The following is a 55936-nucleotide window of genomic DNA, read 5'->3' as shown; positions in this document are numbered from 1 at the left end:
CCGGCGATGGGGACGCTGCGCGAGGGCCTGGAGCGGCTGCTGACCGGCTACGAGCCGTACCCGGCGCTGGTGGTGGACGCCACGTACGACGTCGTCGCCGCCAACCGCGGCATCATGATGCTGATGGAGGGGCTGCCGGAGCACCTGCTGGCCCCGCCGCTGAACGCGATGCGGATCACCCTGCACCCGGAGGGCCTTGCGCCGCGGATCCACAACCTCAAGGAGTGGCGCGGCCACCTGCTGGCGCAGATGGAGCGGCAGATCGCGCTCGCCCGCTCCGCGCAGCTGCGCGCGCTGTACGAGGAGGTGGCGGCCTACCCGGTGCCGGACCGCCCGGGCGATGCCGAACCCGCCGAGCCGGTCCCGTACGTCGCGCTGCCGCTCGTCATCGAGCACGACGGGCAGCTGCTGTCCTTCGTGTCGTCCATCGCGACGTTCAACACCCCGATGGACGTGACCGTCGCCGAGCTGGCCATCGAGACGATGCTCCCGGCCGACCCGGCGACGGTGAAGTACCTGCGGTCACTCGGACTCTGAGACGGCGCGCAGCGCCAGCTGCTGGAGCGCGGCGAAGGCGGCCACGACGGCGGCCTGCACCGGGATCCACGCCAGGCCCGCGGCGGTGGGGGCGTCCCAGAGCAGCAGCGAGAGCAGGCTGGCCGCCACCCAGGCGTAGTTGACCTCGATGACGAGCTTGACCGGGAGGACCGGCGGGCGGCGGCGCGCGGCCAGCCAGCCGACGCCCGCTCCGTAGAGGGCGAGGAAGATCCCGAGCTCGAGCAGGGTGCCCTCGCCGATGCCGAGCAGGCGGCCGAGGGGGCCGCTGAAGGCCGCGTAGGCCAGGCCGTTGCCGCCGGTGACGACGGCGTCGAGGGCGAGGAAGCGGCGCAGGGCGCTGTGCGGGGCGGTGGTGCGGGCGACGCTGCCGATCAGGGTTGCGGACATGACGGATCAGCCTCCATCGAGGGGTGGGATTCGTGCGGGCGAGGGCCGGGTCGGGGAGGGGGGACCCCTCGGGGAGTCTCCGGGGGTCTTCCCCGACCCGGTGCCTCCACTGTGCCGCCGGGGGGCGGCAGGGGTCGATTACCTCCGACGTCATGCCGGTCGGCGGCCGCTCCCGGCGCGACTGCCCGGCTCCCCCGCTGCGGGCTTCCCGGCTCCCCCGCCGCGGGGGGTGGTCCGCTCCCCCGCCGCCTCCCGTTTCCCCGACCGGCACCGCGAGAAAGCTCGGGGTTCTCCTGCCCCGGCGGCCGGCGGCGGGCTAGGCTGCACACAGCCGAACACCTCGAACGTCCTGTCGACATACGGAGAGCCACACGGTGTCAGCCCCCGCCCGACCCGACCTCGCGACGGCGTGGGACCGCGTCGGGGCGCCGGCGGAGGGGGGAGCGCCATGAGGACCACACGGAGCATGCGGAAGCTGGGCGGGGAGCTGCTGGCAGAGGTGCGCCAGGCGGCGCCGGGCGACGCCCCGGGGATCGTGGGGAGCCTGTGCGCCGCGTACGGGCGCCGCCGCGGCGGCCGGCCGGTGGACTTCCGCTTCGCCGGCTTCCCGCCGGACACCGCGAGCGGGCTGTGGCTGGAGCTGGCGGACCGGGACCTGCTCGTCATCGAGGAGCGCACCCGGCCCGAGCACCAACTCGTCATCGCCTGCCACGAGCTGTGGCACCTGGAAGAGGGCACCTGCGACAGCCACGGGCCGGGCATGGCGGTGGCCGCCCGGCTGGCGGGACCGGGCGGCGACCTGGCGGAGCTGCTGCACTCGGACAGCGGGCTGGGCAGCGTGGTGCGGCAGGCCGCGGCGCGCGCCGACCGGGAGGACCCGGCGGAGATCCGGGCAGAGACCTTCGGCCTGCACCTGGGCAAGATCCTGAAGACCTTCCTGCAGCCGCCGCGCGAGGAGCAGTTCCCCGAGCCGATCGAGCGCATCAAGTCCTCGCTCGGATGGGGCCGTTGAGCGCGGAACCGAACCTGCGGCGCCGCCCTTCCGCTGCCGCGGGCTCTTTTCCCCTGCCCGCGCGCACCCCAGCGCCACGGCCTGACGCGCCGCTGCTGTTGCGCGGCCCCGACAGAGAGCACCGCACACGATGAACCGGTCCACCCCGACCCGCCACGCCGTCGTCATCGGCGGCAGCATGGCCGGCCTGTTGGCGGCGGCCGTGCTCGCCGAGCACGCCACGGTCACGATCATCGACGCCGACACGCTGCCCGTCGGCCCGGCGCCGCGCCGCGGGCTCCCGCAGGCCCGGCACGTCCACGTCATGTGGTCGGGCGGGACCCGCGCCATCGAGCGGATCCTGCCGGGCATCACCGCGCAGTGGACGGCGGCGGGCGCGCTCCGCCGCAGCCTGCCCGACGATCTGGTCACCAAGACGGCGCAGGGCTGGATCCCGCGCTGCGGGGAGAAGCAGTTCAACATCTCCTGCAGCCGCGACCTCCTCGACTCCGTGGTGCGGGCCCGCGTGACGGGCCTGAGCGGCGTCTCCACGCTCCAGCAGAGCCGGGTCAGGGCCCTGGAGGGCTCGGCGGCCCGTGTCACCGGCGTCCGCGTCGACACCCCGGGCGAGCAGGGGCGGCTGATCACCGCGGACCTCGTGGTGGACGCGAGCGGGCGCGGCTCGCGGGCCCGGACCTGGTTGCAGCAGCTCGGCGTGGGCGGGATCCGGCAGGCCGAGGTCGACTCCGGGCTGGTGTACGCGACCCGGATCTTCCGAGCACCGCCCGGGGCGCACGAGATGGGCTTCCCCATCGTCAACGTGCAGTCCGACCCGCGGGTTGCCGTGCCCGGCCGGACCGCGACGATCGTGCCCATCGAGAACGGGCAGTGGCAGGCCACGTTATCGGGGACCCGCGGCGGCCAGCCCACCGGCGACCCCGACCGGTTCATCCCGTTCGCCAAGTCGGTGCGGGACCCGATCGTCGGCGAGCTCCTGGAGGGGCGTACGCCGCTCACGGAGGTCGCCGTCACCCAGGGCACCGCCAACCGCAGGGTCTACTTCGAGAAGGCGGACCTGCCCGACGGGTTCTTCGCCGTCGGGGACTCCGTGGCCACCTTCAACCCGCTGTACGGGCAGGGCATGAGCGTCGCCGCCCGCGGGCTGCTGGCCGTGCGGGACCTGCTGCGGGCCAAGGGCCCCGGCCACCCGTCCATCGGCCGCGAGGCGCAGCGCGCGCTCGCCCCGCAGGTGGCCACGGCCTGGGAGCTGGCCACCTCGCAGGACATCCTCTACCCGGGGGCTACGGGGATGCGGCCTCGGGCCGGTGCCGGGCTGCTCAACGCGTACGTCAACCGGCTGATGACCGGGGCGACGACGCGGGAGGCGCTGACTGCGGCCTTCCTCCAGGTGATCACGATGAGCAGTCCGCCCACGTACTGGCTGCGGCCCGCGGTGGTGTGGCACGTGCTGCGCGCCTCGGACCGGGGCGCGCTGAAGGCGCCGCCGCTGACCGCGGCCGAGCGGGCCGTCGCCGGGCTGGACCGGCCGACGGGGCTCCTCGGCCCCGGCGGTCCCGGCGATCCCATCGATCCGGTCGATCCCGTCGATCCCGTCGGCCGGGCGCGATGACGGACGGGCTCATCCTGTACGTCCCGGGGGCCGTGCTGATCCTGGTGCTGCTGATCAAGGCGCCGACCCTGCGCCGCGGCTGGGACCAGCCGCTGATGCGGGCGGTGTGCACGCTGCTGTGCGTCGGCTGCCTGGTGATGTTCCTGGCGGCGCCGCCGACGATCGCCGCGGTGAACCGGCTCACCGGCATCACCAACTTCTCGGCGCCGCTGGTGTACGGGGTGCTGACCGCGTTCTCCGGTTCGTGCATCGTGCTGGTCCTGCACTGGAGCGGCGGCCCGCCCGCGGTCGTCCGGCGGGCCACCCGGCTGACCGCGGCCGTGTTCGGCGCCGTCACCCTGCTCATCGTCGCCCTCTTCGTGATCGGCGACGCGCCCGTCGAGCGGCTGCGGGACCTCGACACGTACTACGCGAACACGCCGTGGATCCGCGAGATGATCGTCTGCTACCTGCTGGCGCACACCGCGGGCAGTTCGGCGCTGACCGTACTGTGCTGGAAGTGGCTGCTGCGGGTCGCGCCCTCGCTGCGTCCGCTGCGCACCGGGCTGGCGCTGATCGTGCTGGGCGGGGTGCTGGACCTCGGCTACCTCGTCGCCAAATGGGCCGCCGTCGGCGCCCGCTGGGCCGGGCGGGACTGGGACGCCCTGTCGACGTACGCGGCCCCGCCGCTCGCCTCGGCCTCCGCCCTGATGGTGGGCTCGGGGTTCATCGTGCCGCTGGTCGGCGGGTCGGCGGCCTGGCGGGACTTCCGCCGCTACCGCCGGCTGCACCCGCTGTGGAAGGTGCTGCGCGGGTTCGCCTCGCCGAGCGTGATGACCGTACCGCTGACCTGGTGGTCGCCGATCGGGATCCGGCTGATCCACCGGGAGTCGGTGATCGACGACGGGATCCTGGCGCTCGGCTGCTGGTTCGACCCCGGGGTGCGGTGCGCCGCGTACGAGGCCGCGCGCGCCGAGGGGCTGCGCGATCCGCAGGCCTCGCTGGTGGCGGACGCGGCCATGCTGGCGGTGGCGGTGCGGCGGCGCAGGACCGCCGAGCTGGCGGGGCTCGTCGGGGAGCACGAGGAACGCCGCGACCAGGGCCCGCCCGACCCCTGGCGGCTGGACTCGCGGCCCCTGGCGGAGCTGGCGCACGCCTTCCGCTCCTCGCCCATCGTGGCCGCCGTACGCCGCGGACCGGCCGACGGGTAGCCGGGCCGCCGGGGCCGCGGGCGGGGCGCGGGCGGGGGCACGGCAGAACGCCCCGGGCCTGGACGGGCCCGGGGCGTTCCGGCGGTGTGCGGTGGAGGCGGCGGGTCAGAGCTCCGCGAGGGACAGCCCGACCTGCGCGGCGGCGGCCTGGACGGTCTGCTCCAGCAGCACGGCGATGGTCATCGGGCCGACGCCGCCGGGGACCGGCGTGATCAGCGAGGCGCGGGCGGCGGCGGACTCGAAGTGGACGTCGCCGACGTTGCCCTCGTTGTAGCCGGCGTCCAGGACGACGGCGCCGGGCTTGATGTCCTCGCCGCGGATGAACTCGGCCTTGCCGACCGCGGCGACCAGGACGTCGGCCTGGCGGACGATCGAGGACAGGTCCCGGGTGCGGGAGTGGCAGTAGGTGACGGTGGCGTTCTGCTCCAGCAGCAGCATGCCGGCGGGCTTGCCCAGGATGGCGCTGCGGCCGACGACCACGGCGTGCTTGCCGGTGAGGTCCACGTCGTACTCGGCGAGCAGGCGCATGATGCCGCCGGGGGTGCAGGAGACGAAGCCGGGCAGGCCGAAGCCCATGGCGGCGAAGGAGTGCATGGTGACGCCGTCGACGTCCTTGCCCGGGGCGATGGCCTCGAAGGCGGCGCGCTCGTCGATGTGGTGCGGGACCGGGTGCTGGAGCAGGATGCCGCTGATCTCCGGGTCCTCGGAGAGGGCCGTGATGGTGGCGACGAGCTCCTCGGTGGTGGTCTCGGCGGGCAGGGCCACGTGGCGGGAGGTGATCCCGGCCTTGGCGCAGCGGTTCTGCTTCATCCGGACGTAGGTGACGGACGCGGGGTCCTCGCCGACGAGGACGGTGGCCAGGCAGGGCGCGGTGCCGGTGCGCTCGGTGATCTTCGCCGCGTGGGCGGCGGTCTGCTCCGAGATGCGGCGGGCGAGGGCGGTGCCGTCCATGAGCTGGGCGGTGGCGGTGGGGGCAGTCGTCACGGGGTCTCCTGAACGTCGCTGCGGATCGCGGTTCGCCCAGGCGCGCGGCAGTCGGCGTACGGGAAGGTGCGTACGCCGGGCCGCTCCCCGGTGGTGATCCACCCGAACGCCAGTCACGGCCCGCACCCACTGTAGTCGACGCGCACAGGCGTACGAGGGGCCGCGCGGGGCGCCGCGGAGGGCCGCATCGGCCGGGATCGGGGCAATTCAGTGGATCACCGGCGTTCCGCCTGGGACGATATGGGACATGACACGCACCTTCCAGCATCTCGTCGCCGAGGCCGAGTCCGTCTCGGTGGACGGCTGGGACTTCTCCTGGCTCGACGGCCGCGCCACCGAGCAGCGGCCGTCCTGGGGCTACCAGAAGCTGCTGGGCGAGCGCCTGGCCCGGGTGGGCTCGGCCCTGGACATCCAGACGGGCGGCGGGGAGGTGCTCGCCGGGGTGGGGAGGCTGCCGCCGCTGATGGCGGCGACGGAGTCGTGGCCGCCGAACGTGGACCGGGCGACGAAGCTGCTGCACCCGCTGGGCGCGGTCGTGGTCGCGGACTCCGACGAGCCGCCGCTGCCGTTCGGCGACGAGGCCTTCGAGCTGGTCTGCAGCCGGCATCCGGTGACGATCCGGTGGCAGGAGATCGCGCGGGTGCTGCGGCCGGGCGGTACGTACTTCTCGCAGGCGGTCGGGCCGGCGAGCGTCTTCGAGCTCGTCGAGTACTTCCTGGGCCCGCAGCCGGAGGAGGTCCGGCGCAGCCGGCACCCCGACGACGCGGCGGCCGAGGCCGCGGCGGCGGGCCTGGAGGTGGTGGACCTGCGCTCCAAGCGGCTGCGCACGGAGTTCCACGACATCGGGGCCGTGATCTACTTCCTGCGGAAGGTGATCTGGATGGTGCCCGGCTTCACGGTCAAGCAGTACCGGGACCGGCTGGCCGAGCTCCACGAACGGATCGAGCGGGACGGCCCGTTCGTGGCGCACACCGCCCGTTTCCTGATCGAGGCCCGCAAGCCGGCCTGAGGCCGCGGAGCGGGCCGGCACGGCGCCGGGGACGAGCCGGGGACGGGCGGGGGGACGGGCCGCGAGCGCGGACGGATCTGGGGCCGATCGGTTGCGCGGCCACAGCGTGGCGCAGGTCACTCAATTCAGCGCGTAACGAATCGACTCGGGCATGCGATGAACCGACAGGTGTCCTCGCGCGGCCCGGAATACAGACCCCCCTCGGGTCTGTTTCCCGAGTCCGCGCGATGATGTCCCGCCCACTCCCTATCTGTTCGCAACGAGAGGCTCCTTGTGTCGCTCAGCCCGTCCCGTACGTTCCCTCCGGAGATCGCCGAATCGGAGGCCCTCGTCGCGCTCGTCGAGCGCGGCCGCGAGCAGGGTCACATCAACGGTGATGACGTGCGTCAGGCCTTCGAGGCCGGCCGCATCCCGGTGGACCAGTGGAAGCGGGTCCTGCGCAGTCTGAACCAGGTCCTGGACGAGGAGGGTGTCGCCCTCCACGTCAGCGCGGCCCCCGCCACGAAGGCTGCCGCCAAGAAGCCGCGCAAGGCTGCCGCCGCCCCGGCCCGCACCGTGACGAAGAAGGCCGCCGCCGCGCCGCGCCCGATCGGCGCGCGCAGCCGGGCGGCGACCGCTGCCGCGGCTGCCGCCGCGGCCACCACGACGACCACCGCTGCCGCGGCCTCCGCTGCGGCGATATCCGCACCGTCGGCCGCCGCGCCCGAGGCCCCCGCGGCCGAGGCCGCCGAGCCGAAGAAGCGGACGGTCAAGAAGGCCGCCGCGAAGAAGACGGCCGTCAAGAAGACCGCCGCGGCGAAGAAGACCACCGCGAAGGACGCCGACGACGCCGAGAACCCGTCCCTCGAGGGCGAGGACTGGCAGACCGAGGAGCTCGTCGACGAGGTCGAGGAAGAGGCGCCCGCGAGCGGCCAGGGCTTCGTGCTGTCCGACGAGGACGAGGACGACGCCCCGGCGCAGACGGTCATGGTGGCCGGTGCCACCGCCGACCCGGTCAAGGACTACCTGAAGCTGATCGGAAAGGTGCCGCTGCTCAACGCCGAGCAGGAGGTCGAGCTCGCCAAGCGGATCGAGGCCGGCCTGTTCTCCGAGTACAAGCTCGAGGAGGAGGACGACCACAAGCCCTCCTACAAGCGCGAGCTGGAGATCCTGGTCGAGGACGGCCGCCGGGCCAAGAACCACCTGCTGGAGGCCAACCTCCGCCTCGTGGTCTCCCTGGCCAAGCGCTACACGGGCCGCGGCATGCTCTTCCTGGACCTGATCCAGGAGGGCAACGTCGGCCTGATCCGCGCCGTGGAGAAGTTCGACTACACCAAGGGCTTCAAGTTCTCCACGTACGCGACCTGGTGGATCCGGCAGGCGATCACGCGTGCCATGGCCGACCAGTCGCGCACCATCCGCATCCCCGTCCACATGGTCGAGATCATCAACAAGCTCGCCCGTGTGCAGCGCCAGATGCTGCAGGACCTCGGCCGCGAGCCCACGCCGGAGGAGCTGGGCAAGGAGCTCGACATGACCCCCGAGAAGGTCATCGAGGTCCAGAAGTACGGCCGCGAGCCGATCTCCCTGCACACCCCGCTGGGTGAGGAGGGCGACAGCGAGTTCGGTGACCTCATCGAGGACTCCGAGGCGGTCGTCCCGGCCGACGCGGTCTCCTTCACCTTCCTCCAGGAGCAGCTGCAGTCGATCCTGGGCACGCTCTCCGAGCGTGAGGCGGGTGTGGTGTCCATGCGCTACGGCCTGAACGACGGCCAGCCGAAGACCCTCGACGAGATCGGCCGCGTGTACGGGGTCACCCGTGAGCGCATCCGCCAGATCGAGTCGAAGACCATGTCGAAGCTGCGCCACCCGTCGCGTTCCCAGGTGCTGCGCGACTACCTGGACTGATCGGCGGTCCGGCCCCCGTCAGGCCAGTCGGAAGACCGGCCCCTTGGGGGTGAACGGCAGGGAGGCACCCTGCGGAACCAGGAAGGCGTGTTCGCGCCGGATCCGCAGGGTGTCGCACCACCCGTCCGTGATCACCAGGACCGGGGCCCCGGGCGGGAAGTCCTCCGCCCGCTGGAGCAGGTCGACGCCGGGCTGGAGCTCGGTACCGCCCCGTCCCCGGACCCGGACCCGGCCCGCGATCTCGGCCGGGGGCAGATAGCCCGCGTCGTACGGCGCCGCGTCGCAGAAGACGACGCGGGCGGCCGGTACGTCGCGGGCTTCGGCGTACGAGGCGATGGCGCCCAGCGCCTTGCCGAGCAGGGCGGCGTCCATCGAACCCGAGGTGTCGAGGACCACTCCGAAGGTGCAGCGGGCGACCTCCTCGGGCGGGTGGTACCGGCCCGCGCGGGGGATGTCCGGGGTGGAGGCCTGGCGGCGTGCCGGGCGGGCGTAGGACCGCAACGCGACGGGCCGGGGCACGTGCTCGTCGAACCAGCGGGCGAGGCGGGCGTCCCACGGCAGCGGCGGATGGGCCAGCGCCCGGATCTCCTGGACCAGCCCGGCGGGCAGCAGCCCGCGGCCGCCGCTCTCGTGCAGGTCGAAGCCCTGGACCAGGGCGCGGCGGTAGAAGTCGTCCAGGTCCGTGTACGGGCGGACGCCGGCGTGGGGCAGCGGCTCCCCCAGGATGTCCGGGCGGCCCTTGCCGCACAGGGTGGCGAGCCTGCGCATGCGGCGCATGTCGGCGGTGATGCGGTCGTAGACCTCCTCGACGGACAGCCCGGCGAGCGCGGGGTCGTGCAGCAGCCCGTCGGGCATCTCGCCGACGCCCATCTCCACGAGCCAGCCGTTGACCACGTAGTCGGCGGCCACGTTGTGCAGGTACGGGTCGCGGGCGCCGCGGCGCTCGCCGTGGCGCAGGGCGGCGTGGAGCATCTCGTGGGCGAGGACGAAGCGCCACTCGCCGTCGGTGAAGGTGCGCAGCGGGTTGATGTAGACCTCCCCGGCGCGGGCGCTGACGGCGGCGACGGAGATGCCCCGGTCCCGGGCGAGCTCGGCGTCGGCGACGATCTGCAGGCCGGAGGCGAGGCCGCCGAGCAGCGGGTAGGCCGATATGAACCAGTTCAGGGCGCGGTCCCAGGGCCTGAGCGGGGCGTCGCCCCGGCCGCCGGCCCTGTCCATGGCGGCGGAGACGGCCCCGGTCAGGGCGTGGGCGAAGGAGGTCTCCCAGTCGGGTGCGGCGGCTCGGTTCCAGGACCGCCAGGGGACCAGGAGCTGGTCGGGGTCCTCGCCGGCGGTGCCGCAGCGCTCGTAGTCGGGCGGGATGCCGTCGCGGCGCCAGCGGGCGGCCAGGAGTTCCTCGTCGCCGCCCGGATAGTGGTCGGGGAGCCCGTCGGGGGCCCGGCCGACGGGGAAGGTCAGCAGGAAGCGGTTGACGACGGCGCAGCGGGCGGCGAGGTCGAAGCGGTCGGGCTGGGGGCGGTCGTCGTCCGCTGCGGCGGGGACGTGCCCGAAGCCGAGGTGGAGCAGGCAGTGGGCGAGGGACCAGGCCCATTCGGCGGGTTCGGCCTGCCGGGTGGGGTGGGCGTGGACGGTGCCGTTGGAGGTGACCCTGGCCAGGCCCCGGGCGGGGGCGGCGGTGCACTTGGGCTCGCGGCAGACGTCCGCGTCGAGCGCGGCGAGGGCGGGGTTGCGCCGGACCAGGGCGAGGCCCTCGGCGAAGGCCTGGGCGGCCGGGTCGGGGCGGTCGGCCGTACGGGAGCGGGCGCGGGAGCGCGTGCGGGAGCGGGCGCCGCTCACCGGCGGGCCTCGACCAGGCGGGGCATGTCGCGGGCGGCCTCGACGAGGAACCAGGCGGGCAGGACGGGCAGTCCGTCGGCGTCGTCGGCGATGACGGTCTGGGCGACCTCGACGGAGATCTCGGCGAGCTGGACGAGCAGGGCCTTGGCGCGGTAGGCGGTCTCCCGGACGGAGGGCGAGACGTGCTCCTTGCGGGCGGGCAGCTCCTTGACCAGGCGGCCGCGGAAGGCGTCGGCGAGGTAGTAGAGCAGGTCGCGGTCGGCGGGGCGGGTGGGCCAGGACGCGTCGCCCTTCATGATCGCCTCGATGCCGAAGCTGTGCCGGACGATCTTGGCGTAGCCGCAGAAGGCGACGGCGTGGGCGGGCGTGAGGGTCCCGTGGGCGAGCACCTTGAGCGTCTCCTCGTCCAGGGCGGGGCCGAAGGAGTGCAGCGCGTCCGAGAGCATGTGCCAGGAGCGCGGGGTGGAGAACGGCTCCTCGGTCTTGGGCGGCTGGGACCACAGGTGGTCGGGCCGGTCGGTGAGGTGGTCGGTGATCCAGGGGTGGATGCCGTTCTGCGCGGCCCAGGCCAGCCAGTCCTGCGCGGAGGCCCGCAGGTGGACGTGGGTGAGGCGGTTGACCAGCGCGGAGGCGACGGGCCGGGCGAGGGCGTTGTCGGTGGCCCGGTTGCCCGCGCCGATCACGATGGAGCCGGCGGGCAGCTCGTAACTGCCGATGCGGCGGTCGAGGATGAGCGAGTAGAACGCCTTCTGGACGTCCGGGGTCGCGGCGTTGAGCTCGTCGAGGAAGAGGCAGTACGGCTCGTCGCGGGCGATGGCCTCGGGCGGGCAGAACACCGACCGGCCGTCGCGGATCTGCGGCACGCCGATGAGGTCCTCGGGGGCGAGCTGGGTGCCGAGGAGGCTGACGCATTCCAGGCCGAGGGATTCGGCGAAGCTGCGCACCAGCGAGGATTTGCCGATGCCCGGAGCCCCCCACAGGAAGACCGGCCGCACGGTGGCGAGGCCGAGCAGCAGTTCGGGGACCTGGGCGGGGGTGACGGTGACGGCGGGCTGCACGAAGGGGTTCCTCGGTGGGTCGGGTGCGTGGAGCGCCCAGTCTGGGCGGTCCACGCATCCCAGGGCACCTGGATTTCGTGCGGTGCCGGCAGGTCGGTGCTCCGGCTCAGTGCTCCGGCTCAGTGCTCCAGCAGGTTCTTCAGCTTCTCCTCGTTGCGGGGCATCTGCTTGCGGGCGTACGGCTTGACGACGAGGGGGGCGATGACCTTGCCGATGCCGTGGCCCTCGAAGTCGAGGTCGAGGGTCAGGCGCGAGCGGGTGCCGCCCGCGAGCGGTTCGATCGTGCCGTGGACGTCGCCGCGGACCGGGCCGTCGACGCCCTTCAGGTGCCAACTGCGCGGGGGGTCGAGCTCCTTGACCTCCATGGTCATGGGGAAGGAGCGCTTGCCCATCGTGCGGGTGACCTCGACCCGCTGGCCCACGTGCGGCGGTGCGCCGTCCAGCGCGTGGGCGGAGAGGGCGCTGTCCTGCCACTCGGGCAGGTGCCCGGGGTCCGTCACGTAGGCGTAGACGTCCTCGGGAGGGCGGGAGATCTCGATGCTTTCTCTGATCGCGGACATGGCGACCCCTTACTGGCCCCCTGTGGACCCCCCTGGTGGACCGCCCTGGCGGATCCCTGGTGGATCCCCTGATGGCGCCCCTGGTGGTCCTCGCCCCCTCCCTCCACGCTACTCCGCAGGTCAGGCGGTGGTGCGGGCCTTGCGGGCGGCCATCACGGCGTACACGGGGACGCCCGCGAAGAGGAACAGGACGCCCTGGTAGACGGCCGCGTAGCCGGAGCCGGCGACCAGCCACATCGAAAAGCCGAAGGCCAGGACGGCGAGGACGGCGTCGCGGACGAGCCGGCCGCGGTGGACCTGCTCGGAGGGGCCCGAGAGCAGCAGGTAGATCTGGGCGGCGGTGGACAGCAGGTAGGGGACGGTCGCCGTGAAGGTGGTGATCAGGACGAGGCTCTCGAAGACGCCCTGGGAGCCGGCGGTGTAGTTGTAGACGGTCAGGGCGGAGGCCAGCAGGACCGTGACGACGACACCGGTGACGGGGACGCCGCGCCGCTTTGTCTCGAAGGGCCGCGGGAAGAGCCCGTCCTTGGCGGCGGCGTACGGGGTCTGCGCGCTGAGCAGGGTCCAGCCGTTGAGGGCACCGAGCATCGAGACGACGGCCGCGCAGGCGACCACGGTGCCGCCCCAGGTGCCGCCGAACATGGCGTTGACGGCGTCGGTGAAGGGGGCCTGGGAGGCGACCAGCTTGTCGTGGGCGACGAGGCCGAAGACGGAGAGGGTTCCCAGCAGGTAGACGGCGGCGGCGCCGAGGGTGCCGAGGACGGTGGCCCGGCCGACGTTGCGGGCGGGATCGCGGACCTCGCCGGCGCTGACCGCGGCCGACTCCACGCCGAGGTAGCTGAACAGCAGCATCGCGGCGGAGGCGGACAGGGCGCCGGCGGGACTCTGGCCGGTGGCCTGGAACGGGCCGAGGTTGGCCGGGTCGAAGAAGAACAGGCCGCCGACGGCGACGAGCGCCAGCGGGGCGAACTTCAGGACGGTGGCGACCAGTTGGACGGCGCCCACCCAGCGGGTGCCGGCCAGGTTGGCGAGCGCCGGGAGCCACTGCACGGTGAGGGCGGCCAGGCACATGGACCACCGGTGGTCGCCGACGGCCGGGAAGAGGACCGTGAGGTAGCCGACGGCCGCGACGGCGAGGGCGGCGTTCGACACCCAGGAGGTGATCCAGTAGGTCCAGGCGGCGAGGAAGCCGGCGAAGTCGCCGAAGGCTGCCCGGGCGTAGACGTAGGGGCCGCCGGTCTGCGGGAGGCGCTCGGCGAGCCGGCCGAAGACCAGGGCGAGGGCTATCGCGCCGAGGGTGAGCACGCCGAAGGCGACCAGGCTGATCGTGCCGAACGGTGCGACGGAGGCGGGCAGCAGGAAGATCCCGCCACCGATGATGTTGCCCATGACCAGGCAGGTCGCGATGGGCAGGCCGAAGCGGCGGGCGTGCGGGCCGGAGCCTTCGGGGGCGGCGCCCTCGGGCGTGGAGGTGCCTTCGGGGGTGGAGGTGCCTTCGCAGGCGGCGGGGCCTTCGGGGGCGGCGGGGGCCTGGTGGGCCGGGGCCAGGGCAGGGGTGGTGCTCAAGGGGGTCGCGCCTCGGGTGTTTCACATGCCGGACAGGTCGACACATGCTCCGGTACGGTGCGGGCGCCGCCAAATCAGCGGGTTTCATCCTGCACGGGGACCCCTGCGGAAGGAAAGGTTCCGCCTGGCGGGGGCTGTGACCGTTGATCCTTCACCAGTGTCCCGGATGTCCCCTCCGACACGCTCGGCACCGTCTGCCCCCTTCGTCCCCCGCGCGCCCGCCGTCCCCAGCGGCACCTGCGGCCCGTCCGCCTCGCGCAGCCAGCGCCGCAGTACGTGGTGCACCGCCTCCGCGCCCACCAGGTGCGGGTCGGGCTCCGACAAGGCCGTGGGCCACATCAGGAACGGGTGCCCCTGCTCCCCGCCCAGGCCGCCGTGCGAGCCGATCTGCTCCTCGAAGGCGTGCACCTCGCCGGTCCGCGGGTCGTACGCCGAGTTCACCATGACGTCGGGAACGTGTGGGAAGGAGTCGGTGCGCCGGACCGCCTCGGCCGCGCCCGGCCCGAAGGGGGCCAGCAGCGCCTCGGCCGCCCCGGGTTCGGACAGCCGGGCCGTCGCCCCGCCCGGGCCCAGCACCTCCCCGTCCACCAGCAGGAAGCCGACGCCCGGATGGTCGGCCAGCGTCGGCAGCAGCGCCGGGTGCGCACGCTCGATGCGCGCCCGGGTGGCCCGGCCGGGCAGGTCCGGGAAGGAGATCACCGCGAGGTTGCCCGACGCGAGCACCACCGGGTCCGGGCCGGGCCGCGGGTGCGCCTCCTCGCCCGCCTCCACCGGCCGGTGCAGCGCCGCGAGCACCGCCGCGCGCGCCTCGGCCCCGCTGCGGGTGCGGCCGGCCCGGCGGGAGACCGGCAGCCCGCAGCCCGCACGGACCAGGTCCTTCAGCGTCAGCCCGTACCGGCCGAGGAAGGTCTCCCCCGGGCTCTGCCCGTGGTCCGACAGCAGCACGATGCGGTAGGCGCGCGGCGCGTGTTCGGCGACGCGGGAGATCAGCGCGAGGCTCCGGTCGAGCCGGGCCAGCACCTGGTCGGTGTCCCGGCCGCGCGGGCCGGAGTGGTGGGCGACCTCGTCGTACGCGACCAAGTCGGCGTAGATCGCGGCGCGTCCCGCGAGCAGGTCGCCGATCACCGCCGCGACGACGACGTCCCGCTCGACGACCGTGGCGAAGGCCCGGATCAGCGGGTACAGGCCGCCGCGGGAGACGCGCGGCCCCGCACCGCGCAGCCGGGCCCGTACCGCCTGGCCGATCTCGCGGCCCACCTCGGCGGTGAACGAGAGCGCGGTACGGACGGCGTTCGCAGGGTCGGAGAAGTACGCGAAGTAGCCGGCCCGGGAGCGGTTCGCCCGGCCGCGCCGGGCCGAGACCGAGAGCACCAGGGCCAGTTGGTCGGCGCCGCCGCTGAACAGGTTGCCGCGGCTGGCCCCGTCTAGGGTGAGCAGCCCGCCGTCGCCGGTCCGCGCGACGGCGCGCCGCTGGAGTTCGGCGGCGCTGGTGGGCCGGTTGCAGACCACCACCTCGCCGGTGTCCTTCTCGTACCAGCGGAAGGCGGGCACGTCGAAGGTGGAGCCGTGCAGGATGCCGAGCTGGCTGGCGCCGGTCTGGCTGGACCAGTCGGTGCGCCAGGGCGCGATGCGGTGGCTGTGCTCCAGCCAGCCGGCCACCGTGGGCATCAGACCGCGGCCGGCGGCGTCGCGCAGCACCTCGTGGCCGACGCCGTCGAGCTGGAGGAAGAGCAGCCCGGGCGGGGGCTCGGCGGAGCCGGGGGCGCCGGGGCCGCGCCGGCGGCGGCGCCGGTCGGCGAGCCGGTAGAGGCGGCGGCGGTACGCCCCGTCGTCGCGGACGGCGAGCGCGGTGGAGGTGGCGGAGGCGACGGCGGACATCGCCGCGGCCACCACCACCGCGGTCTCGGGGGCCGCTTCGGCGCGGTCGGCGGGGATCAGGCTGAGCGCCATCAGCAGCAGGGAGCCGTTGAGGAAGAAGACGAGCAGGCCCAGCACCAGGGCGGGCACGAGGAGCAGGGCCCGGACGAGCAGCGGCCACACCAGCGCGCTCAGCAGGCCGAACGCGCCGGCGCCCCAGGCCGCCGTCAGGCCGACCTGGGTGACGCTGTCGCCGTCCTCGGACTGGAGCCGGAAGTCGGGCAGGACGCCGGCCAGCGCCAGCATCGTCAGGGTGGACACCGCCCAGACGACGCCGACCCGCATCAGGGCACCGCCCGCGCTCCGCCACCGTCCTCGCCGCACGCCGCACCCGCCTCGCGTCTCCCCCGGCCCGGACCCGAAGTCTCCAGCGTCGCACAGCAGACCCGAAGACGGCGCCTCACGCCAACGGCGCACGGACGCACGCACCCCGGCCAACCCAGCCCGCGTGGCGCTTGAACGCAACCCCGGCCAACCCAGCCCGCGCGGCGCTTGAGCGCACCGGGCGCGAAGCGCACGGAACACGTGCCGCACGCGGCAGGCGCAACCCCCCGGGCAGGACCCCACCGAATCCAACCCCCGCCCGGCGCTTGAACGCAAACCGGGCCAATCCAGCCCGCGCGGCGTTTGAGCGCACCGGGCGCGAAGCGCACGGAACATGTGCCGCGCACCGCAGGCGCAACCCCGGGCGGGACACCGCCGAATCCAGCCCGCGCGGCGTTTGAGCGCACGGGCGCGAAGCGCACGGAACACGTGCCGGGCAGAGGCATGCCCGCCCCGGCGGGGACCCGGCCGATGCAGTCGGCGCGGCGCGCTAGGTGCCGTCGTACCCCGCGGTCGGCATGGACAGCCGGCGGTGGACCTCGGCCTTCATCGCGGAGGTGTACAGCGGCTCGTCGAGCCCGGCGGTCTCCAGTCGCACCCCGCGCCGCCGGCACTCGGCGGTGAACTCCTCGACGGAGCGCAGGGCGCGGGCCAGTACGCGGTGGTTGGGGGCGACGAACAGGTCGACCTGCCCGGCGTCCACGTCGCACCACAGCCCGCAGTGGTCGGCGCGCAGCCCGTAGACGAGCAGTTCCTTGGTGACGACGTAGCCCTGGTCGGCGGCCCAGCGGGCGCACATGGCGTGCTGGCTCCGGGTGTCCACGGCGAACGGGTCGGTGTCGAGATCCTCGAGCGGGGCCAGGCTGGCGATCGCGGCCACGCGCAGCTCATCCATGCCGCCCGACCCTACTCCGATCCGCCGCCCGCGAGGAGGGGGCGGCCGGTTTCGGTTGCGGGGGCGCAGGGGCGGGGCAGCCTCTAGGCTCGGACGGTGCGGGGGCGCGCGAGGACGGGGAGGCCGGGCCGGTGGAGATCACCTGGTGGGGGCATGCCACGTGCACGGTCGTGGACTCCGGGGTGCGGGTGCTGACGGATCCGCTGTTCGCCGCGCGGCTGGCGCATCTGCGGCGCAGGCGCGGGGCGCTGCCGCCGGCCGAGGCGGCCGTGGCCGACGTGGTGTTGGTGTCGCACCTGCACGCCGACCACCTGCACCTGCCGTCGCTGGCCCGGCTCGCGCCGGGGACTCGGCTGGTCGTGCCGCGCGGGGCGCGCCGGGCGGTGCCGGGACTGGCGCGTCTGGCCCGGCTGCGGTCGCTGGCGGTGACGGAGGTGGTCCCGGGTGAGGAGGTCGCCGTACGGGACGGGGTGGGCGTACGGGCGGTCAGCGCGCGGCACGACGGGCGGCGGCTGCCGTTCGGGCCGCATCTGGCGCCGGCGCTGGGGTACGTGGTGCAGGGCGCGGGGCGGACGTACTTCGCCGGGGACACCGGGCTGTTCGCTGCGATGGCCGAGGAGGTGGGGCCGGTGGACGTGGCGCTGCTGCCGGTGGGCGGCTGGGGGCCGTACCTGGGGCCGGGTCACCTGGACGCGGGCCGGGCGGCGCAGGCCCTGGCGGCGCTGGCGCCCGCCGCGGCGGTGCCGGTGCACTACGGGACGTACTGGCCCGTCGGGCTGGATGCGGTGCGGCCGCACGAATTCCATGCGCCGGGCGGGGAGTTCGCCCGGCTGGCGGGGCGGCTGGCACCGAAGGTGGCGGTGCGGGTGCCGGGGCACGGGGAGCGGGTGAGGCTGCCGTGATGCGGTGGCCGGGGCCGGGCGTGGGCGTGGGCGTGGCGGTGGGGCAGGTGCCGCCGGAGACGACGCAGCAGGCGGTCGGGTACCCGGCGCTGTTCGTGCTGGTGGCGCTGGGGGCGCTGGTGCCGGTGATTCCGACGGGGGCGCTGGTGAGCTCGGCGGCGGTGGTGGCGTTCCACCAGCGGTCGCTGCCCCTGCCGTTGGGGGTGGTGCTGGTGTGCGCGGTGGCTGCGCTGGCGGCGTTCGCCGGGGATCTCGCGCTGTACTGGCTGGGGCAGCGGGGGGTGCGCTCGCCCGGCGGGTCGCGGCGCCTTGAGCGGCTGCGGGCGCGGGCCGCGCCGGAGCGGCTGGCGCAGGCCCGGGCGCGGCTGGACGAGCACGGGGTGCTGGTGCTGGTGCTGTCGCGGCTGGTTCCGGCGGGCCGGGTCCCGGTGATGCTGGCCTGCCTGCTGGCGCAGATGCCGCTGCGGCGCTTCGCGCGGGGCGATGCCCCGGCGTGTCTGGCCTGGGCGGCGACGTACGGGCTGATCGGGATCCTGGGCGGGTCGCTGTTCTCGGAAGCCTGGCAGGGCGTGGCGGCGGCGGTCGCCGTCGCGCTGCTGATCAGCGGCGGGCCGGCGGCGTGGCGGCGGCTGCGGCCGGGACTGCGGCGGAACGGGCGGCGGAATCGGCGGCGCACGGCGGGCTGAGGGTGCGGGCCGCTGCGCCCGGGGTCACCAGGAGCGGGAGGCGCCGATGGGCAGGTCCCACAGGTCCTCGCGGGCGAGGCCGGCGCGGGCCCAGGCGGCGCGGACCCGGTGGAGCGGCTCGGTCACGGGCTCGGCGGACAGCACGAAGGTGGCCCAGTGCATGGGTGCCATGCGGCGGGCCCCGACGTCGAGGCAGGCCTGCACCGCCTCCTCGGGGTCGGTGTGGACGTCGCCGAGCCACCAGCGGGGCTCGTACGCGCCGATCGGCAGCAGGGCGAGGTCGATCCCGGGATGGCGGCGGCCGATCTCGGCGAACCAGTGGCCGTAGCCGGTGTCCCCGGCGAAGTAGGTCTTCCGGGGCTCGGCGGACTGCGTGTCGGTGAGGATCCAGCCGCCCCACAGGCTGCGGCAGGTGTCGATCAGCGTCCGTTTGGACCAGTGGTGTGCCGGGACGAAGTCGAAGCGTACGCCGCCCAGTTCGGCTGACTCCCACCAGTCGAGCTCGGTCACGCGGGTGAAGCCGCGGCGCCGGCACCAGCGGGCGAGGCCGGCCGGCACGAACAGCGGGGTGTGGCGGGGCAGCCGGCGCAGGGTCGGGGCGTCGAGGTGGTCGTAGTGGTTGTGGCTGATCACCACCGCGTCCACGGGCGGGAGTTCCTCCCAGCGGACCCCGACGGGGGTCATGCGGGCGGGGGTGGCGATGATCCGGCGCGACCAGACGGGGTCGGTCAGCACGGTCAGCCCGCCGGTGCGCACGACCCAGCTGGCGTGGCCGGCCCAGGTGACGCAGGCCGTGCCGGGGGCCACGTCCGGCAGCGGGGCGGGCTCGTACGGCAGGTCGGGGATCCCGCGCAGCCCGTCGGGCCCGGGCCGGAAGGCCCCTCCGCGGGCCAGCTTGGCGTAGGCCCGCAGCCCGGGCAGCGGCGTGGTCAGCCGGTCGGCGAACGACCGCGGCCAACTCCGGTGCTCCCCGAGCCGCCGCGGCCCCCCGACCTCCACGGGGGCGGCGCCCGCAGCCCGCGCCCCGGCCGACGGGGGTGCCACCGCCGCGGAGCCCGCGTGCCGCGCCGGGCCCGCGGCCGCCGCAGCCTGCACCGCAGCCCGCGCCCTGCCCGGCCCGACGGCCCGGGCCGCCGCAGCAGCAACCCCCGGACCCGCAGCCCGCGCCGCCGCGGCCGCCCCCGGCCCGTCCCCGGCCGGTTCGCCCGCTGCCGCCCCGGCCGCCCCGGCCGCCCCGAACCCGGGCGCCCCGTCGGCGGCGGAACGCCGGGCTGTGCCGGGCGCGGGCCGCACCGCGCCTGCCCGGGCCTCCGGGTCGGGCTCCCCGTACGCGCTCGCGCCGCCGGGCCCGGAGCGCGGCCGGCCGGGTGTCGCCCCCCGGCCCGGCGCCTCCGCGGGCGCCGGCTCGGCCGGCCCGCCGCCCCCGCTGCCTGGCGCACCCCGGCCCGCCGGGGCCGGGGCTCCGGGCCCCCCGGCCGGGGTGTCGGACGGCGGCAGGGGATCGGGGGTGGCGTTGTCGCAGGGCGGGTGGGGGTCCCTCATCGGGGTCTCCGTTCACCGGGTGGTGCCGGTCGGCGCGTGGTGCCGGGCGGCGCGTGGTGCGGTCAGGGGGTCAGCCCGGCGAGGACCGAGCCGAGCAGGTCCAGGGAGTCCCGCAGGTGGGGGAGTTCGAGGGGGTCGCGGGCGGTGAGCGCGGCGAGCCGCTCCTCCGCGGTGGCGCCGAGCAGCGGGCCGGTGGACAGCCGGACCCGCAGCGCGCCCAGTTCGTCGGCGAACCGCTGCCCGCCGGGGGCGGGGGTGCCGAGCCGGGTGCCGAGCCAGTCCTCCAGCTCCATCGCGTCGCGGACGCCTTCGCGGGCCAGCCCCGGCCGCAGCGGGGTGAGGTCCGCGTACACGTGGCGCCCGGCCTGCGGGGGCCGGGCGAGCGCGCCGGCGGCCAGCAGCCGGGTGTGCACGGCGGAGGCGACCGCGCCGTGCAGGGCGGCGGCCGCCCGGACCCGTTCGGCGACGGTGCCGGGCTCGTCGAGGACGTGCACGGCGGCTCCCGCCACCGGCCCGGCGACGAGGGAGCCGGTGGCGGCGAGGATGTCGAGCGTGCCGGCCCGCAGCCACGCGCCGTGCGGGGTGTCGGGGAAGCGGACCACGGCCGCGGGCCATCCGGCGGGCAGCAGTGCCCCGGACAGGTCGAGGAGTACGGCGGCCCGGTCGGGGATCATTTCGGCGGGACTCAGGACGAGCGTGTCGTGCGGCCGGTGCACGGTGTCGCGCCAGCTCTCGTCGCTGACGACGAACAGGTCGGCGGTGGCGGCGGCCTCGCAGGCCTCCAGCAGCAGTTCGGGCGGCGGCACGGTCGCGGTGGGGTCGTCGGCGACCGACAGCAGCAGCACCCGCGGGTCGCCGCCCTCGGCCCGTACCCGCCGTACGGTCTCCAGCAGGGCGTACGGGTCCGGCACGCCGCCGCACTCGGCCGGGGTCGGCACGTGGTAGGCCCGCCGTCCCAGCAGCCGGATCCCGGGGGTCCACCAGGCGGGGCACGGCCGGGGCAGCAGCACGTCGCCCCCGTACGCGCCGAGCAGCGCGAGCAGCAGTGCGGGCGCCCCGGGCCCGGCGGCGACGTCCTCGGGTCCGGTGGCCAGTCCGCGCCGCTCCCAGTGCCGGCAGGCGGCCTCGCGTACGGGTGCGGAGCCGCCCGGCGGCTCGGGGGCGGACCGCTCGGCCGCCGCGGCGATCACGGCGGTGAGCTCGGGCAGCACGGGCAGGCCGGGCGGCGGCGCGGGCGGCCCGTACCGGACCGGGCCGCGGCCCTGCGCCGTGCGCTGCATCCCCTCCACCTCGTTCCGCCTTCCCCGTCGCGTCCGCCCCGTCCCGTTGCGTCGCTCCGTCTCCGCCAGGGGGCGGTGTCCTGATGACGATGCCCTTTATACGATTGTTCGCCGGAATGCGCCTGTTGTATGCGGCTCGGGGCGACCCGCCGGACAGCCGACACGGCCCGGGGCCGGCCGGCCGCGCGGCCCGGTTCAGCCCTTCCGCCCCAACAGGGCCAGCAGCCTGGTCTGGGCGTCCGCGCCGGGCGGGACCTCCAGCGGCTCGGCGTACATCCCACTGGCCGCGAGCCCGTCGGCGTACGGCATGACCTCCTTGATGGAGAACTCGACGAGCCCGTCCGGCAGCCGGTCGTCGGCGCCGATGCCGCGGGACAGGTCCCAGGCGTGCACGACGCAGTCGGCGGTCAGCTCCGAGCAGTACGCCGCCCCCTTGGTGGGCCCGTACGACAGCTGCACGGTGCGCTCCAGCGCCCCGGGCGCGGCGAAGGCGGCGTGCGCGGCCTGCGCGGCCTGCTCCCAGGCGGCGACGGGGTCCTCGCCGAGCAGGTCCCCGGCGAACCGGTCGCCGACCTCCGCGACGGTGCTGCCGTCGGTGACCAGCGGCGGGACCCACAGCTGCTCGCCGGTGACGTGGTTGACCAGGTCGCGCACGGTCCACTCGGTGCACGGGGTCGGGGCGCCCCACTGGTCGGCCGCGACGGTGCGCACGCGCTCACCGAAGAGCCTCAGCGCCGCGGCGTGCTGTTCGAGCAGCGTCTCCGGCATGGGTCTCACCGCCTCCTGCGCTCGGCGCTTCCCCTGCAGCCCACTGTCCTCGCCCCGGCAGCGGCCTGCCACCCACCTGCCCAACACCCTTGCGCCACAGGCATCGTGTCCACATGTCAAAACGCGTATCTCGGATCGCGGGCGAATCCCTTACGGTGATCACATCGCTTCGGCGACGCCGCCGCGAGGCGGCGGAGCAACGAGGCCGCGACGAGAGGGAGTCGGGACATGGGCAGCAAGGAGACGGCCGTCTACACGCACGGCCACCACGAGTCCGTACTGCGCTCGCACCGCTGGCGGACCGCCGCGAACTCGGCGGCGTACCTGGTCGGCGAACTGCGCCCGGGCATGTCGGTCCTGGACGTGGGCTGCGGCCCGGGCACCATCACGGCGGACCTGGCGCAACTCGTCGCGCCCGGCGGCCGGGTCACGGCCGTGGACGCGGCGCAGGACGTGCTGGAGCAGGCGGCGGCGTACGTGGAGGAGCGCGGCCTGGAGCGGGCCGTCACCTTCGCGGCGGCGGACGTCCACGCACTGGACTTCCCGGACGACTCCTTCGACGTGGTCCACGCCCACCAGGTCCTGCAGCACGTCGGCGACCCGGTGCAGGCGCTGCGCGAGATGCGCCGGGTGTGCCGGCCGGGCGGGATCGTCGCCGTCCGGGACGCGGACTACGCGGCGATGACCTGGTACCCGGCCGAGCCCGGCCTGGAGGAGTGGCTGAGCCTGTACCGGCGGGTGGCCCGCGCGAACGGCGGCGAACCGGACGCCGGACGCCGGCTGCTGTCCTGGGCGAGGGCCGCGGGCTTCACGGACGTCCGCTCCTCCGCGACGGCCTGGTGCTACGCCGAGCCCGAGGAGACCGCCTGGTGGTCGGCCCTGTGGGCGGACCGTACGACCGCCTCGGCCTACGCGGCCCGCGCCACCGCCGGCGGGCACGCCACCGAGCAGGACCTGTCGGCGATCGCCGAGGCCTGGCGGCGGTGGGGCGCGGCCCCGGACGCCTGGTTCTCGGTCCTGAACGGCGAGGTCCTCTGCCGGGCCTGAGGCGCCGCCGGCCACGGACGTGCGCGGGACTGACGCCCTCCCAGTTGCCCCTGTACAACAGGCAGGAGGTCGCGCCGAACCGGAACTGCCCGTACTGCGGTGAATCCTTCTGTGTCCGGCGTGCCTCTCATAGGGGTGCGGACGACCGTGTCCGCCCCGCATCCCACCGGGAGGACCCCTTGACCACCACCGTCGTCATCGCCGCCGCGGCCGCCGCGGTGCTGCTGTGCGCGTGCACCGTCACGCTGCTGCGCCGCCGCAGGGGCCGGCGTGGCTGACCGTACCTGGCCCGGTGCCACCCTGGTCGCCGCGGCGCAGCGCGGCGAGGTCGAGGCGCTCACCGCGCTGGTGTACGGCTCCTCCCCGCACGTGCACCGGTTCGCACAGACGCTGTGCGCCTCACCCCAGGACGCCGAGGACGCCGCCCAGGAGGCGCTGATCATCCTCTACCGCAAGATCGGCATGCTGCGCGCCTCCGGGGCGCTGGCCTCGTGGATGTTCCGGATCGTCCGCAACGAATGCCTGCGCCGCACCCGCGCCCTGCTCCCCCGCGGTCCCGCCCACGGGCCGGGCGGGACCGACGCCGCGGCCGACCGGTTCGACGGGTCCGCCGGCACCGCCCGGTCCGCCGAGGAGGACGTCCTGGTGCGCCTGGAAGCCGAACGGGTCGCGGCCGCGGTCGCCGCCCTGCCCGAGGACCAGCGGCGGGTGCTGGTCATGCGGGACATCCAGGGCCTGCCCGGCCGGACCGTCGCCGACCGGCTCGGACTGAGCACCGCCGCGATGAAGTCGCGTCTGCACCGCGCCCGTACGGCGGTACGGGAAGCGCTGCGCGAGGAACCGGCCGCACCGGGGGGAGCCGGCCATGACGGCTGACCCGACCACGCGGGCGCGCGGCGGCTTCGCCAGTGCCTCCGTCCCCCGCCACCTGGCCCGCGGGGCCCTGGGGTTCGGCGCGCTCGCCGGATCCCTGGCCCTGCTGCCCTTCGTCGGCCCGGCGAGCCTGCTGCTCGCCCCGGTGGGCCTCGTCGCACTGCGCGGCTGCCCGATGTGCTGGGCGATCGGCCTCGCGGAGACGGTCTCGGCCGGGCGGCTGCGCCGGTCCTGCACGGACGGGAGGTGCGAACTCACCCGCGCCGAGACCTGACCCTAAGGTCGCATGCGGAAGTCGTACGCCGGCGGGAGCGGGCGGTCCGTGATGCGGGACCAGACCTGCGACAGGATGTCGTCGCCCTCGCGGAGGTCGGGGAGTTCGAAGCCGTCCTCGAAGACGCGGCGGGCGGCGGCCGCGTGGCCCTCCGCCGCCAGCAGCATCGCCGCCAGCAGGCGGAAGCGGGGCTGCTCGCGCAGGGTCGGGCGCAGGCGGTCCCACACGGCCCGGGCCTCGGCGGGGCGGCCGGCCTCCAGCAGGGCGGTCATCGCCTCGCGGCCGAGCGCGGACTCGGCGGCCGTCCAGGCCTCGCCGCCGCGGCTCTCGTCGGCCAGGTCCTCGAAGGCCTCGGCGTAGCGCCGGGCCGCCCGGGCCGGGTCGCCGATCAGGGCGTCGGCCGCCGCCAGGCAGCGCAGCAGCGGCCAGCGCGAGGGGGCCAGCGCCAGGCCGCGCTCCCAGCTGCGCACCGCCTGGGCCACATCGCCCGCATGCCACTGGGCCACGCCCAGGTGGTATTCGGTCAGGGGTTCGGCGGGGGCCGTCTCCAGCATGTCCCGCCAGTGCGGGGCGACCAGGCTGGGGCCGGGAGGCGCCACCCGGCGCGGGGCGGGGAAGACGCCGGTGCGCCACAGCTCCAGCCAGGGCTGCTGGGGCTCGCCCAGGTCGGATTCGGCGAACGGGGTCCCGGGGAGCTTGTGGCCGCCGCACAGGACTTCGAGGGCGCCCCAGCCGGAGCCGAGGGCCAGCCGCTCCCCCGGTTCGGTGTCGGCCGCCCCGCTCCGCCACACCGCGTACGCCTCGTCGACGCGGGCCGGGGGCAGGGCGGTGTCAAGGGCCTGCCCGGCCGCCGTGCGGGCCGCCGCCCAGTCGGGGCCGTGCACCGACGCCGGGTCCGCGGCCAGCGGCCCGTACGCCTCCAGCCAACTCACCTCGGCCCCGCCCTCGAGACGTACGTGCTCCAGCTGGGTGCGGGCCAGCCCGGCCTGGATCTCGGCGTAGCCGCCGGTGCCGGGCTCGGTCAGCCAGTCCTGCCAGCGCCGGCCGCCCTCGCCCGCGCCCCAGACGAAGAGCTTGCGCCCGCGCAGCCGGGCCGTGGAGGTCTGCACCAGGCCCCGGCCCTGTGCGTCCAGGGCGGCGATCCACGGCCGCGGACCGGCCTCGGGGGCGACCTCGTAGAAGTAGTCCGCCGGGTACTCGTGGTGCAGCGGGTACGTGCGGTCCGCGCCCTGCCAGTGCGGGACGGGGACGCGGCGCAGCGTGCGCTCGTAGCCGAAGTGCCAGGCCTCGTCGGCGGGGGCGAGGATCCGGGTGCCGCGGTCCTCGGGGACCGCGGTGTTGGACCACCAGTACAGCGGGGCGGGCCGCTCGTGGGGGTTGCGGACGCGGACGCCGACGTACAGGAACTCCCCGTCGTGCGGCAGCCACAGGTCGACCTGGAAGGGCAGGTCGCGCAGCCGCTCCCACTCCCACAGCCGCAGCATCTCCCCGCCGTCCGGGGCCGGTACGAGCGCGGCGTGCAGCGGGGCGCAGGCGAGGGTGGTGTGGCCGGTGGCGCCGATGTTCCATTCGATGCCGCCGGAGAACCAGGCGCCGTTCAGGGCGAAGTTGGCGGGCTGGAACACCGGGTTGCGGTAGAGGAGTTCACGGCCGGTGGGCACGTGGACGAGGGAGTGGACGCGGCCGCCGAGGCCGGGCAGGACGGTGGCCCGCAGGTGCTCGTTCTCCAGTACGACCGCGTCGAAGTGCCGCTCCTGCCGCTGCCGTTCGTAGCCGTCGAGGATCCGGACGGGCAGCAGGGAGCGCAGCGGCCCGTAGCCGATCTGCCGGGCCATGTCGCGGGGCAGGCCGTCACGCGCCCGCTCGTCCAGTACGTGTACGTCGCCGGGCGGGCGCAGCGCGGGCAGCGGGTTCTCGGGCCCCAACGGGGCTGCGGGCAGGGTCAGTACGGCGCGGCGGACGGTGGTGGCCATGCAGGAAATGGAACACGCCACGGCGGCCGGTGCACAGGGGTTCCGCGGATCACCACCGGTCAGGATTACGCAAAGCCGTGGCCTTGGCCGTGACGCGAGCCGTCACGCGGGCCGTCACGCGGGCCGTCACGCGAAGGCGTCCGCCACGAGGTCGGCGAGGAGGGCGCCGGCCTTGGCATCGGGGTCGAGGTCCGGGTCGTAGATCGTGACGTTGAGGCCCACGCACCGCGGGGAGCCCACCAGCACCTTGAGCAGGCCGGCCAGCTCGGCGGGGAAGAGGCCGCCGGGGTCGGGGCTGTCCACGGCCGGCATCACTGCCGGGTCGAGCACGTCGGCGTCCAGGTGCACCCAGAACCCGGCGGTGACCGGCGGGTGCAGCCCGTCCAGGGACGCCCGCGCCACCGCCTCGGCGCCGCGTTCGCGGATGGCGCCGACGGTGGCGACCGCGATCCCCGCGGCGCGGAGTTCGGCCAGGTCGGCGTCGCCGTCGCGCAGGCCGAAGAGGCGTACGTCCTCGTCGCGCAGGTACGGGCCGAGCCCCTCCAGGTCGGCGAGGTCGGCCTGGCCGCGCCCGGTGGCGAGGGCGAGCTCCTCGCCGCCGGCGGCCCCGACGGGCCCGTTGACGGCCTCGTTGCCGGGGTGGCGGAAGTCGGCGGAGCCGTCGATCGCGGCGAGCCCGTAGCGGCCGAGGCGGCGCAGGGCCAGGGAGGCGCCCAGCTGGATCGAGCAGTCCCCGCCGAGCACGACGGGGAACTCCCCGGCCCGCAGGTGGTTCTCGATCCGGTCGGCGAGGGCCACGGTGTACGCGGCCAGCGGGCCGGCGTGGAAGACGCCGTCGCCCTCCTTCCAGTCCCCGCGGTCGTAGCGCGGCGGTACGACCACCCCGCCCTCGCGGGCGCCGAGCCGGCTCAGCAGGCCCTGTTCGCGCAGGGCGCCGGCCAGCTTGTACACGCCGGGCACGGTGCCGGGAGCGGGCGGGCGCAGGCCCAGGTTGGACGGGGCGTCGAGGAGCACCAGGTTTCGCATGGCCCCCATCCTGTGCCACCGCGGCCGCCGGGACCAAGAGCCCGGCGGGCTTGCGGCTGCGGGGGCTTGCGGCTGCGGGGCGTCCGGCCGGCGGGGGGGCTCGGCGGGGGCTCGCCGCCCCCAGGCCGGCCGGTCAGGCTGGGTCGCGGCCGGCCGGTGGGGCCATCTCGGCGGTGATCGCCCAGCGCTCGTGGTCGCGCCACGCCCCGTCGACGTGGAGGAAGTCCGGGGAGAAGCCCTCCAGGCGGAAGCCGCGGCCGCGGACCAGCGCGATGGAGGCGGCGTTGCCGGGCTGGACGTTGGCCTCCAGCCGGTGCAGGCCCATCCCGCCGCGCTCCTGCGGGGCGAAGGCGTGGCCGAGCAGCAGTTCGAGCCCCTCGCCGAGCAGGCCGCGGCCCGCGGCGTGCGCGAAGGCCCCGTACCCGAGGGCTCCGCACTGGAACGCCCCGCGCACGATGTTGTTGACGTTGACGAAACCGGCGATTGCTCCGGTCGCGCGCTCGCAGACGAGGAACCCGGCGCGGCTGCCGCCGTCGATGAGCGGGGCCGCGTACGCCTCGTACTCCTCCTCGGTGAGGGGCGGGAACAGCCAGGGGCGGTGCAGCTCCCGGCTCTCGCGCGCGCGGGCGGTGAACTCGGGGCCGTCGGCGAGCCGGAAGGGGCGCAGGCCGACCCGGGCCCCCTCCGCGGTGTACGGGAAAAAGGACATCGCCCCAGGCTAGGCGCTGTGCCAGGATCCCGGTGTGATCATCACCCCGAACACCGAAGACGCCCTCCGTGCGGCCGTGCACAACAACGCCGCCTGGTGCGCGGCCGTCTGCCCCGGCGGCGTGTTCACCGCCGGCTCCTGGACGAGCCCGCGGCGCACCCCGCCGTACTACCCCGACGCGGTGACCCTGACCCGGGAGGTGTCGGCGGCGGCCCTCACGGCCGGCATCGACACGCAGTCCCCGGGCTGCTCGGTCAAGGACAGCTTCGCCGTGCTCGACCTCGCCCCGGCCGGCTTCGAGCTCCTCTTCGAGGCGCAGTGGATCCACCGTCCGGCGGATGCCGCCGCGCCGGCCCCCGCATCCGCCTTGTCCTGGTCGCGGATCGAATCGGCGCGGGACCTCGACCGTTGGGAGGCCGCCTGGGACGGCGAGGAGTCCACGGGCCTGTTCCACCCCGGCCTGCTGACCCCGGAGATCGCGTTCCTGGCGGGGCGGTCGGCGGAGGGCCGGATCGTGGCCGGGGCGGTCGCGAACGAGGCCGCGGGCGTGGTCGGCGTCTCGAACGTGTTCACGCAGGACGGCGTGGCCGACGAGGAGGCCTGGTCGGGCGCCCTCGCCGAGATCGCGTCCCTGTGGCCCGGCCGCGCGGTGGTCGGCTACGAGGCCGGCGAGGACCTCGCCACGGCCCTCCGCCACGGCTTCACCCCCCTGGGCCCCCTCCGCGTCTGGCTCCACACGGCCTGACCGGCCCTGCCGTCCACGAAGGAGGCCATTCCCCACCACGGGGGGGCGGACTCGCCGCCTTCAATGGCCCGGGCGCGGCAACCGGAGGCACGGGCGAGGTGGGGCGGGACATGGGCGCGAGGCAACCCGGCCAGGGCCGACCGGACTGGGGATGATGCTCGGGGGCACGGGGGGGCATACCCGGACACCGGAGCCGACAGGAGCCGGCCGGTGCTCCCCACGGGGGAGGTACGCCCGGGCCGGTGCGCGCGCACGGCACCGAGACGCGCCCGAACAGGCGGGCTCCCCTGACCGCCCGGGTACGCCGAAGCGACCGGGTGGAGCGAGAGCGGCCGCGCAGCCAACAGGAGCCGCCGGCCCGGCCGAAGGCACGGCGACGGAGCCGTACGGCCCACACGGGCAGCCCACCGGAGGCGCCGAGCGGACCGGGGGCAGGCCCGCACCGCCGCAGGGCCCGGAAAGGCAACCCACCCACGGCACCGAGGAGCGGGCCGCGCCGCCGCATCGAGCTGTTCGTCGCGGGCGACGCCGGCCAGGCCTACCCGCTGTTCGTCGACAGCGACGCGGGCTCCGGCAGGCCCGCCGACCAGGTCGGGCTGTTCGACACCGCACGCGCGCAGCTGCGTACGGACGTCCGCTGACGCCACTGACGTCGGCCGGCGCCGCTGACGGCCTCTGACGCCACTGACGGCCGCTGACCCGCGTGGCAGGGGGGCCGATTTTGGGCGGCCGCCCCGGAAGTGGTTGGCTTGCCGCCGACGAGGCAACACAACTGCTGGAGGAACAGGTATGGCGCAGGTCGAGGCCACCACGGAGCGGATCATCGCGGCCGACGCGGAGACCGTGTTCGACGCGCTGGCGGACTACACCGGCACCCGGGGCAAGCTGCTGCCCGAGCACTTCAGCGAGTACGAGGTGCGCGAGGGCGGCGACGGCGAGGGCACCCTCGTCCACTGGAAGCTCCAGGCCACGAGCAAGCGCGTGCGCGACTGCCTGCTGGAGGTCACCGAGCCCACCGACGGCCAGCTGGTGGAGAAGGACCGCAACTCCTCCATGGTCACCACCTGGCTCGTCACCCCGGCCGGCGAGGGCCGGTCCAAGGCCGTGGTCACCACCGTCTGGAACGGCGCCGGCGGCATCGGCGGCTTCTTCGAGCGCACCTTCGCGCCCAAGGGGCTCGGCCGGATCTACGACACGGTGCTGGAGAACCTGGCCCGCGAGGTCGAGAGCTGACCGGCGCCGCTCACGCCGGTCGGTGCGGTGTCCGGGGGTGAGGCCGTGCACACGGCCTCACCACATCGGGTGAACTGCCCCGCCGCGCCGGCGCCCCCGGACGAACTGCGGTCCCGGCACGGCGACTTCGACCGCCGCGCCGGGCGTGGCCAGCGGGCCCCTGGGGGCCCGGAGGGCTAGGCTGGAGGCCTGTGCGGAAGGCGGTCGTCCGGATCGGGCGGCGCGCCCGGCCGCGCGTCGCAGCCGACCCGCCCAGGGGGCCCGATGAAGATCCTCGTCTCCGCCGACATGGAGGGCGCCACCGGCGTCACATGGCCCGCGGACGTCCTGCCCGGCACCCCCCAGTGGGAACGCTGCCGGTCCCTGTTCACCTCCGACGTGAACGCGGCCGTACTCGGCTTCCTCGACGGCGGCGCCGACCGGGTCCTGATCAACGAGGCCCATTCCACCATGCGCAACCTGCTGCTGGAGCGGCTCGACGAGCGCGCCGAGATGATCACCGGCCGCCACAAGTCGCTGAGCATGGTCGAGGGCGTCCAGCACGGCGACGTCGACGGCGTCGCCTTCGTCGGCTACCACACCGGCGCCGGATCGCAGGGCGTGCTCGCGCACACGTACCTGGAGAACTCCATCACCGGCGTCTGGCTGGACGGGGTCCGCGCGAGCGAGGGGCTGCTCAACGCCCGCGTCGTCGCCGAGTTCGGGTCCCCCGTCGTGCTGGTCACCGGCGACGACCTGACCTGTGCCGATGCCGCGGGGTACGCCCCGGACGCGGTGACCGTCGCGGTCAAGGACCACGTGTCCCGCTACGCCGCCGTCTGCCGCACCCCCGCCCGCACGGCCGCCGACATCCGGGCGGCCGCCAAGGAGGCCGCCGGCCTCGCGGTGCGCCGGGACCCGGTGCAGCGGGGCCCGCACACCGTGGAGGTCGAGTTCGACGCCGAGCACCTGGCGATGGGCGCCACCGTCGTCCCCGGCGTGGAGCGCTGCGGCGAGCGCCGGGTCGCGTACACCAGCGCGACGATGTACGAGGGGATCCGCACGTTCAAGGCGGTCACGACGGTCGTCCGGGCAGCAGTGGAGGAGCAGTATGGCTGAGTCCCCGGTCGACCCGGTGGCGCTCGACGAGGCCGTCGAGTTCACCTCCGACCTCATCCGCATCGACACCACCAACCGGGGCGGCGGCGACTGCCGCGAGCGGCCCGCCGCCGAGTACGTCGCCGAGCGCCTGGCCGCGGCCGGCCTGGAGCCCGTCCTGCTGGAGCGCACGCCCGGCCGTACCAACGTGGTGGCCCGGATCGCGGGCAGCGACCGCTGCGCGCCGGCCCTGCTGGTCCACGGCCACCTCGACGTGGTCCCCGCCGAGGCCGCCGACTGGAGCACACACCCCTTCTCCGGCGAGGTCCGCGACGGGGTGGTGTGGGGCCGCGGCGCCGTCGACATGAAGAACATGGACGCGATGGTCCTGGCGGTCGTACGGGCCTGGGCGCGGGCCGGCGTCAGACCCCGACGGGACATCGTCATCGCGTACACCGCCGACGAGGAGGACAGCGCCGTCGACGGGTCCGGCTTCCTCGCCGACCACCACCGCCACCTCTTCGAGGGCTGCACGGAGGGCCTGAGCGAGTCCGGTGCCTTCACCGTCCACAACGGCCCCGGCCAGCTGCTGTACCCCATCGCGGCCGGTGAACGGGGCACCGCCTGGATGAAGTTGACCGCCCACGGCACGACGGGGCACGGTTCCAAGCCCAACGCGGCCAATGCCGTCAGCCGGCTCGCCGCCGCCGTCGCGCGGATCGGGGAGTACCGCTGGCCGGTCCGCCTCACCGACACCGTCGCCGCCTGCATCACCGAACTCGCCGCCCTCCAGGGCCTGTCCGTCGATCCGCGCGCCCGCAGCACCGACCTCGACGAGCTCCTGCCCAAGCTCGGCCCGGCCGGGGCCCTCGTCGAGGCGACCATGCACAACAGCGCCAACCCGACGATGCTCACCGCCGGTTACAAGGTGAACGTCGTTCCCGGCCACGCCACGGCCTACGTCGACGGGCGGACCCTGCCCGGCGGCGAGGAGGAGTTCCTCGCCACCCTCGACGAGCTGACCGGTCCCGACGTCACCTGGGAGTTCCACCATCGCGAGGTGGCCCTCGAAGCCCCCGTCGACGGGCGGACGTTCGCCGTCCTGCGCGAGTCCGTCGAGCGCTTCGACCCCGAGGGCCGCGTCGTGCCCTTCTGCATGGCGGGCGGCACCGACGCCAAGCAGTTCTCCCGGCTCGGGATCACCGGCTACGGCTTCTCGCCGCTCAAGCTGCCGCCGGGCTTCGAGTACTGGTCCCTCTTCCACGGCGTGGACGAGCGGGTCCCCGTCGAGGCCCTCCACTTCGGCGTGCACGTCCTCGACCACGCGCTGCGGACGCTGTGATGGGCGAACTGCCCTACGGCACCTGGCCCTCGCCCGTCGACGCCGCGCTCGCCGCCTCCCTCGACGGGCGGCCCGAGTACCTCGGGACCGTCGGCCCCGAGGTGTGGTGGACCGAACCCCGCCCGGCCGAGGGCGGCCGCCGCACCCTCGTGCGCCGTCCCGCGGACGGCGGCACCCCGGTCTCGGTGCTGCCCGCGCCGTGGAACGTCCGCAGTGCCTTCACCGAGTACGGCGGCATGCCCTGGGCGGGGGCCGAGCGGCCCGGGCGCGGCCCCCTGGTGGTGTTCGTCCACCACGCCGACCAGCGGCTGTACGCGTACGAACCCGACGCGGGCGAGCCCGACGAGGACGAGCCCGACGCGCACGAGCCCGCCCCGCGCCCGCTCACCCCGCTGTCCTCCGTCGGCGGCGGCCTGCGCTGGGTCGATCCGGTGCTGCGCGGGGACGAGGTCTGGTGCGTGCTGGAGGAGTTCACCGGGCCGGCCTCCACCGACGTGCGCCGCGTCCTGGCCGCCGTACCGCTGGACGGGACGGCCGCCGGGGACCGCTCGCGCGTACGGGAGCTGACCGACGACCGGCACCGCTTCGCCACCGGCCCGCGGCTGTCCCCCGACGGGCGGTACGCGGCCTGGCTGGTGTGGGACCACCCGCGGATGCCGTGGGACGGCACCGAGGTCCGGCTCGCCGAGGTCCGCGGGGACGGCACCCTGGCCGGGGCCCGCACCCTCCTCGGCGGCCCCGAGGAGGCGGTCGCCCAGGTGGACTGGATGCCCGACGGCACCCTCCTCGCGGTCAGCGACCGCAGCGGCTGGTGGAACCCGTACCGGGTGGACCCGGACACCGGCGAGGCGGTCAACCTGTGCCCCCGCGAGGAGGAGTTCGGCGGCCCGCTGTGGAAGCCCGGCCTGCGCTGGCTCGCCCCGCTGCCGGACGGGCTCGTCGCCGTGCTGCACGGCCGGGGCTCCCCGGTCCTCGGCGTGCTCGACCCCGAGACCGGCGACCTCGTCGACGCCGCCGGCCCGTGGACCGCCTGGCAGCCCGCGCTGGCCGTCCACGGCAGCAGCGTCTACGGGGTCGCGGCCAGCCCGCGCAGCGCCTACGAGGTCGTCGAGCTCGACACGGAGAGCGGACACGCCCGGGTGGTGGGCGCGGCCGCAGCCGGCCCCGTCGACCCGGCGTACTACCCCGAACCGCAGACCCGGACCTTCCTCGGCCCCGACGACCGGGAGATCCACGCCCACGTCTACCCGCCGCACCACCCGGCCCGCCGGGCCCCCGCCGACGAGCTGCCCCCGTACGCGGTGTGGGCGCACGGCGGCCCCACCGAGCACGTGTCGCCCGTACTGGACCTGCACATCGCGTACTTCACCTCCCGCGGCATCGGGGTCGTCGAGGTGAACTACGGCGGTTCCACCGGCTACGGGCGCGCCTACCGGGAGCGGCTGCGCGAGCAGTGGGGCGTGGTCGACGTCGAGGACTGCGCGGCCGTGGCCCGGGCCCTGGCCGCGGAGGGCACCGCCGACCCGGACCGGCTCGCCATCCGGGGCGGCAGCGCGGGCGGCTGGACGGCCGCCGCCTCGCTGGCCTCGACCTCCCTGTACGCGTGCGCGGCGATCCGCTATCCCGTCCTGGACCTGCGGGGCTTCGCCGAGGAGACCCACGACCTGGAATCCCGGTACGTCGAGGGCCTGGCCGGGCCGCCGCAGACCCTCGCCGTACGCTGCCGGGAGCGCTCGCCCGTGGCCCGCGCCGACCGGATCACCGCGCCGTTCCTGCTGCTCCAGGGCCTGGACGACGCGGTGTGCCCGCCCGCCCAGGCGGAGCGGCTGCTGTCCGCCCTGCGCGGCCGAGGCGTGGCGCACGCGTACGTGGTGTTCGAGGGCGAGGGGCACGGCTTCCGCCGGGCAGACACCATGGTCCGCGCCTTGGAGGCCGAACTCTCCCTGTACGCACAGGTCTTCGGCTTCGACCGGCCGGACGTGCCGCGGCTGCACCTGGAGGCGAGCTGAGGAAGCCGGGGCGTGGGGTTGCCGCTCGCCGGGGTCTGTTACCGTCGCGGGTGAGCGCGTGGTGCGCGAACACGGTGACGGATGCGGGAGGTTGATGAATATGGCCGTCGACGGCCTTCGTCCGCATGCCCTTTTCCGGTCCGCGCGCTGACACGACGCGACGCCACGCGACGCCACGCGAGTCACGCGGCGCGGTCCGGGTCCTTCCCATGACCAGGAGACACCCGTGCATTCCGCACCTTCGAAGACTTCGAATCCTTCGCACGAGCGCGCCGAGCTGACCACCGAGCGGCTCGTGCTCCGTACCTGGACCGCGGCCGAGGCCGGCGCCGTCCTCGCCGGTGACGGCCGCCGGCCGGGCGGCTGGGCCGAGGACTTCCCGGCCGAGGGCGACCGCGTCATCGCGGGCCTCTTCGACGGCCACCCCGCCTGGCTCGGCCCGTACGGGCACCGGCTGCTCGTCGAGCGGTCCACCGGCCTCGTGGTGGGCTCGATCGGCCTGTTCTGGCCGCCCGCCGAGGGAGTGCTCGAACTGGGCTACGGCGTCGTCGCCTCCCGGCGCGGCCGGGGCTACGCCACCGAGGCCACCCGGGCGCTCGCCGCGTACGGCCTCGCCGCGCCCGGCGTCCACACGGTGACCGCCGGCGTGGAGCTGTCGAACCCGGCCTCCGTCCGCGTCCTGGAGAAGGCCGGCTTCGAGCGGTACGGCGCCGCTCCGGCCGAGGAGGCCGAAGGCGTGCTCCGCTTCCGCCTGACGCGCCCGGCCCCCCGCGAGTAGGCAGGACGGCGACGGGGGTGGGGCGGCGCCGACCGCCGCCCCACCCCCTTGCGGGCCGTCGCAGCGCCCCGCGTCCCGCCGGTGAACCTTTCCGGCTCGCGGGCCGACTGTCCGGGTGAAGGCTGCGCGAGGCGGGGAGGTGCGGTGGGCGGCGACGAAAGACGCGACGGGCTGCTGGTGGTGCGCTGCCAGCTCGGGGAGCGCGAGGCGTTCCGCGAGCTGGTGCGCGTCTGGCACGGCCCGGTGTGGCGGTACGTGCGGGGCATGGCCGGTTCGGCGCACCTCGCGGACGACCTGGCCCAGGAGGTGTGGCTCGGCGTGGTCCGCGGGCTGCCGCGGCTTCGGCAGCCGGAGCGGTTCGCCCCCTGGCTGTTCACCATCGCCCGGCGCGCGGTCGCCGAGCACCTGCGCCACGCGTACCGGGCTGCGGAGGCGGCCGCGGAGGACGCGGGCGCGGAAGACGCGGAGGCGGCCGCGGGGGACGACCCCGCGGACGGCGTGCTGACCACGATGCAGGTGGAGGCCGGCCTGAGCGGGCTGCCGCCCCTGGAGCGGGAGGTGCTGATCCTGTTCCACCTCCAGGACCTGCCCCTGGCTGCCTGCGCGGAGGCGCTCGGCGTGCCGCCGGGCACAGTGAAGAGCAGGCTGCACCGGGCGCGTCGCATGCTGCGGAGCGTCCTGGCCGAGAGGGGATACGAGAGGGGATACGGGTCATGAGCGACCACCAGTCGTCCGCGGACCGGCGGGACGTGCCGGAGGAACTCGAGCGTGCGCTGGCCGCGGAGGTCTCGCTGGGTGCCCGGATGCGCCACACGGCGGTGGGACTGGCCGGCGGGTGCGGGGCGGCGCTGGTCGGGCTGCTGTGGGCCACCGAGCCCGGCCCGCTCCCGGTGCGCACGCAGGCCGCGTTCGCCGGGCTGATCGCGATCGGGCTGGCGTGGGCCGTCTTCGCCGGGTGGGTGCTGACCCGGCGCCGGCCGCTGTACGCGCGGGACCGGGTGCTGGGGGCCCGGCTGGCGCTGGCGGCCACCGCGGCGACCGGGGCGGCCGGGACGGTCCTGGCCGCGCTGCGCGCCTCCGCGGCCGCGGCCCTGACCACCGCCTTCGTCGGCGCGGCCTTCGCCGCCGCGGCCGGGTACGCCCTGGCTCGGGCGCACTCCCGCCGCCGCGCTCTGCTCAGGTTGCACGACGCCTTCCGGCACGAGGATCCCTGAGCCCGCCCGTGGTCCGCCCTGGCTCGCCCCGCACGATCATGGGAACGTTTGTTCTATTCTCTGGTCGAGCGAGCTACCGAGGGAGGCGTGCCATGCGCTGGGACAACCTGACCGGGGACGAAGGCGGCGGCCGGGACGGCGCGGCCGCCGGGCCCCTCGCCCTCTTCGCCGCCGACTCCGTCGTCACCCGCACCTTCGACACCCCCGAGTTCCGCGGGATCACCTTCCACGAGGTCCGCGCCCGGTCGATCCTCAACCGGGTCCCGGGCGCCTCGCGGATGCCGTTCGAGTGGACCGTGAACCCGTACAGGGGCTGCAGCCACGCCTGCGTGTACTGCTTCGCGCGCAAGACGCACAGCTACCTCGACCTCGACACCGGGCTCGGCTTCGACTCGCAGATCGTCGTCAAGACCAACGCCCCGGAGCTGCTGCGCCGCGAGCTCGGCTCGCGCCGCTGGAGCGGGGCGCACATCGCCATGGGCACCAACGTGGACTGCTACCAGCGCGCCGAGGGCCGCTACCGGCTGATGCCCGGGATCATCGAGGCCCTGCACGAGCGCGCCAACCCGTTCTCCATCCTCACCAAGGGCACGCTGATCCTGCGCGACCTGCCCCTGCTGCGCGCGGCCGCCGAGGTCACGGAGGTCGGGATCTCCGTCTCCGTCGGCTTCACCGACACCGCGCTGTGGCGGACCGTCGAGCCGGGTACGCCGTCCCCCGCCGCGCGGCTCGCCGCCGTACGGGCCCTGACCGACGCCGGCATCGAGTGCGGGGTGCTGATGGCCCCGGTGATCCCCTTCCTCGGGGACTCCCCCGAGCAGCTGCGGGCCACGGTCGCGGCCGTCGCCGCCTCCGGCGCAACCTCCGTGACACCCCTGGTACTCCATCTGCGGCCCGGGGCGCGCGAGTGGTTCACCGCCTGGCTGGGCCGCCACCACCCGCACCTGGTCGGGCGGTACGCGCGGATGTACGCGGACGGGGCGTACGCGCCGACCTGGTACCAGCGCCGGATCACGCGCCAAGTCCACGAACTCGCGGCGGAATTCGGCATCGGCCCGGCCCGGCGGGGCGCGTCCCGCCGGATCGCCGTCCCGGAGCCGCCGACCGGCCCGGCGCCCGGGGGGCCGGCGCAGCTCACGCTGCTGTGAGGGCGGGCCGCGTCGCCGCGGCCCCTGAAATCTCATCACATCGGGCCAATCCGCCGCCCAATGCCGTCTTCCGGGCAGGGTTTCCGGGACGATTCCGCCCAGAACCCTCGGCTGGGAGGCCCCATGCTGCACCCGATGAAGAAGCGCGGTCCCCTGAAGAAGCGCGCCGCCGTCCTGCTGTCCGTCGCCACCGCCACCGCCGCCGCGGTGACCGGCCCGGCCGGGGCCACGGCGGCCGCCGCGCACCCGTCCGCCGGCGCTCCCGCCGCGGCGGCCGCCGCGCTGCGCTGGACCGGCTGCGCCACGAGCCGCTACCCAACGCTGCAGTGCGCCTCCCTCAAGGTCCCCCTCGACCACGCCCGGCCCACCGGGCGGCAGATCACGCTGGCCCTGACCCGGGTCCCGCACACCGCCGCCAAGAGCCAGGGCCCGCTGCTGGTCAACCCGGGCGGCCCGGGCGGCAGCGGGCGCGGCCTGGCCCCGTACGTCGCCACCGCGCTGCCGAAGGACGTCGCCGCCCAGTTCGACGTGATCGGCTTCGACCCGCGCGGGGTCGGCAAGAGCGAGCCGGCCCTCGACTGCACGGCCGGCCACTTCAACCCGGTCCGCCCCGACTCCGTGCCGTACGGGGCGCAGACCGAGGAGGCGAACCTGAAGCGGGTGCAGGCCTTCGCCGAGGCCTGCCAGACCCGGCACGCGGACGTGCTCCCGTACATCGACACCGTCTCCACCGCCCGCGACATCGAGCTGATCCGCGCCGCGCTGGGCGCGCAGAAGATCAGCTACTTCGGCTACTCGTACGGGACGTACCTGGGCGCCGTGTACGGGCGGCTGCACCCGGACCGGATCCACCGCCTGGTCCTGGACTCCGTCGTCGACCCGGGCGGCGTCTGGTACGAGGACAACCTCGCGCAGGACCGGGCCTTCGACGCCCGCCACAAGGCCTTCCTGGCCTGGGTCGCCGAGCACGACGCCGCCTACCGGCTGGGCACCGACGCCGCCGAGGTGGAGCGGCGCTGGTACGCGGTGCGCGACGCCCTGCGCACGGAGCCGGCGGGCGGCAAGGTGGGCCCGTCCGAGCTGGAGGACACCTACATGCCGGGCGGCTACTACAACGGCTACTGGCCGAACCTGGCCGAGGCGTTCTCGAAGTACGCGGTGGACGGGGACCCGGCGCCGCTGGTGGCGGCGTACGAGAGGTTCGGGGCGGTGGAGCCCTCGGCGGGCAACGGCTACAGCGTGTACACGGCGGTGCAGTGCCGGGACTCGGCCTGGCCGAAGGACTGGAACCGGTGGCGGGCCGACATGTGGCGCACGCACGTCGAGGCGCCGTTCATGACCTGGAACAACGCCTGGTACAACGCCCCGTGCGCGTTCTGGAAGACGGAGCCGCTGCAGGCGCCGGACGTGGCCAACGCCGACCTCCCGCCGGCGCTGCTGCTCCAGGCCACCGACGACGCGGCGACGCCGTTCGGGGGCGCGCTGGCGATGAAGGAGAAGCTGAAGGGTTCGGCCCTGGTGGTGGAGGAGCGCGGCGGGAACCACGGGATCTCGCTGAGCGGCAACACGTGCCTGGACGAGAAGGTGGCGGCGTACCTGAGGACGGGGCAGGCGGCGGACGCGACGTGTGCGGCGCAGCCCGACCCGAAGCCGGCCGCGGCCACGCGGGCGGCGGTCCACTCGGCGGGCGGCGCGGCCCTCCACGGGCTGCTGGGCTTCCGCGGCTGATCATGACCGGGCAGGATCTGCCCATGACCACCAACGCCGTCATCCGCGTCCCCGCCCCCGAGGGCCTCAGCCCGAGCCCCCAGTACAGCCACGTCGTCTGGGGCACGGGCAGGTTCGTCGCGGTCTCCGGGCAGTGCTCCTTCGACGAGGGCGGCGAGGTGGTGGGCGCGGGCGACGCCGCCGCCCAGGCCCGGCAGGTGTTCGAGAACCTGCGCCGGTGCCTGGCGGCGGCCGGGGCGGGCTTCGACGACGTCGTGAAGCTGACGTACTTCGTGACGGACATGGCCCACATGCCGGCGGTACGGGCGGCCCGCGACGAGGTGATCGCCCCGGACCGGCTCCCGGCCTCCACGGCCGTCCAGGTCTCGGCCCTGGTCCGCCCCGAACTCCTGGTGGAGATCGAGGCCTACGCCGTCCTCCCCGCGGAGGCCTGAGACCGGGCGGCCCGGCCGGGTGTCCGCCCGGTCGGACACCGGCGGTCAGGCGGTCCGCGGCAGGGCGCGCAGGGCCGCGGTCGCCGCGACGGCCAGCCGCGGGTGGGCCTGGGCCCGGGCGAGGACCTCGCGGGAGGCGGGGTCGGCCAGGGCGCCCAGCCCCTCCACGCAGGCCAGCGCCACCCGCCAGTACGGGTCGTTCGGGGCGAGCAGCCGGGACAGGGTGCGGATCAGCGCCGGGGCGGACTCGGGCGCCCGCAGTGCGGCCAGCAGGCGGACCGGCTGCAGGGCGTAGGCCGTGCGGAGCTCGTTGGTGGCCAGGGCGGCCGCCGCGCGGGCGGTGCGCGGGTCGCCCAGGACGGCCAGGGCCTCGGCGGCGGCGGCGCAGCGCGGCGGGTCGCGGTGGTTGAGCAGCAGGACCAGCGTCTCGAAGGCGCGGCGGTCGCCGGCCAGGCCCAGCCGGTACGCGGCCAGCTCCCGGGCCCACAGGGGCAGCCCGGCCGACGTCAGGGAGGCCGCCAGCGCGTCCGGGTCCGCTGCGAGCAGCTCCGCGTACCGGCGTGATCCGCCGGATCCGTCCGCTTCGGCGCGCAGGCGCTCGAGTACGTCGCTCACGGCGCCCACCCTAGGGGGTGGCGGGGCCCGCGCGTGGGGCGTTGGCCCGGGTCGGTCCCCCTCCCACGGCCGGGCGGCACACCGGACCTGACGGCCCGTCCGGGGTGAGGGGCCCGCCCCTTGCCCCGCCGGCCGGCCCGGCCCTCGCCCCGCCGGCCGCCCCGCGCGTCGTGTCCCGCCGGCGGCTGCCGTCGCGGCGTACGTCACACCGACTGGTGTACCCGGTGCTATGGCCAAGCAGTTACCGACGAGTTACTCTCGCTTCAACACGTACGAGGCCGGCCTGGTGACGCAGCCGCCTCGTGCAGTCGGTCCGGTACGCCACGCACCGCCACGTACCGCCATGCACCACCCCGCACGCCTTGCACCGCAGCAGCACGTCTGCTCCGCGTACGGCGCTCTCCACGGCGCGGCCCCGGGACAGGGTCCGCCGCTCTCCGCCCCGCCCTCACGGCGCTCTGCGCGGAACCTCCCGTTGTTTCACCGTCTTTCATGCCGGACTTCTTCCGGTCTTCGGCCGCGCGTCGTGCGCCGCGCGCCGCCCCCAGTCGTCACCCTCATCCACTGGAGTCCCGCGATGGACCTTCCGTCCACGTCCAGTCAGTCCACCCTGCAGACCATCGCCGTCGTCGGCCTCGGCACGATGGGCACCGGCATCGCCGAGGTCCTCGCCCGCGCCGGCCGCGAGGTCATCGGCATCGACATCAGCGAGGCCGCCACCCGCCGGGCCACCGCGGCCCTCGCGGCGGCCACGGCCCGCTCCGTGGCCCGCGAGCGGATCAGCGAGCAGGAGCGCGAGGCCGTCCTCGCCCGGCTGCGCACCTACACCGAGCTGAGCGCCGCCGCCGACGCCGACCTCGTCATCGAGGTCGTCCCGGAGGACTACGAGCTCAAGCACCGGATCTTCACCGAGCTGGACGCCGTCGTGCGGCCGGACACGATCCTGGCCACCGGCACCAACGCCCTGTCGGTGACCCGGCTGGCCGCCGAGTCGCAGCGCCCCGAGCGCGTCCTCGGCCTGCACTTCTTCAACCCGGCGCCCGCGATGAAGCTGGTCGAGGTCGTCTCCAGCGTGCTGACCGCCCCGCCGGCCGTGGAGGCGGTCACCGCCCTGGCCCGCGAGTTGGGCAAGGAGCCCGTCTCGGTGGGTGACCGGCCCGGTTTCGTCGCCGACGGGCTGCTGTTCGGCTACCTCAACCAGGCCGCCGCGATGTACGAGTCGAAGTACGCCTCCCGCGAGGACATCGACGCGGCGATGCGGCTCGGCTGCGGCCTGCCGATGGGCCCGCTGGCCCTGCTCGACCTGATCGGCGTGGACACCGCCCGCACCGTCCTGGAGGCCATGTACGCCGCCTCCGGAGACCGCCTGCACGCCCCCGCCCCGATCCTCGGCCACCTCGCCGAGGCCGGCCTGACCGGGCAGAAGTCCGGGCGCGGCTTCTACACGTACGAGGAGCCGGGCAGCGCGGCGGTGGTCCGTGACGCCCAGACCCCGCTGGACGGGGCCCGGCTCGGCGAGGGCCGCCCGGTCTCCTCGGTCGGCGTGGCCGGCTCGGGCACCATGGCGAGCGGTATCGCGCAGGTCTTCGCGCAGGCCGGCTACGAGGTGGTGCTCGCCGCCCGCAGCCAGGAGAAGGCCGAGGCCGCCAAGGCCGCGATCGGCAAGTCGCTGGGCCGCGCGGTCGCCAAGGGGCGGCTGACGCAGGAGGCCGCCGACCAGACGCTGGCGCGCATCTCCCCGGCCGGCTCGCTGGACGCCTTCGCGCACGTGGACCTGGCCGTCGAGGCGGTGGCCGAGGACCTGGCGGTCAAGCAGGAGCTGTTCGCCACCCTCGACAAGGTCTGCAAGCCGGGCGCGGTCCTGGCCACGACCACGTCCTCGCTGCCGGTGATCGCCTGTGCCCGCGCGACCTCGCGCCCGCAGGACGTGATCGGCATGCACTTCTTCAACCCGGCGCCGGCGATGAAGCTGGTCGAGGTGGTCCGCACCGTCCTGACCTCGGACGACGTGCACGCCACGGTCCGCGAGGTCTGCACGAAGGTGCGCAAGCACCCGGTGGACTGCGGGGACCGGGCCGGGTTCATCGTGAACGCGCTGCTGTTCCCGTACCTGAACAACGCGATCAAGATGGTCGAGGAGCACTACGCGAGCCTGGACGACATCGACGCGGCCATGAGGCTCGGCGGCGGCTACCCGATGGGGCCCTTCGAGCTCCTGGACGTCGTCGGCCTGGACGTCTCACTCGCGATCGAGAAGGTCCTCCACAAGGAGTTCCGCGACCCGGGCCTGGCCCCGTCCCCGCTGCTGGAGCACCTGGTGGCGGCGGGCTGCCTGGGCCGGAAGACCGGCCGCGGATTCCGTGAGTACGCCCGCCGGTAACAGGAGGGCATCCGAGCCGGATGCGTGGGGAGGGCTGCTCGGGTCCGCCGGACCCTCACGGCGGGCCGCACCCTCCGAGCCCAGTGCGGGCCCTCCCCCGCATCCATCACTGCCGTCCCACCCCCCTCAGGCGCGCGCCCCCGCGCGAATGAAGTACTTTCGCTCTATGTCCCAGTCCGCCAAGACCTCGCCCCGCGCCGCCACTGCCTCCGACAGCCCGGAGAGCGCGGCCGGCACCAAGGCGGCCGCGCAGCGGCTCAAGATGCGGCGCGAGCTCGCCGCCGCCGCGATGGAGCTGTTCGCGACCAAGGGGTACGAGGCCACGACGGTCGACGAGATCGCCGCGGCCGCCGGGGTGGCGCGCCGGACGTTCTTCCGGCACTTCCGGTCCAAGGAAGAGGCGATCTTCCCGGATCACGACGACACGCTGACCCGGGCCGAGGCCGTGCTGGACGTGGCCCCGGCGCACGAGCACCCGCTCGACACGGTGTGCCGCGGGATCAAGGAAGTCATGAAGATGTACGCCGCCTCCCCGGCGGTGTCGGTCGAGCGCTACCGGCTGACGCGGGAGGTGCCGGCCCTGCGGGAGCGGGAGATCGCCTCGGTGGCCCGCTACGAGCGGCTGTTCACGCGCTATCTGCTGGCCCATTTCGACGAGACCGAGCCCCACGACGGCAACGACGACCCGCTGCTGGCCGAGGTGGCCGCCTCGGCGGTGGTCACGGCCCACAACCACGTGCTGCGGCGCTGGCTGCGGGCCGGGGGCCAGGGGGACGTGGAGGCGCAGCTCGACCACGCCTTCGCCATCGTGCGCAAGACCTTCGGCACGGGCATCGGCGCGGGCCGGAGCATGGCCTCGATGCCCGCCTCCGCCCCGGCGGCGGCGCCGGCGGCCGCGGTGCGGGCGCACGACGAGGTGCTGGTGGCGGTGGCCCGTACGGACGCCCCGCTGGACGAGGTCATGCGGACCATCGAAGAGGCCCTGCGCAAGAACACCTAGCCATACCGCCACTCCTTTCCGGGGCCTGCGGGGCTCCTGAAACCACCTGAAGCGATACGCGTCACAGCGGCCGCTCCCCTCCCGGGAGCGGCCGCTTCCGTTTGTCCGAGTTGCCCCTACTCACCGGTAACTCTGATCGATCATCGCTCATCTGCGCAGGTCAATAGGCAAATGAGAGAAAGTTTTGGCACGCGGTGCCTTGTCGAGTGACACGGGGTGCCATACGTTGAAGTCATCCGGATGTCCCCGCGGTCCACGCCCACTCGGCACGGACCGCGCCCCGGACGCCTGCGTCACCAGGCACCCGCACGCCGCACCACTGGCGTCGCCCCAGCACCACCGCTCAGCCGGACCGACGGCAAACGCAGCACCCCACCACCCGTACCCGCGCACCCTGCGCATCCCTCAGCGCACCCCCATTCAGCGCCGCCGGAGGCAACACCGTGAAGGACATCCTCGACGCGATCCAGTCGCAGGCCGCTACGGCCGCCGACTTCGCGGCCCTGCCGCTCCCCGAGTCCTACCGCGCGATCACCGTGCACAAGGACGAGACGGAGATGTTCGCCGGGCTCCCGACCCGCGAGAAGGACCCGCGCGAGTCCCTGCACCTCGACCAGGTCCCGGTGCCGGAACTCGGCCCGGGCGAGGCCCTGGTGGCCGTCATGGCCTCCTCGGTCAACTACAACTCCGTGTGGACCTCGATCTTCGAGCCGCTGTCCACCTTCGGCTTCCTCGAGCGCTACGGCCGCGTGTCGGAGCTCACCAAGCGCCACGACCTGCCGTACCACATCATCGGCTCGGACCTCGCGGGCGTCGTCCTGCGCACCGGCCCCGGCGTCAACGCCTGGAACCCCGGCGACGAGGTCGTCGCCCACTGCCTCTCCGTCGAGCTGGAGTCCTCCGACGGCCACAACGACACGATGCTCGACCCCGAGCAGCGCATCTGGGGCTTCGAGACCAACTTCGGCGGCCTGGCAGAGATCGCCCTCGTCAAGTCCAACCAGCTGATGCCCAAGCCCGCCCACCTCAGCTGGGAGGAGGCCGCCTCCCCCGGCCTGGTCAACTCCACCGCCTACCGCCAGCTCGTCTCCCGCAACGGCGCCGGCATGAAGCAGGGCGACAACGTCCTGATCTGGGGCGCCAGCGGCGGCCTCGGCTCCTACGCCACCCAGTTCGCCCTCGCCGGCGGCGCCAACCCCATCTGCGTCGTCTCCTCCCCCGAAAAGGCCGAGATCTGCCGCAAGATGGGCGCCGAGGCGGTCATCGACCGCAACGCCGAGGGCTACAAGTTCTGGAAGGACGAGCGCACCCAGGACCCCCGCGAATGGAAGCGCTTCGGCTCCAAGATCCGCGAGCTCACCGGCGGCGAGGACATCGACATCGTCTTCGAACACCCCGGCCGCGAGACCTTCGGCGCGAGCGTCTACGTCACCCGCAAGGGCGGCACCATCACCACCTGCGCCTCCACCTCCGGCTACATGCACGAGTACGACAACCGCTACCTGTGGATGTCCCTCAAGCGGATCATCGGCTCGCACTTCGCCAACTACCGCGAGGCCTGGGAAGCCAACCGCCTCATCGCCAAGGGCAAGATCCACCCCACCCTGTCGAAGGTCTACTCCCTCGAGGAGACCGGCCAGGCCGCCTACGACGTCCACCGCAACCTCCACCAGGGCAAGGTCGGCGTCCTCGCCCTCGCCCCCGAGGAAGGCCTGGGCGTGCGCGACCACGAGATGCGTGCCAAGCACCTCGACGCGATCAACCGCTTCCGCAACGTCTGAGTCCGCTCAAAGGCCATAAGGATCGCCTGAGATGACAGAGCGCCAGAAAGACCGTCCGTGGCTCATGCGGACGTACGCCGGCCACTCCACGGCCGAGGCGTCCAACGAGCTGTACCGCCGCAACCTCGCCAAGGGCCAGACCGGCCTGTCGGTCGCGTTCGACCTGCCGACGCAGACCGGCTACGACCCCGACCACATCCTCGCCCGCGGCGAGGTGGGCCGGGTCGGGGTCCCGGTCTCCCATCTGGGCGACATGCGGCGGCTGTTCCAGGACATCCCCCTGGAGCAGATGAACACCTCGATGACGATCAACGCCACCGCCATGTGGCTGCTGGCGCTCTACCAGGTGGCCGCCGAGGAGCAGGGCGCGGACATCTCCAAGCTCCAGGGCACCACGCAGAACGACATCGTCAAGGAGTACCTCTCGCGCGGGACGCACGTCTTCCCGCCCGGGCCCTCGCTCCGCCTGACGACCGACATGATCGCGTACACGGTCAACCACATCCCGAAGTGGAACCCGATCAACATCTGCAGCTACCACCTGCAGGAGGCCGGGGCCACCCCGGTCCAGGAGATCTCGTACGCGATGTCCACCGCGATCGCCGTACTGGACTCGGTGCGCGACTCGGGCCAGGTCCCGCAGGAACGGTTCGGCGAGGTGGTCGCCCGTATCTCCTTCTTCGTGAACGCGGGCGTCCGCTTCATCGAGGAGATGTGCAAGATGCGCGCTTTCGGCCGCATCTGGGACCAGGTCACCCGTGAGCGCTACGGCATCGAGGACGCCAAGCAGCGCCGCTTCCGCTACGGCGTCCAGGTCAACTCCCTGGGCCTGACCGAGGCGCAGCCGGAGAACAACGTCCAGCGCATCGTGCTGGAGATGCTCGCGGTCACCCTCTCCAAGGACGCCCGGGCCCGCGCCGTGCAGCTGCCCGCCTGGAACGAGGCGCTGGGCCTGCCCCGGCCCTGGGACCAGCAGTGGTCGCTGCGCATCCAGCAGGTCCTCGCCCACGAGAGCGACCTGCTGGAGTACGACGACATCTTCGCGGGGTCCCACGTCATCGAGGCCAAAGTCGACTCCCTGGTCGCCGACTGCCTGGCCGAGATCGACCGGATCCAGGAGATGGGCGGCGCGATGGCCGCCGTCGAGTCCGGCTACCTGAAGTCCCAGCTGGTCGCCTCGCACGCCGAGCGCCGCGCCCGGATCGAAGCGGGCGAGGACAAGATCGTCGGCGTGAACTGCTTCCAGCAGACCGAGCCGAACCCGCTCACCGCCGACCTGGACGGCGCCATCATGACGGTGGACGGGGCGGTGGAGGCGCTCACCGTCGAGCGCATCGGCCGCTGGCGGGCCGAGCGCCAGGAGTCCTCCGAGCGGCAGGGCGGCGGCGACCCGTTCGTCTTCCCGACGGTCGGCCAGGCCCTGGACCGGCTGAAGGAGGCCGCCGCCGGGACCGAGAACCTGATGGAGGCCACCCTCGAATGCGCCCGGGCCGGTGTCACCACCGGCGAGTGGGCGAACGCCCTGCGCGAGGTGTTCGGCGAGTTCCGCGCCCCCACCGGGGTCTCCTCGGCCCCGGTGGCCGTCGCCGCCGAGGAGGGCACGCCGCTGGCCCTGGTCCGCGAGAAGGTCGCCCGGACCGCCGAGGACCTGGGCTCCGGACGGCTGCGCCTGCTGGTCGGCAAGCCCGGCCTGGACGGGCACTCCAACGGCGCCGAGCAGATCGCCGTCCGCGCCCGCGACGCCGGCTTCGAGGTGGTCTACCAGGGCATCCGGCTGACGCCCGAGGAGATCTCCACGGCGGCGCTGGCCGAGGACGTGCACTGCGTGGGACTGTCCATCCTGTCCGGCTCGCACAGCGCTCTCGTGCCGGACGTGCTGGAACGCCTCCGCGCGGCGGGGGCGGGTGACATCCCGGTCGTCCTCGGCGGCATCATTCCGAACGCCGACGCCGTCGCGCTCAAGGCGGCCGGAGTCGCCGCCGTCTTCACACCCAAGGACTTCGGTATCACGGAGATCATCGGCCGTATCGTCGACGAGATCCGGAAAGCGAACAAGCTCGACCCTCTGGAGGTCCCCGCATGACCACGCCCACCTCTCCCGTGAACCGGCTGCGGCCGCGCCGCTCCTGCCTCGCGGTGCCGGGCTCGAACCCCCGCTTCCTGGAGAAGGCCCAGGGCCTGCCGGCCGACCAGGTCTTCCTCGACCTGGAGGACGCCTGCGCCCCGCTCGCCAAGGAGGGCGCCCGCCACACGATCGTGGACGCGCTGAACAACGGCGACTGGACCGGCAAGACCCGGGTCGTGCGCGTCAACGACTGGACCACCCACTGGACGTACCGCGACGTCATCACCGTCGTCGAGGGCGCGGGCCAGAACCTGGACTGCATCATGCTGCCGAAGGTCCAGGACGCCCAGCAGGTCGTCGCCCTCGACCTCCTCCTGACCCAGATCGAGAAGACCATGGGCTTCGAGGTCGGCAAGATCGGCATCGAGGCGCAGATCGAGAACGCCAAGGGCCTGGTCAACGTCGACGAGATCGCCGCCGCCTCGCCGCGCCTGGAGACGATCATCTTCGGCCCGGCCGACTTCATGGCCTCCATCAACATGAAGTCGCTGGTCGTGGGCATGCAGCCGCCCGGCTACCCGGCGGACGCCTACCACTACATCCTCATGCGGATCCTGATGGCGGCCCGCATGCACAACCTCCAGGCGATCGACGGCCCCTTCCTCCAGATCCGCGACGTGGACGCCTACCGCGAGGTCGCCGGCCGCGCCGCCGCCCTCGGCTTCGACGGCAAGTGGGTGCTGCACCCCGGCCAGGTCGAGGCGGCCAACGAGGTCTTCTCCCCCTCCCAGGAGGACTACGATCACGCCGAGCTCATCCTCGACGCGTACGACTGGTGCACCTCCGAGGCCGGCGGCAAGAAGGGCTCGGCCATGCTCGGCGACGAGATGATCGACGAGGCCAGCCGCAAGATGGCCCTGGTCATCGCGGGCAAGGGCCGCGCGGCGGGCATGCAGCGCACCACCAAGTTCGAGATCCCGGAGGCCTGATCCCGATGCAGTTCGGACGCACGTACGAAGAGTTCGAGGTCGGTGCCGTCTACAAGCACTGGCCCGGGAAGACGGTCACCGAGTACGACGACCACCTCTTCTGTCTGCTCACCATGAACCACCACCCGCTCCACATGGACGTGAATTACGCCGAGAACACCACGGACTTCGGCAAGAACGTGGTGGTGGGCAACTACATCTACTCGCTGCTGCTGGGGATGTCCGTCCCGGACGTCTCGGGCAAGGCGATCGCCAACCTGGAGATCGAGTCGCTGCGGCACGTGGCGCCGACCTTCCACGGCGACACGATCTACGGCGAGACCACGGTCCTCGACAAGACCCCGTCGAAGTCGAAGAACGACCGCGGGATCGTCTACGTGGAGACCAAGGGCTACAAGCAGGACGGCACCCTCGTCTGCGTCTTCCGGCGCAAGGTGATGGTCCCGACCGAGACGTACATCAAGGAGCGCGGCGGCGAGCAGCCCGGCCGCCCCGAGCTCAAGGAACAGGGGAAGTAGCCATGGCACGCCTCGCCCGGACCGCCGGCCTGACCGATGTCCAGCAGGAGATCCTCAAGACCGTCCGCGAATTCGTGGACAAGGAGATCATCCCGGTCGCGACCGAGCTGGAGCACCGCGACGAGTATCCGCAGCAGATCGTCGACGGCCTCAAGGAGCTCGGCCTCTTCGGGCTGATGATCCCCGAGGAGTACGGCGGTCTCGGTGAGTCGCTGCTCACGTACGCACTGTGCGTGGAGGAGATAGCCCGCGGCTGGATGTCCGTCTCGGGCATCATCAACACCCACTTCATCGTGGCGTACATGCTCAAGCAGCACGGCACGCAGGAGCAGAAGGACCACTTCCTCCCGCGGATGGCGCTGGGCGAGGTGCGCGGCGCGTTCTCGATGTCCGAGCCGGGACTGGGCTCGGACGTGTCGGCCATCACGTCGAAGGCGGTGAAGGACGGCGACGAGTACGTCCTGAACGGCCAGAAGATGTGGCTGACGAACGGCGGCAGCTCCACGCTGGTGGCCGTGCTGTGCCGGAGTGACGAAGGACACCCCGAGGGGACCGCCCCGCACAAGTCGATGACGACCTTCCTGGTGGAGAAGGAGCCCGGCTTCGGGGAGGTCCGGCCCGGCCTGACCATCCCGGGCAAGATCGACAAGATGGGCTACAAGGGCGTCGACACGACCGAGCTCATCATGGACGGACTGCGCATTCCGGCCAATCGGGTCCTCGGCGGCACCACGGGCCGAGGGTTTTACCAAATGATGGACGGCGTCGAGGTCGGCCGCGTCAACGTGGCGGCCCGTGGCTGCGGCGTCGCGCAGCGTGCGTTCGAGCTGGGTGTCTCGTATGCCCAGCAGCGTCACACTTTCGGCAAGCCGATCGCCCAGCACCAGGCCATCCAGTTCAAGCTGGCCGAGATGGCTACCAAGGTCGAGGCCGCCCATGCCATGATGGTCAACGCAGCACGCAAAAAGGACTCCGGGGAACGAAACGACCTCGAAGCAGGGATGGCGAAGTACCTCGCCTCCGAGTACTGCAAGGAGGTGGTGGAGGACGCCTTCCGCATCCACGGCGGCTACGGTTTCTCGAAGGAATACGAGATCGAGCGCCTCTACCGCGAGGCCCCGATGCTGCTCATCGGTGAAGGTACTGCCGAGATCCAGAAAATGATCATTGGGCGACGCCTGCTCGAGGAGTACCGACTCCAGGGCTGAAAGTCCCTTTTGCGGCGAATCCTCCATGGGTTCGCCGCAAAAGAATCACTTGCAGTGACTGGCTGACGGGCATCGACTCGGCTTCTGGCTTGCCCAGTTGTCGCGCGCAACCGATAGCATTCCAGTAAAGCCGCCGTCCCGTCCCCCTGTTTGCGGCGCGGCAATCCACCGCTACGAAGGTCATCCATGCCCCACAGCCAAACCTCTGCACCTCGCGACAGCCTCTTCGGCGTACGCCTCGCGCGCGGAGCATCGCCGTGGCTTCTGCCGACCGTCGCCACCGCGGCGCTCAGCCTCGCCCGGGCCCGCAAGTCCGGACGCTGGGCCGCGGCGGCCGTGCCCACCACCGCGCTCGCCGCGGGCATGCTGTGGTTCTTCCGCGACCCCGAGCGCGAGATCGCCCAGGGCCGCGTCATCTCCCCCGCCGACGGTGTGGTGCAGAGCATCATGCCGTGGAAGGACGGGCGGACCCGCGTCGCGATCTTCATGAGCCCGCTGAACGTGCACGTCAACCGCGCGCCGCTGGCCGGCACCGTGACGTCCGTGGAGCACATCCCCGGCGGGTTCGTCCCGGCGTTCAACAAGGAGAGCGAGAACAACGAGCGCGTTGTCTGGCACTTCGACACCGAGCTCGGCGACATCGAGATGGTGCAGATCGCCGGCGCCGTCGCGCGCCGGATCGTCCCGTACCTGCCGGCCGGCACCAAGGTGGAGCAGGGCGAACGCATCGGTCTGATCCGCTTCGGCTCCCGCGTCGACATCTACCTCCCCGAGGGCGTCGAGGTCGCGGTCGAGGTCGGTCAGGCCACCACCGCGGGGGTGACCCGAATTGACCGTGACTGACCCCGAGACTCCTGCCACCCCCGCCACCGGCTGGGTGCCGGAGGCCGCGGAGGAGGAGTCCGCCGAGGACGACATGCCGCTGTCGCTGCGGCTGTCGATAGCGGACACCCTCACCCTCGGCAACGCGACGTGCGGATTCATGGCGGTGTACTTCACCACCACCGGGATCCTCATCCCGCACCTCACCGGCAGCGGCGAGTCGGGCATGGCCCGGCACAGCGCGGCGACCGCGGTGATACTGATGCTGCTCGCGGCGGTCTTCGACCTCTTCGACGGCATCGTCGCCCGCAAGCTGCGCAGCTCGCCGATGGGCGCCGAGCTGGACAACCTGTCCGACCTGATCAGCTTCGGGCTGGCCCCGGCGTACTTCGTGCTGGTCTACGGCATGGTCGCGGACGACGCGCACCAGAAGGTCTCGGCCCTGGCCGCCATCGTCGTCCTGCTGGCGGTGGTCCTGCGGCTGGCGAGGTTCAGCTGCGTGACGATGAAGGACGGCATGTTCCAGGGCATGCCGAGCCCCTTCGGCGCCCTGACGGTCGTCTCCATCGTGCTGCTGGAGCTGCCCTTCGTCCCCACGCTGCTGGCGATCGTCGGCGTCGCGTGGCTGATGGTCAGCCGGGTCGAGTACCCGAAGCCGCGGGGTGTCCTCGCGGTGGCGATGCTCAGCTGGATCGTCAGCGCCATGGGCCTCCTGGCCGCGTGGGCGTTCGACGCCCCCGGCGGCCAGCTGCTCCTGCAGACCGGCTGCGCCCTGCAGATCGCGCTGGCGGCCACCATCCCGCTGTTCGCGACGACCCGCCGGGCGAACACGTTCCGCCACAACCGCCGCGAGGCCCGCGCAGCCCAGCTGCCGTAGCCTCGGCCCCGGCTGCCCCGAAGGCCCCCCGCCACACGGCGGGGGGCCTTCGCGCGCCGCGGGCCCGAGCCGCCCGCACACGGGCCGGGCCCGCCCGGGCGGCCGTCCCGGGAGCGCGGGGCCGGTGCAACCCGGCTGCGACCCGGGCCCCGGGCTCCGCCCGGACCTGCGCCTCAAACGCCGGCGAGGCTGCCGGATTGCCGACCCCGGCTTCGAAACGGATCACACAGGGTGGCGCGCACGACTCCGGGGCCATTCCAGCCTCGCCGGCGTTTGAGGCGCGGGGTCTGGGGCGGAGCCCCAGGAAACCCGCCTCGGCGCGCAGCGCAGCTGCCGTAACCGCGGCCCGGCACCACCCACCGAAGGCCTCCCGCCACACGGCGGGGGCCTTCGCGCTTCCGCCCCGACTTCGCCGCCACGGGCACACCCCCTGAACCCGGCTCCGCCGGGCACCGGGCTCCGCCCGGACCCTCCCCCAGACTCCGTCCGGGGGGACCCCCACTCAAACGCCGGCGGGGCTGAGATTGCCGGCCCAGGCTTCGAAGCAGCCATTCCAGCCCCGCCGGCGTTTGAGGCGCGGGGTCTGGGGCGGAGCCCCAGGAAACCCGCCTCGGGACCCCCGCCCCGCAGATGCCTCGCGGCCATCCCAGCCGCGCTGGCGTTAGAAGCGGGGTGCTGGGGCCCGGGGACCCGGGGCTGCAGGTCGGGGCCGGGAATGCCGGTCGTACGGGCCCCGCCGCAGGATGGCTCGACGGCGCCGGCCCGGGCGCCGTCGAAGGCGTCGGCTCCCGCCCCCGGGCCGAGCGCCGCGGCCGAAGGCCAAGGGGGCCGGGGGGTCACAGCGGCTGGGGCCACAGGCCAGGCGGGGGATCGCAGTAGGGGCGGGGCGCCGCCCCGGGCGCTGCCACGGGCTGCAGGCCCGGCGGAGGCGGCCTGCCCGGCTCCGGCATGGGCCCGGCGCCCGGCGGGGGCGGGCTGCCCGGCTCCGCCGCGGGTCCGGCGCCCGGCGGCCCGGCGCGGCGGGGGTGGCCCGCCCGGCTCCGCCACGGGTCCGGCGCGCGGCGGGGTCCACGGCCGGGCGCTGTCGGCGGTGGCGCCCGGCCGGCCCCGGCCCGCCTACGCTTGATGTCGGAAAACCGCCAGCCCCTCCCCCACCGCCCCGCGATCCTGGATCCATGTACACCGACACCGAGCGCTGCGTCAGGGCCGTGCAGTCGAAGGACGCCCGGTTCGACGGCTGGTTCTTCACCGCCGTCCGGACGACCGGGATCTACTGCCGGCCCAGCTGCCCCGCCGTGCCGCCGAAGGTCGAGAACATGTCCTTCCTGCCCAGCGCCGCCGCCTGCCAGCAGGCCGGGTACCGGGCCTGCAAGCGGTGCCGGCCCGACACCTCCCCCGGCTCCCCCGAGTGGAACGCCCGCGCCGACGCCGTCGCCCGGGCCATGCGCCTCATCCAGGACGGCGTCGTGGACCGCGAGGGCGTGCCCGGTCTCGCGGCCCGCCTCGGCTACTCCACCCGCCAGGTCGAGCGCCAGCTGCGCGCCGAGCTCGGCGCCGGACCCCTCGCGCTGGCCCGGGCGCAGCGCGCCCAGACCGCGCGGCTGCTGATCGAGACCTCCGAGCTCCCCATGGGGGACGTGGCGTTCGCCTCCGGCTTCTCCTCCATCCGTACCTTCAACGAGACCGTCCGCGAGGTCTTCGCCCTCGCCCCCGGCGAGCTGCGTACCCGCGCGGCCCGCGCCGCCCGGGCGAAGCGGCAGGAGCCGCGCATCCCCGGCACGATCAGCCTGCGCCTGCCGTACCGGGCCCCGCTCACCCCGGACAACCTCTTCGGCCACCTCGCCGCGACCGCCGTTCCCGGTGTCGAGGAGTGGCGCGCCGGCGCCTACCGCCGGACCCTGCGCCTGCCCTACGGCACCGGCGTCGTCGCCCTCACCCCGCAGCCCGACCACATCGGCTGCCAGCTGGCCCTGACCGACCTGCGCGACCTGACGATCGCCATCAGCCGCTGCCGCTGGCTGCTGGACCTCGACGCGGACCCGGAGGCGGTCGACGAGCAGTTGCGCACCGACCCGCTGCTGGCCCCGCTGGTGGACAAGGCCCCGGGGCGCCGGGTCCCGCGGACCGTCGACGCGGCGGAGTTCGCCGTACGGGCGGTGCTGGGCCAGCAGGTGTCCACCGCGGCGGCCCGTACGCACGCGGCCCGTCTGGTGACGGCGTACGGCGAGCCGGTCGCGGACCCGGACCCCGAGGGCGGGCTCACCCACCTGTTCCCGTCCCCGCAGGCACTGGCCGCGCTGGACCCCGACGCCCTGGCCCTGCCGCTCAGCAGGCGCACCACGCTGACCACGCTCGTCGCCGCCCTGGCGGACGGCTCGCTCCCGCTGGGCGTCGACAGCGACTGGGAGGCGGCCCGCGCCCGGCTGGCCGCCCTGCCCGGTTTCGGCCCCTGGACCACGGAGGTGATCGCGATGCGGGCGCTCGGCGACCCGGACGCCTTCCTCCCGTCCGATCTGGGGCTGCGGCGCGCCGCGAAGGAGCTCGGGCTGCCGTCCACGCCGGCCGCGCTCACCGCCCGGGCGGCCGCCTGGCGGCCCTGGCGGGCGTACGCCGTGCAGTACCTGTGGGCCACCGACGACCACGCCATCAACCACCTCCCCGCCTGAGGAGCACAGCCCCACCATGACCACGACGATCACCACGATCACCACCACCGCCAAGACGCACGCCGTCGTCGAGAGCCCCTACGGCCCGCTGACCCTGGTCTCCACGGACGGCGTCCTCAGCGGCCTGTACATGAGCGGGCAGCGGCACCGGCCGGCCGAGGAGACGTTCGGGGAGCGGGTCACCGCCGACGAGGGCCCGTTCCCGGAGGTGGTGCGCCAGCTGACCGCCTACTTCGCCGGGGAGCGGACCGTGTTCGACCTCCCTCTGCGCCTGGAGGGCACCGAGTTCCAGCGCAGCGTGTGGGACCAGCTCGTACGGATCCCGTACGGGCAGACCTGGTCGTACGGGGAGCTCGCGGCCCGGCTCGGCAAGCCGAACGCCTCGCGGGCGGTCGGCCTGGCCAACGGACGGAACCCGATCGGCATCATCGTCCCCTGCCACCGCGTGATCGGCGCCTCGGGCAGCATGACGGGCTACGGCGGCGGCGTCGACCGCAAGGTCCGCCTTCTGGCCTTCGAGTCGGGCAGGGAGCCCGCCGCCGCGGCCCCGGAGCCCCTCTTCTGATGCGCGGTGTGCAGGATCCCGCTAGCGGAGGTGGCGGCCTGTGTGGGCCTCGAGCAGGGCGCCCAGCAACTCCGCCTCGCCGGGCGCACTCAGCAGCCGCTTGGGCAGCGCCAGGACGAGGCGCTGCCGGCCGGCACGGCCCACGAGTACGAACAGCCGGTCCGTCTCGTGGTGGCGGGCGAAGCTGCTCCACGGCACCCGGAGGAGCTCCACGCCTCCGCGGGCGGTGGTGACGCCGGTGTCGTCGACCGTGCAGCGGTGGGTCCCTTGGGCCTGCTCCCTGCGGAAGGAGCGGGCGGCGCGTGCCGGGGGCACGCGCAGCCCCAGCGCCGCGTACGCGACTGCCGCGGACAGGAGGGCGGCGAAGGTGTACGGCGAGGCCCCGAGGGCGAACAGCGCCGTGCCCGTCGCGGCAAGTGCCGTCGCGGTGGCGATGACCGAGCTGTGCCAGCTGCGGAAGACTCCGGCCGCCCGGACCGCCTCGCGGTACTCGTCTTCGTGCAGGTTTCCGGTGATGGTGAGCGTCGTGGTGGCGGTGGAGCCGGCTCGGCTTATGTCGTGCACACGGCGAAGAGTACGCCGCCGGAGGCGGGCGTCAGACCACCGCCAGGGGCACCAGCAGGGCGAAGGCGGCGCCTGCCTCGACCGCGTAGCCGAAGAGCGAGGGGTGCTGGACGGGGGCCGCGAGCAGGACGACGCTCTGCTGCGCTGCGGCGGCCGCCACCCACTCGGCGTCGGCGCCGAGGTTGCCCTGGTACCAGCCCTCGCACGGGCCGGGGCCGGAGACGGCGAGGAGGTCGTCCTCGCGGCGGTAGAGCGCCTGCCAGCCCTCGGCGGGCGCGGCCCAGCCGTCGAAGTCCGTGAACTGGG

Annotated in this window: 51 protein-coding genes and 1 riboswitch (2 of these 52 cut by a window edge); of the genes, 34 read left to right on the top strand and 17 right to left on the bottom strand. The window is 74.4% G+C overall.

The features are described 5' to 3' along the window. Window positions 1-537 carry the 3' portion of a helix-turn-helix transcriptional regulator gene (locus ABZ924_RS08545; RefSeq protein ID WP_361905923.1) on the top strand. Its footprint begins 270 nt before the window's first position, so 537 of the gene's 807 nt are visible here — the last part of the coding sequence; the start codon falls outside the window, past its left edge; the stop codon is at window positions 535-537. Here ABZ924_RS08545 and ABZ924_RS08540 read toward each other — a convergent pair. Beyond that, a complete protein-coding gene (locus tag ABZ924_RS08540) occupies window positions 523-945 on the bottom strand; it encodes a hypothetical protein (protein WP_361905921.1) in 423 nt (140 codons plus the stop codon). The genes ABZ924_RS08545 and ABZ924_RS08540 overlap by 15 nt on opposite strands. A gap of 448 nt (window positions 946-1393) precedes the next feature. Between ABZ924_RS08540 and ABZ924_RS08535 the strand changes: the two genes are divergently transcribed. The 3 genes from ABZ924_RS08535 to ABZ924_RS08525 all read left to right on the top strand — a co-directional run bounded on the left by ABZ924_RS08535 (window position 1394) and on the right by ABZ924_RS08525 (window position 4756). Further along, window positions 1394-1957 (top strand): toxin-antitoxin system, toxin component, encoded by a 564-nt coding sequence (locus ABZ924_RS08535; protein WP_361905919.1) that lies wholly within the window; start codon window positions 1394-1396, stop codon window positions 1955-1957. Window positions 1958-2087: 130 nt separating this feature from the next. Further along, entirely contained in the window at window positions 2088-3566 is a 1479-nt protein-coding gene (locus ABZ924_RS08530) for an FAD-dependent oxidoreductase (protein ID WP_361905917.1), read from the top strand. Then, window positions 3563-4756: an MAB_1171c family putative transporter gene (locus ABZ924_RS08525; RefSeq protein WP_361905915.1), complete on the top strand. Its 1194-nt coding sequence runs from the start codon at window positions 3563-3565 to the stop codon at window positions 4754-4756. Before ABZ924_RS08530 ends, ABZ924_RS08525 begins: the two co-directional genes overlap by 4 nt. 105 nt (window positions 4757-4861) lie before the next feature. Here ABZ924_RS08525 and ABZ924_RS08520 read toward each other — a convergent pair whose 3' ends face one another. Further along, window positions 4862-5707, bottom strand: a complete 846-nt coding sequence (locus ABZ924_RS08520; RefSeq protein WP_361905962.1) for a bifunctional 5,10-methylenetetrahydrofolate dehydrogenase/5,10-methenyltetrahydrofolate cyclohydrolase — start codon at window positions 5705-5707, stop codon at window positions 4862-4864. A 60-nt stretch (window positions 5708-5767) separates the two neighbouring features. Then, a riboswitch (ZMP/ZTP riboswitch) is annotated at window positions 5768-5867 on the bottom strand. A 120-nt stretch (window positions 5868-5987) separates the two neighbouring features. Here ABZ924_RS08520 and ABZ924_RS08515 point away from each other — a divergent pair. Together ABZ924_RS08515 and ABZ924_RS08510 are read left to right on the top strand one after the other, a co-directional pair. Then, entirely contained in the window at window positions 5988-6749 is a 762-nt protein-coding gene (locus tag ABZ924_RS08515; protein WP_361905913.1) for a methyltransferase domain-containing protein, read from the top strand. Window positions 6750-7022: 273 nt separating this feature from the next. Continuing rightward, on the top strand, window positions 7023-8636 hold the full coding sequence (locus ABZ924_RS08510) for an RNA polymerase sigma factor (protein WP_361905911.1): 1614 nt from the start codon (window positions 7023-7025) through the stop codon (window positions 8634-8636). A gap of 18 nt (window positions 8637-8654) precedes the next feature. Here ABZ924_RS08510 and ABZ924_RS08505 read toward each other — a convergent pair whose 3' ends face one another. From ABZ924_RS08505 to ABZ924_RS08480, 6 genes are all read right to left on the bottom strand, one after another. Continuing rightward, window positions 8655-10472 carry a hypothetical protein gene (locus ABZ924_RS08505; RefSeq protein ID WP_361905909.1) on the bottom strand — a complete coding sequence of 606 codons (1818 nt, stop codon included), beginning with the start codon at window positions 10470-10472 and terminating at the stop codon, window positions 8655-8657. After that, on the bottom strand, window positions 10469-11530 hold the full coding sequence (locus ABZ924_RS08500; RefSeq protein ID WP_361905907.1) for a MoxR family ATPase: 1062 nt from the start codon (window positions 11528-11530) through the stop codon (window positions 10469-10471). The genes ABZ924_RS08505 and ABZ924_RS08500 overlap by 4 nt, the downstream gene beginning before the upstream one ends. Window positions 11531-11649: 119 nt before the next feature. Beyond that, entirely contained in the window at window positions 11650-12090 is a 441-nt protein-coding gene (locus ABZ924_RS08495) for an SRPBCC family protein (RefSeq protein ID WP_361905905.1), read from the bottom strand. 120 nt (window positions 12091-12210) lie between these two features. Beyond that, on the bottom strand, window positions 12211-13503 hold the full coding sequence (locus ABZ924_RS08490) for an amino acid permease (RefSeq protein WP_361905960.1): 1293 nt from the start codon (window positions 13501-13503) through the stop codon (window positions 12211-12213). Between the two features lie 237 nt (window positions 13504-13740). Then, the gene (locus tag ABZ924_RS08485) at window positions 13741-15858 is read right to left on the bottom strand and encodes a phage holin family protein (protein ID WP_361905903.1); all 2118 of its coding nucleotides are present in this window, start codon (window positions 15856-15858) and stop codon (window positions 13741-13743) included. A 529-nt stretch (window positions 15859-16387) separates the two neighbouring features. Continuing rightward, window positions 16388-16792, bottom strand: a complete 405-nt coding sequence (locus ABZ924_RS08480) for a hypothetical protein (protein WP_361905901.1) — start codon at window positions 16790-16792, stop codon at window positions 16388-16390. A 131-nt stretch (window positions 16793-16923) separates the two neighbouring features. Between ABZ924_RS08480 and ABZ924_RS08475 the strand changes: the two genes are divergently transcribed. Both ABZ924_RS08475 and ABZ924_RS08470 read left to right on the top strand, forming a co-directional pair. Then, window positions 16924-17694: an MBL fold metallo-hydrolase gene (locus ABZ924_RS08475; RefSeq protein ID WP_361905899.1), complete on the top strand. Its 771-nt coding sequence runs from the start codon at window positions 16924-16926 to the stop codon at window positions 17692-17694. After that, the gene (locus ABZ924_RS08470; protein ID WP_361905897.1) at window positions 17694-18380 is read left to right on the top strand and encodes a VTT domain-containing protein; all 687 of its coding nucleotides are present in this window, start codon (window positions 17694-17696) and stop codon (window positions 18378-18380) included. Before ABZ924_RS08475 ends, ABZ924_RS08470 begins: the two co-directional genes overlap by 1 nt. Before the next feature lie 24 nt (window positions 18381-18404). On the opposite strand, the gene ABZ924_RS08465 is transcribed toward ABZ924_RS08470, so the two are convergent. The 3 genes from ABZ924_RS08465 to ABZ924_RS08455 all read right to left on the bottom strand — a co-directional run bounded on the left by ABZ924_RS08465 (window position 18405) and on the right by ABZ924_RS08455 (window position 21970). After that, the gene (locus ABZ924_RS08465; protein ID WP_361905958.1) at window positions 18405-19379 is read right to left on the bottom strand and encodes an MBL fold metallo-hydrolase; all 975 of its coding nucleotides are present in this window, start codon (window positions 19377-19379) and stop codon (window positions 18405-18407) included. A gap of 605 nt (window positions 19380-19984) precedes the next feature. Beyond that, window positions 19985-21202 (bottom strand): aminotransferase class I/II-fold pyridoxal phosphate-dependent enzyme, encoded by a 1218-nt coding sequence (locus ABZ924_RS08460; protein WP_361905895.1) that lies wholly within the window; start codon window positions 21200-21202, stop codon window positions 19985-19987. A gap of 195 nt (window positions 21203-21397) precedes the next feature. Beyond that, window positions 21398-21970 (bottom strand): TIGR03086 family metal-binding protein, encoded by a 573-nt coding sequence (locus ABZ924_RS08455; RefSeq protein ID WP_361905893.1) that lies wholly within the window; start codon window positions 21968-21970, stop codon window positions 21398-21400. A gap of 228 nt (window positions 21971-22198) precedes the next feature. On the opposite strand from ABZ924_RS08455, the gene ABZ924_RS08450 reads away from it, so the two are divergent. The 3 genes from ABZ924_RS08450 to ABZ924_RS08440 all read left to right on the top strand — a co-directional run bounded on the left by ABZ924_RS08450 (window position 22199) and on the right by ABZ924_RS08440 (window position 24164). Then, window positions 22199-23017 carry a methyltransferase domain-containing protein gene (locus ABZ924_RS08450; RefSeq protein WP_361905891.1) on the top strand — a complete coding sequence of 273 codons (819 nt, stop codon included), beginning with the start codon at window positions 22199-22201 and terminating at the stop codon, window positions 23015-23017. Window positions 23018-23287: 270 nt separating this feature from the next. Further along, on the top strand, window positions 23288-23893 hold the full coding sequence (locus ABZ924_RS08445; RefSeq protein ID WP_361905889.1) for a sigma-70 family RNA polymerase sigma factor: 606 nt from the start codon (window positions 23288-23290) through the stop codon (window positions 23891-23893). Further along, window positions 23883-24164: a hypothetical protein gene (locus ABZ924_RS08440; RefSeq protein WP_361905887.1), complete on the top strand. Its 282-nt coding sequence runs from the start codon at window positions 23883-23885 to the stop codon at window positions 24162-24164. Before ABZ924_RS08445 ends, ABZ924_RS08440 begins: the two co-directional genes overlap by 11 nt. Window positions 24165-24166: 2 nt before the next feature. Here ABZ924_RS08440 and ABZ924_RS08435 read toward each other — a convergent pair whose 3' ends face one another. The 3 genes from ABZ924_RS08435 to ABZ924_RS08425 form a co-directional block, all read right to left on the bottom strand. Further along, entirely contained in the window at window positions 24167-26137 is a 1971-nt protein-coding gene (locus ABZ924_RS08435; protein WP_361905885.1) for a DUF5107 domain-containing protein, read from the bottom strand. Window positions 26138-26263: 126 nt separating this feature from the next. After that, entirely contained in the window at window positions 26264-27163 is a 900-nt protein-coding gene (locus tag ABZ924_RS08430; protein ID WP_361905883.1) for an arginase family protein, read from the bottom strand. Window positions 27164-27296: 133 nt separating this feature from the next. Next, on the bottom strand, window positions 27297-27872 hold the full coding sequence (locus ABZ924_RS08425; protein WP_361905881.1) for a GNAT family protein: 576 nt from the start codon (window positions 27870-27872) through the stop codon (window positions 27297-27299). 34 nt (window positions 27873-27906) lie between these two features. On the opposite strand from ABZ924_RS08425, the gene ABZ924_RS08420 reads away from it, so the two are divergent. From ABZ924_RS08420 to ABZ924_RS08365, 12 genes are all read left to right on the top strand, one after another. After that, a complete protein-coding gene (locus ABZ924_RS08420; protein WP_361905879.1) occupies window positions 27907-28617 on the top strand; it encodes a hypothetical protein in 711 nt (236 codons plus the stop codon). Window positions 28618-28934: 317 nt separating this feature from the next. Further along, complete coding sequence (locus tag ABZ924_RS08415) at window positions 28935-29258, top strand: hypothetical protein (RefSeq protein WP_361905878.1); 324 nt, start codon at window positions 28935-28937, stop codon at window positions 29256-29258. 148 nt (window positions 29259-29406) lie between these two features. Next, entirely contained in the window at window positions 29407-29850 is a 444-nt protein-coding gene (locus ABZ924_RS08410; protein WP_361905876.1) for an SRPBCC family protein, read from the top strand. A 264-nt stretch (window positions 29851-30114) separates the two neighbouring features. Continuing rightward, window positions 30115-30948, top strand: coding sequence for a M55 family metallopeptidase (locus ABZ924_RS08405; protein ID WP_361905874.1), 834 nt, complete (start codon window positions 30115-30117; stop codon window positions 30946-30948). Next, window positions 30941-32269 (top strand): M20/M25/M40 family metallo-hydrolase, encoded by a 1329-nt coding sequence (locus ABZ924_RS08400; RefSeq protein WP_361905872.1) that lies wholly within the window; start codon window positions 30941-30943, stop codon window positions 32267-32269. Before ABZ924_RS08405 ends, ABZ924_RS08400 begins: the two co-directional genes overlap by 8 nt. Continuing rightward, window positions 32269-34278: a prolyl oligopeptidase family serine peptidase gene (locus tag ABZ924_RS08395; RefSeq protein WP_361905870.1), complete on the top strand. Its 2010-nt coding sequence runs from the start codon at window positions 32269-32271 to the stop codon at window positions 34276-34278. The genes ABZ924_RS08400 and ABZ924_RS08395 overlap by 1 nt, the downstream gene beginning before the upstream one ends. Before the next feature lie 226 nt (window positions 34279-34504). Next, the gene (locus ABZ924_RS08390; RefSeq protein ID WP_361905868.1) at window positions 34505-35056 is read left to right on the top strand and encodes a GNAT family N-acetyltransferase; all 552 of its coding nucleotides are present in this window, start codon (window positions 34505-34507) and stop codon (window positions 35054-35056) included. Window positions 35057-35200: 144 nt separating this feature from the next. Continuing rightward, window positions 35201-35773 (top strand): sigma-70 family RNA polymerase sigma factor, encoded by a 573-nt coding sequence (locus ABZ924_RS08385; RefSeq protein ID WP_361905866.1) that lies wholly within the window; start codon window positions 35201-35203, stop codon window positions 35771-35773. Next, window positions 35770-36270, top strand: a complete 501-nt coding sequence (locus tag ABZ924_RS08380; protein WP_361905864.1) for a transmembrane transport protein — start codon at window positions 35770-35772, stop codon at window positions 36268-36270. The genes ABZ924_RS08385 and ABZ924_RS08380 overlap by 4 nt, the downstream gene beginning before the upstream one ends. 92 nt (window positions 36271-36362) lie before the next feature. Next, window positions 36363-37418 carry an Rv2578c family radical SAM protein gene (locus ABZ924_RS08375; RefSeq protein WP_361905862.1) on the top strand — a complete coding sequence of 352 codons (1056 nt, stop codon included), beginning with the start codon at window positions 36363-36365 and terminating at the stop codon, window positions 37416-37418. A gap of 135 nt (window positions 37419-37553) precedes the next feature. After that, window positions 37554-39146: an alpha/beta hydrolase gene (locus ABZ924_RS08370; protein WP_361905860.1), complete on the top strand. Its 1593-nt coding sequence runs from the start codon at window positions 37554-37556 to the stop codon at window positions 39144-39146. 23 nt (window positions 39147-39169) lie between these two features. Continuing rightward, window positions 39170-39580 carry a RidA family protein gene (locus tag ABZ924_RS08365; protein ID WP_361905858.1) on the top strand — a complete coding sequence of 137 codons (411 nt, stop codon included), beginning with the start codon at window positions 39170-39172 and terminating at the stop codon, window positions 39578-39580. A gap of 45 nt (window positions 39581-39625) precedes the next feature. Here the strand turns inward: ABZ924_RS08365 and ABZ924_RS08360 are convergent, their stop codons facing one another. Then, window positions 39626-40195 (bottom strand): adenylosuccinate lyase, encoded by a 570-nt coding sequence (locus tag ABZ924_RS08360; protein ID WP_361905856.1) that lies wholly within the window; start codon window positions 40193-40195, stop codon window positions 39626-39628. Between the two features lie 577 nt (window positions 40196-40772). On the opposite strand from ABZ924_RS08360, the gene ABZ924_RS08355 reads away from it, so the two are divergent. The 11 genes from ABZ924_RS08355 (at window position 40773) to ABZ924_RS08305 (ending at window position 55066) form a co-directional block, all read left to right on the top strand. After that, window positions 40773-42575 (top strand): 3-hydroxybutyryl-CoA dehydrogenase, encoded by a 1803-nt coding sequence (locus ABZ924_RS08355; protein ID WP_361905854.1) that lies wholly within the window; start codon window positions 40773-40775, stop codon window positions 42573-42575. A 166-nt stretch (window positions 42576-42741) separates the two neighbouring features. After that, window positions 42742-43575 carry a TetR family transcriptional regulator gene (locus ABZ924_RS08350; RefSeq protein WP_361905852.1) on the top strand — a complete coding sequence of 278 codons (834 nt, stop codon included), beginning with the start codon at window positions 42742-42744 and terminating at the stop codon, window positions 43573-43575. Window positions 43576-44018: 443 nt separating this feature from the next. Then, complete coding sequence (gene ccrA / locus ABZ924_RS08345) at window positions 44019-45356, top strand: crotonyl-CoA carboxylase/reductase (protein ID WP_361905850.1); 1338 nt, start codon at window positions 44019-44021, stop codon at window positions 45354-45356. A 31-nt stretch (window positions 45357-45387) separates the two neighbouring features. Further along, complete coding sequence (locus ABZ924_RS08340) at window positions 45388-47439, top strand: protein meaA (RefSeq protein WP_361905848.1); 2052 nt, start codon at window positions 45388-45390, stop codon at window positions 47437-47439. After that, window positions 47436-48410, top strand: coding sequence for a CoA ester lyase (locus tag ABZ924_RS08335; RefSeq protein ID WP_361905846.1), 975 nt, complete (start codon window positions 47436-47438; stop codon window positions 48408-48410). The genes ABZ924_RS08340 and ABZ924_RS08335 overlap by 4 nt, the downstream gene beginning before the upstream one ends. A 5-nt stretch (window positions 48411-48415) precedes the next feature. Next, complete coding sequence (locus tag ABZ924_RS08330; protein WP_015656728.1) at window positions 48416-48928, top strand: MaoC family dehydratase; 513 nt, start codon at window positions 48416-48418, stop codon at window positions 48926-48928. Window positions 48929-48930: 2 nt separating this feature from the next. Further along, window positions 48931-50136, top strand: coding sequence for an acyl-CoA dehydrogenase family protein (locus tag ABZ924_RS08325; RefSeq protein WP_361905844.1), 1206 nt, complete (start codon window positions 48931-48933; stop codon window positions 50134-50136). Window positions 50137-50322: 186 nt separating this feature from the next. After that, window positions 50323-50979, top strand: a complete 657-nt coding sequence (locus tag ABZ924_RS08320) for a phosphatidylserine decarboxylase (RefSeq protein WP_361905842.1) — start codon at window positions 50323-50325, stop codon at window positions 50977-50979. A gap of 34 nt (window positions 50980-51013) precedes the next feature. Then, a complete protein-coding gene (pssA, locus tag ABZ924_RS08315; protein ID WP_361905956.1) occupies window positions 51014-51835 on the top strand; it encodes a CDP-diacylglycerol--serine O-phosphatidyltransferase in 822 nt (273 codons plus the stop codon). A gap of 1175 nt (window positions 51836-53010) precedes the next feature. After that, a complete protein-coding gene (locus tag ABZ924_RS08310; protein ID WP_361905840.1) occupies window positions 53011-54501 on the top strand; it encodes an AlkA N-terminal domain-containing protein in 1491 nt (496 codons plus the stop codon). A 16-nt stretch (window positions 54502-54517) separates the two neighbouring features. Further along, window positions 54518-55066, top strand: coding sequence for a methylated-DNA--[protein]-cysteine S-methyltransferase (locus ABZ924_RS08305; RefSeq protein WP_361905838.1), 549 nt, complete (start codon window positions 54518-54520; stop codon window positions 55064-55066). A 21-nt stretch (window positions 55067-55087) separates the two neighbouring features. Here ABZ924_RS08305 and ABZ924_RS08300 read toward each other — a convergent pair whose 3' ends face one another. Both ABZ924_RS08300 and ABZ924_RS08295 read right to left on the bottom strand, forming a co-directional pair. Further along, window positions 55088-55630 carry a YcxB family protein gene (locus ABZ924_RS08300; RefSeq protein WP_361905836.1) on the bottom strand — a complete coding sequence of 181 codons (543 nt, stop codon included), beginning with the start codon at window positions 55628-55630 and terminating at the stop codon, window positions 55088-55090. Between the two features lie 31 nt (window positions 55631-55661). After that, window positions 55662-55936, bottom strand: the 3' portion of a protein-coding gene (locus tag ABZ924_RS08295) for a hypothetical protein (RefSeq protein WP_361905834.1). Its footprint extends 154 nt past the window's final position; the window shows 275 of its 429 coding nt (coding positions 155-429); its start codon lies off the right edge, out of view; its stop codon occupies window positions 55662-55664.

Origin of the sequence: Streptomyces sp. NPDC046876 (assembly GCF_040645035.1) — a bacterium.
Classification (GTDB): Bacteria; Actinomycetota; Actinomycetes; order Streptomycetales; family Streptomycetaceae; genus Streptomyces.
This window is presented reverse-complemented; position numbering and strand designations above follow the sequence as displayed.

Bases quoted from the DNA above. Each gene is read 5' to 3' on its own strand.
- ABZ924_RS08540 (WP_361905921.1), bottom strand. From the start codon at position 945: ATGTCCGCAACCCTGATCGGCAGCGTCGCCCGCACCACCGCCCCGCAC.
- ABZ924_RS08535 (WP_361905919.1), top strand. From the start codon at position 1,394: ATGAGGACCACACGGAGCATGCGGAAGCTGGGCGGGGAGCTGCTGGCA.
- ABZ924_RS08530 (WP_361905917.1), top strand. From the start codon at position 2,088: ATGAACCGGTCCACCCCGACCCGCCACGCCGTCGTCATCGGCGGCAGC.
- ABZ924_RS08525 (WP_361905915.1), top strand. From the start codon at position 3,563: ATGACGGACGGGCTCATCCTGTACGTCCCGGGGGCCGTGCTGATCCTG.
- ABZ924_RS08520 (WP_361905962.1), bottom strand. From the start codon at position 5,707: ATGGACGGCACCGCCCTCGCCCGCCGCATCTCGGAGCAGACCGCCGCC.
- ABZ924_RS08515 (WP_361905913.1), top strand. From the start codon at position 5,988: ATGACACGCACCTTCCAGCATCTCGTCGCCGAGGCCGAGTCCGTCTCG.
- ABZ924_RS08495 (WP_361905905.1), bottom strand. From the start codon at position 12,090: ATGTCCGCGATCAGAGAAAGCATCGAGATCTCCCGCCCTCCCGAGGAC.
- ABZ924_RS08485 (WP_361905903.1), bottom strand. From the start codon at position 15,858: ATGCGGGTCGGCGTCGTCTGGGCGGTGTCCACCCTGACGATGCTGGCG.
- ABZ924_RS08480 (WP_361905901.1), bottom strand. From the start codon at position 16,792: ATGGATGAGCTGCGCGTGGCCGCGATCGCCAGCCTGGCCCCGCTCGAG.
- ABZ924_RS08470 (WP_361905897.1), top strand. From the start codon at position 17,694: ATGCGGTGGCCGGGGCCGGGCGTGGGCGTGGGCGTGGCGGTGGGGCAG.
- ABZ924_RS08460 (WP_361905895.1), bottom strand. From the start codon at position 21,202: ATGCAGCGCACGGCGCAGGGCCGCGGCCCGGTCCGGTACGGGCCGCCC.
- ABZ924_RS08455 (WP_361905893.1), bottom strand. From the start codon at position 21,970: ATGCCGGAGACGCTGCTCGAACAGCACGCCGCGGCGCTGAGGCTCTTC.
- ABZ924_RS08450 (WP_361905891.1), top strand. From the start codon at position 22,199: ATGGGCAGCAAGGAGACGGCCGTCTACACGCACGGCCACCACGAGTCC.
- ABZ924_RS08440 (WP_361905887.1), top strand. From the start codon at position 23,883: ATGACGGCTGACCCGACCACGCGGGCGCGCGGCGGCTTCGCCAGTGCC.
- ABZ924_RS08435 (WP_361905885.1), bottom strand. From the start codon at position 26,137: ATGGCCACCACCGTCCGCCGCGCCGTACTGACCCTGCCCGCAGCCCCG.
- ABZ924_RS08430 (WP_361905883.1), bottom strand. From the start codon at position 27,163: ATGCGAAACCTGGTGCTCCTCGACGCCCCGTCCAACCTGGGCCTGCGC.
- ABZ924_RS08425 (WP_361905881.1), bottom strand. From the start codon at position 27,872: ATGTCCTTTTTCCCGTACACCGCGGAGGGGGCCCGGGTCGGCCTGCGC.
- ABZ924_RS08410 (WP_361905876.1), top strand. From the start codon at position 29,407: ATGGCGCAGGTCGAGGCCACCACGGAGCGGATCATCGCGGCCGACGCG.
- ABZ924_RS08405 (WP_361905874.1), top strand. From the start codon at position 30,115: ATGAAGATCCTCGTCTCCGCCGACATGGAGGGCGCCACCGGCGTCACA.
- ABZ924_RS08400 (WP_361905872.1), top strand. From the start codon at position 30,941: ATGGCTGAGTCCCCGGTCGACCCGGTGGCGCTCGACGAGGCCGTCGAG.
- ABZ924_RS08395 (WP_361905870.1), top strand. From the start codon at position 32,269: ATGGGCGAACTGCCCTACGGCACCTGGCCCTCGCCCGTCGACGCCGCG.
- ABZ924_RS08380 (WP_361905864.1), top strand. From the start codon at position 35,770: ATGAGCGACCACCAGTCGTCCGCGGACCGGCGGGACGTGCCGGAGGAA.
- ABZ924_RS08375 (WP_361905862.1), top strand. From the start codon at position 36,363: ATGCGCTGGGACAACCTGACCGGGGACGAAGGCGGCGGCCGGGACGGC.
- ABZ924_RS08370 (WP_361905860.1), top strand. From the start codon at position 37,554: ATGAAGAAGCGCGGTCCCCTGAAGAAGCGCGCCGCCGTCCTGCTGTCC.
- ABZ924_RS08365 (WP_361905858.1), top strand. From the start codon at position 39,170: ATGACCACCAACGCCGTCATCCGCGTCCCCGCCCCCGAGGGCCTCAGC.
- ABZ924_RS08355 (WP_361905854.1), top strand. From the start codon at position 40,773: ATGGACCTTCCGTCCACGTCCAGTCAGTCCACCCTGCAGACCATCGCC.
- ABZ924_RS08350 (WP_361905852.1), top strand. From the start codon at position 42,742: ATGTCCCAGTCCGCCAAGACCTCGCCCCGCGCCGCCACTGCCTCCGAC.
- ABZ924_RS08340 (WP_361905848.1), top strand. From the start codon at position 45,388: ATGACAGAGCGCCAGAAAGACCGTCCGTGGCTCATGCGGACGTACGCC.
- ABZ924_RS08335 (WP_361905846.1), top strand. From the start codon at position 47,436: ATGACCACGCCCACCTCTCCCGTGAACCGGCTGCGGCCGCGCCGCTCC.
- ABZ924_RS08330 (WP_015656728.1), top strand. From the start codon at position 48,416: ATGCAGTTCGGACGCACGTACGAAGAGTTCGAGGTCGGTGCCGTCTAC.
- ABZ924_RS08325 (WP_361905844.1), top strand. From the start codon at position 48,931: ATGGCACGCCTCGCCCGGACCGCCGGCCTGACCGATGTCCAGCAGGAG.
- ABZ924_RS08320 (WP_361905842.1), top strand. From the start codon at position 50,323: ATGCCCCACAGCCAAACCTCTGCACCTCGCGACAGCCTCTTCGGCGTA.
- ABZ924_RS08310 (WP_361905840.1), top strand. From the start codon at position 53,011: ATGTACACCGACACCGAGCGCTGCGTCAGGGCCGTGCAGTCGAAGGAC.
- ABZ924_RS08305 (WP_361905838.1), top strand. From the start codon at position 54,518: ATGACCACGACGATCACCACGATCACCACCACCGCCAAGACGCACGCC.